The sequence below is a fragment of the Aliiroseovarius sp. PTFE2010 genome (assembly GCF_049943335.1).
Classification (GTDB): Bacteria; Pseudomonadota; Alphaproteobacteria; order Rhodobacterales; family Rhodobacteraceae; genus JBNFVY01.
Genome location: NZ_JBNFVY010000011.1, coordinates 1 through 55,672 on the forward strand (window position 1 = coordinate 1; position 55,672 = coordinate 55,672).

Sequence of the window (55,672 nt, forward strand, 5' to 3'; positions counted from 1 at the left end):
GTGGTCAGAACGGCAACGCCCAGACCAACGACAGCCGAAGTCAGCACAACCCAGTCAACGGTCACAGCGCCGTCTTCATCACGCTGGAACGATTTAGCAAGCTTGAAGAATTTCATGTTTCCCTCCGAAATTTCCGTACGCTCTTAGCATTTTCACCTAGTCAGTGACCGTTGCCGAGGCGTCAGTCGCTGCGTTCGATGGAGACAATACACACTTGGATTGGGGCAACAGTTTGACCTGCTGGGGGCGGTTTTGGAATTCGTGGGTTTTCCGGTCACAATTCAAGTAACATGCTGAAAAACAATAAAATAAAAAGTTAAGTTTCTTTGCATTTTTTTGTTTAGCCAGATTCGTGTGGTGCAGTAACGCTACGAATTGGTGCCGTCGCATGCATGGTCCCTAGCGTCATCTGTCTATTTTTGCCAAAACGGCCACAACCATTCACAACGCGGATTTCAGGGCAGCTCTGATGAAAGGAATTGCGACAGTCATCGGTTTGGTTTGCGTCTGTCTTGCGGGGCCCGCACTGGCCCAAGACTCTGCCAGCCCGCGCCCCTATCCCGAGGTTACATTCAAGAAAGTCGGCGTTCCAAAGGCCGGTTCCAAGCGCATCACTGTCCAGATCCGGGAAGGCGAGGGGGTATTAACCACAACGCCCGGGGCCGAACAGAAACCCGCGGATTCAATTGCGCGCCCGCTGTCGGGGTATGACTGGTACTGGGAGGTTGTTCCCTTCAGTATAGATCAGGATGCCTCGCGCCTGACAAAGGCGCTGAGCGGTTTGGACAAGGCGCCGACACCTGTTCCTGCCCCCCGTCTTGAGGATATGCACAGGATCGCTTCCGCGCATGGTGTCGATATTCTCATGGCAACGATCGGCACAAAAGTGTCCCCCGCATTGGTTCTGGCCGTTATCGGGGTCGAAAGTTCCGGCCGTACGGCGGCTGTCAGTCATGCGGGCGCTCAGGGGCTCATGCAGTTGATGCCCGATACGGCGACCCGCTTTGGCGTGGCCGATGCGACTGTTCCTGGCGACAATATCCGCGGCGGGGTAAAATATCTTGATTGGCTGCTGACTGAATTCGGCGGTGATCCGGTCCTGGCGCTGGCGGGGTACAACGCGGGCGAAAATTCGGTCAAGACACACGCAGGGGTGCCCCCTTTCGCGGAAACGCGCGCTTATGTTCCAAAGGTTTTGGCGGCCTGGCGTGTGGCGCGCGGGCTTTGCGTCACCCCACCCGAACTGATTTCCGATGGCTGTGTCTTTGCAAAGAAAGGAGCGCCATCGAATGGCTGAACAGAAACCGCTGGTTCTGGATGTCGATGGGACGTTCCTGAAGACTGATCTTTTGTTTGAGACCTTTTGGGCCGGTTTGGGCCGCGATCCGATTGGCGTGGTTCAGGCGGCCTTTACGCATCTGCGCGATCCGGCTGCTCTCAAACATATTCTTGCCGACAAGGTGCAATTGCGTATGGACCTGATGCCGGTCCATCCGGATATGAAATTCCTGGCCGATGAAGCCAAGGCAGCCGGCCGCGAAGTGGCTTTGGCATCGGCGTCGGACCGAAAGCTGGTGGATCAGTTGGCGGCCATTCACGGCATCGATCGGGTTTTCGCATCGGACGGCGATACGAACCTGAAGGGCAAAGCCAAGGCCGATGCCCTGGTTGAGGCTTATGGCGAGTCAGGCTTTGACTATGCAGGCAACGCAACTGTGGATCGCGCCATTTGGTCCCGGGCCGAAAATGCTCTGATCGTGGGCAACCTGCCCCGCGAGGACGCCGCCCTTGCGCGAATGGGCAAGTCGGTTGTGCATTTCGCCGGGGGGTGGAAGGTCCGCGATGCGCTGCGCGCGCTCCGGCCGCACCAGTGGGTCAAGAACGTTCTGCTTTTTCTTCCGCTCATCGCCGCGCACCAGTTCGAAGTCGCCAGTTTCCTGACGGTGATCGCCGGGATCGTCGCATTCTCGTTCGCCGCGTCGTGCATTTATATCGTGAATGACCTGCTGGACCTTGAGGCGGACCGCCTGCACGCGAAAAAACGGCTCCGCCCGTTTGCCAGTGGTGCGGTTCCGATTTCGGTTGGCATGACACTGTGCGTCGCGCTCGGGGTTATAGCTCTGGGGATCGCCGCGGCACTTGCCCCCGCGTTTGTTGGCGTAGTCTTGCTCTATATGATCCTGTCGCTGGCCTATTCGCTGCGGTTGAAGCGCCTCAGATGGATCGACATTGCGACACTGGCATCACTTTATACTTTACGTGTGGTGGCTGGGGCTGCAGCCGCGGATGTCTATGTGACAGGGTATCTGCTGGTCTTCATTTATCCGATTTTCATCACGCTTGGCTGTGTGAAACGACTGACCGAACTGACGCTGGCTACATCGGATGACCGGTTGCCGGGGCGGGGCTATGGCCGCGGGGATCGTGGCGATTTATTGAATGTCGCTGTGCTGGGAATGTTCGGCACGCTGCTGATCTTTTTCCTTTACACGTTCACAGATCACGCGCGCGCGCTGTACCCGTCTCAGTGGCTGCTCTGGGTCGCCATGATCCCGATGGCCGGATGGCTCTATCGCATGGTGCGGTTGGGCTATTTCGGCAAACAGGACTACGATCCCATCGTTTTCGCAATGCGTGACAAACGCGGGATCGGCCTGCTGTTAATCATAGTGTCGCTGATGTTCTACGCCGCGGGATTGTTCCACCAATGGTTCGGGCTGTAAGAGCCGCAAGCCAAACCCGCGCCCGGATATCAAATAGGTCTGACAATGCTGCGCGTGATCAGATCGACAGTTTCTTGAAGATGAATTCGGGCACATGGCGAATGATCAGCATAATGTAGCGCCAGAAAAACGGCGTATAGATCACGTTGCGACCTCTCGAGACCCCTTTCAGGATGCCGCGCGCCACGTCGTCGGGCGAGGCGACCAGAAACATGCCATCGATCCCCCAGGTCATCGACGTATCGACGAAGCCAGGCTTTACGGTCATCACATGTACGCCTGCGCGGCCCAGACGGTTGCGCAAGCCGGACAGGTACGTGGCAAACCCGGCCTTGGACGCGCCATAGACGTAGTTGCCCAAGCGCCCGCGATCCCCGGCAACAGATCCCACACCGACGATCGTACCGCCGCCCCTTTCTTCCAAAATGGGCGCCAGCATATGCAAGAACCGCGCGGGACCGGTGTGATTGTCTGCCATGACCCCGTCTATCAGGGCTGGGTTGGTGTCGATGTCCGCTTGCTCCGGCATTGAGCCCACAAACACGGCCGCGTTTAACATGCCGTCCTCTTGCGCGGCGCGGTCTATGATCGGAGCGAAGGTTGCCGCATCGCGCGCGTCAAAACGCATGGCTTCGGCGCAGGACGCGCCGCGCAGATCGCAGTCGGTTGCCAGTCGGCCCAATTCGTCCATATCCCGCCCCGCCAGTATCAGCGTTGCGCCTTGCGACGACAGGCGGCGCGCCAATGCACGCGCCATGGATGACGTTGCCCCCAGAATTATCCAGGTCTGGTTCATTGGGTGCTCCTCAAGTCCAGGCGGCGGACAAGATCCGTGACCATCGCTTGGTCGGGGTCGGCTTTGCTGACGGCTTTCAGCCATTCACCATGCTCGGGGTACATCGCCCGCACCGCTCCGCCCGATGCCAACGCGTCTTTAGCGAAATAGACACGTCCTTGGGCATCCGAGGTCATGTCCTGCAGTTCGCCGATCAATTGCGCGGACCCTTGGCGCGCGGGAAAATCGACGGCCAGGGTGTAGCCTTCCATCGGGAAAGACAGATAGCCCGCCCGTCCAGCCCCCATGCGTTTCAACACGGCCAAGGGTGAAGCAAGGCCCGAGTTCGCAATCCGTTCCAGCATGAGGCGCAGCGCCGGGGCGTGAGCCAACGGAACGACGCATTGGAACTGATGGAACCCCCGCTTGCCATAGAGCCGGTTCCAGTTGTGGATCGCATCCAACGGAAAGAACGGTTCGGCTATCGGTTTGACTGTGGTTCGCCCTTTGGCCGGTACCCGGCGGAAGTATGCTTCGTTAAAGGCGCGAACAACGGGTCCCGACAGCGCCCAGTGCGGGGCATTGATGGGCACGGCGCGCGCTTTTTTGGTCTTGGGGCTGACACCCGACGTGATTTCACCTTCTTCCAGAATGCCGCGCCCCAAGCTGTTGCCTTTGGCGGTCGCGTCGATCCAGCCCACGGTATAGTCCGCATGGCTGTGGTCCAGCGCATCAATGAACTGGTCCCATCCGTCAATTCTGCGTTCGGTCAGGACCATCATGTCGCCCTTGCAGGGCATCAATCGGATCTTGGCCGACACGATGACGCCCGTCTGACCCAGACCGCCGACGGTCGCTTTGAACAAAGTGGCAGTCTTGTCTGGCGTGAACTTCTTGGCCTTGCCGTTCATCATCAAAGTGATTTCCGTGACGTGCTGTCCAAAGCTGCCGACAACGTGGTGGTTCTTTCCATGCACGTCGTTGGCAATACAGCCGCCAACGGTGGCAAACCCGGTGCCGGGCATCACGGGCGGGATCCAGCCGCGCGCGGCGAACAACCGCCCCATGTCGCCAATCGGCATACCCGCTTCGACATGTACGATGCCGGTGTCCGGATCGAAGTTGATCATGCGATCCAGCCTGGTCATATCCACTGCAGGCCCGCCATCATTCAGCGCGGCATCGCCGTAGCTGCGCAATTGGCCGAATGCCGGGGCAGGGGTCTCTTGCGAAAGCTGCGCCAGGGCCGACAGGCGTTCTGGCCGGGCAACGCGGCCCTTTGCCGACAGGGCGCGGCCCCATCCGGAATAGGAGATCTCATTCCACATCTTGAACTCTTTTGAGCGAGGATTTTTCGGCAATCGGGAAAACTATAACCCCGATCAGAATCGCGAACCACAAGGTGGTCAGGCGAATGACAGCGGTGGCCGCAAGGGCAATGTCGAACGACACGCCCTCAAGCGATAAAAGAGCGATCATCGCCGCTTCGGCGCCGCCCATTCCGCCAGGGGCGCCGGTCAGGCCACCGGCCAGTGCGGAAAACACAAAGATCGCGACCGCCATGGACAGTGTGACGTCTGCGCCCATCCACGCCAGCAGGAGGTAAAAGGCGAGCCCTTCGGCGGCCCAGCCGAACAGGCCCAGCACGAGTGCAACGCCCCAGGTGCCACCGTGTGAAAATATGGCCAGGGTCCGGGCCGCGCGGCGTATTTTTGCGAACAGACGTGCGCCGCGTCCGGTGGCTTTGTGGCCAAGTGTGGCCATGAACGACATCAGTTTCGGGCGGGTTGCGACCCATGCGCCACCCAGAGCCAGTATAGTGACCGGCACACCGCCAACGATGCCCCGCGTAGAGGTTGCCAAGGAAATAGCAAGGATGAGGGCCATCGCGGCAAGATCTGCCGCCCGGTCCACCAGGACCAGAGGGGCGGACCGTTCGAATGGCACATGTGCTTCGCGCGCGATCCAGCGCATGCGGATCAGTTCGCCCAGTCTGCCGGGCGTGATCGTCATCGCGAACCCGCCAAGGAAATGGCGCATGTTCTGACCCATTCGCAACGGCAGGCCAAGACGCCGGACGAACGCATGCCAACGAAGGCCACGTAGCAGGTAGTTGGCTGCCGATAGTGAAAGTAGAATGCAGATTTGGGCTGCTGACAGGCCCTTGATCTGGTTCCATGTGTCCTGCCAGCCGGTCGCGGCCGCTGCGCCCACCATACCGACAATGACGAATGCCAGAACGCCCCAAAGAACAAACTGGTCGCGCAAGGCGTTCCGCCTGATGGGCGGTGTCGGGATGTTCGATACGCTCATGGACATGTTGATCCGTCTAAGAGCTAATTGGGGCGATATTAAGGACTTGTTTCGATATTTAGAACAATCGATCAGTGCAAGATAGGCGTGTGCGTTGGCCGCCGGCTAAGGGGGCAGCTGGATCAGGCCAGACGCCAATCAGCCAGTTTTTCGACCGAGTTGTGGTATCCGGCCATGCGGTCGCGCAGGCCAGTGAACGCGGCGTCGTAGCGCGCCTTGTCCCGCGCGCTCAGTGCTTCGCGCATGCGCGAGATGTGTTGTTGCCCTGCGCGAGTATCCTCGCACATGCGGGCATAGTCACGGTTGCCGGGGTAGCGTTTGTGCATTTGTTCGGCGACGCTTTCCATGTGGCCGATCAACGCCTCAACATTGGACAGGCACGGATGCTGGCTGGCGGCCATCATCACATCAAACGTTTTTTGTTTGGGTACGTCATTCATGTCAAATCCCCTTTGATCCTGCCGAACCTGATGAAATGGTTAATGCGCAACAAAGGCGATTCCGGGGCAGGCTGACGGCAGTTTAAGGGGATTTTGGTTTCAATTCGTTTTAGAAAATCCGCCAAATTCGACTGAAACAAAACAAGAAACCCGCAACTATTCCTCGCAGCGGGTTCCGAAATAACGTGAAAACACGTCTCAGACGATGGTTGCCAATGTGGCTTTGCGCATGTCTTCCTCGGTGACGCCGTCGGCGAGTTCGACGATTTTCAGGCCACCTTCGACGACGTCCAGCACACCGAGGTTGCTGATGATGCGGTCAACCACGCCGCGACCGGTCAGTGGCAGGGTGCATTCGCGCAGCACTTTGCTATCGCCGTGCTTGTTGGTGTGGTCCATCACCACGATCACACGGCCCACGCCAGCCACAAGATCCATTGCGCCGCCCATGCCCTTGACCAGCTTGCCCGGGATCATCCAGTTCGCCAGGTCACCATTTTCGGACACTTCCATTGCGCCCAGGATCGCCGCAGCGATCTTGCCGCCGCGGATCATCCCGAAGGACGTCGCGCTGTCGAAATACGCTGTGCGGTTCAATTCGGTGATGGTCTGTTTGCCCGCGTTGATCAGATCGGGGTCTTCTTCGCCCTCATACGGGAACGGTCCCATGCCCAGCATGCCGTTTTCTGACTGCAACGTGATATCCTTGTCGCCCACGTAGTTGGCTACCAGGGTCGGGATGCCGATGCCCAGATTCACATACATGCCGTCTTCGAGTTCATCGGCCGCGCGCGCGGCCATCTGGTTGCGATCCCAAGGCATTACGCGGTCTCCTTTTTGCGAGTCGTGCGCTGTTCGATGCGCTTTTCATGTTCGCCCTGCACGATGCGGTGCACGTAGACGCCGGGCAGATGGATGAGGTCAGGGTCCAGGCTGCCGGTCGGCACGATTTCTTCCACTTCGACTATGCAGACCTTGCCGCACATTGCCGCCGGCGGGTTGAAGTTTCGCGCCGTCTTGCGGAAAATCAGGTTGCCCGTTTCATCCGCTTTCCACGCTTTGACGATGCTCAGGTCGGCAAAGATCCCTTCCTCAAGGATGTAATCCTGCCCGTTCCAGCTGCGCACGTCCTTGCCTTCAGCGATCACGGTGCCAACGCCGGTTTTGGTGTAAAAGCCCGGAATGCCTGCGCCACCCGCGCGCATCCGCTCGGCCAGTGTGCCCTGAGGGTTGAATTCCAGCTCCAGTTCGCCCGACAGGTACTGGCGCATGAACTCGGCGTTTTCGCCCACGTAAGAGGACATCATTTTCTTGACCTGTTTGCTCTGCAGCAAAACGCCCAGGCCGAAATCGTCAACCCCCGCGTTGTTCGAGGCCACCGTCAAATCCTTTGTCCCCGCATCCCGGATGGCCGCAATCAACAGTTCGGGGATCCCGCAAAGACCAAACCCGCCCGCTGCAATCAGCATCCCGTCAAACAATACACCCTCAAGCGCCGCTGACGCACTCTCGTAAATCTTGTTCATGATAGCCTTCCCCTCGTGGAGTCTATTTGGTGTCTTTGCCGCGCGCCGTGCCAAGAGTCAACGCACCCCCATCGGTCAAGCCGACGCAACGTCATTTGAATCGCGACGACTTCAATTTCCGGGCAATCGGGCGGCAGATCAGGTCTTTTTGGCGGCCGCTTTCTTTTTGGCGGGCTTTTTCTTGCCCCCCTTTGCAGCTTTCTCTTCGATCAACTTGACCGCCATGTCCATCGTGACCTGATCCGGTTCGACATCCTTTGGCAGCGTCGCGTTGATCTTGCCGAATTTGACATATGGGCCGTAGCGCCCATCCACGACGTTCACGGGGCCGCCTTCTTCGGGGTGTTCGCCCAATTCCTTGAGCGGTTTGGCCGCGGCCGAGCGTCCACGTCCGGGGTTCAGACGTTTTTCTGTGATCAGCTCGACCGCCCGGTTCATGCCGATTTCGAAGACGTCATCGGGGTTTTTCAGATTGGCATAGACCGGTTTCGCCTCGTCCGGCAGCTGATGCATCAGATAGGGGCCGAAACGGCCGAAGTTCGCGCTGATCGGCGCGCCCTCGTAGATGCCGACCTCGCGCGGAAGGGACAGGAGCGTCAGCGCTTTTTCCAGATCCATTGCATCGGCGGACCAACCCTTGGGCAGGCTGGCGCGGTCGGGTTTCTTGTTGTCTTCGGTCACCTCGCCGCGCTGGACATAGGGGCCAAAGCGACCCGAGCGCAGCGAGATTTCATTGCCGTCGTCATCCACGCCCAGAACCCGGTCGCCCGCCTCGGCGGCATCGCCGCCGATGGGGCGGGTATAGCGGCATTCGGGATAGCGCGAGCAGCCCACGAAGCCGCCCGAGCGCGAGGTCTTCAGATGCAGCGATCCCTGCCCACAAAGCGGGCATTCGCGCGGGTCTTTCCCGTCATCCCGCGGCGGATAGAGCACCGGGGCCATGGCTGCGTCCAGCTTGTCCAGCACTTCCGATATCCGCAATTCCGACGTTTCGGAAATCGCCGCCGAAAAATCGCGCCAGAACCGGTTCAACACATCCTTGTAGTTCAGCTCGCCCGCCGAGATTTCGTCCAGCTCTTCTTCAAGTTCCGCCGTGAATTCATAGCCCACGTATTTGCGGAAGAAGTTCATCAGGAACACCGTGACCATGCGCCCTTTGTCTTCGGGGATCAGACGGTTCTTGTCCTTGCGCACATATTCGCGGTCCACGATCGTGGACAAAACGCTGGCATAGGTCGACGGGCGCCCGATGCCCAGCTCTTCCATGCGTTTGACCAGCGTGGCTTCGGTATAGCGGGGCGGGGGCTGGGTGTGGTGCTGCAGGGCAAGAACCGCGCCATCGTCGGACAGGATCGCATCGGGGCGGCTGCGGCTGGCAAGGCTTGCTTCCTCGGGCTTGAGGAACTCAGCCTCGGCGCCTTTGGCCGCCAGTTTGGCCGGATCGCCCTGATTGACCTGAGGCAAGCGCGCATCGTCATCGCCTTCGGCGTCGTCGCGGCCTTCTTCGTATACCTTCAAAAACCCGTCGAACAGAACCACCTGCCCGGTCGCCCGCAGGCCAACCTGGCCGTCATCGCTGCCGATTTCGACGGTGGTGCGTTCCAGTTTTGCGGCGGCCATCTGGCTGGCGATTGTGCGCTTCCAGATCAGATCGTAGAGCCTGCGCTGATCTGCATCCGTCAACTTCAGCTTTTCGGGGCTGGCCATCATCTCGGTGGGCCGGATGCATTCGTGGGCTTCTTGTGCGTTCTTGGCCTTGTTCTTGTACATGCGCGGGCTGGAGGGCACGTAATCGGCCCCGTACATCGTCTTGATCGCGTCGCGCGCGGCCATCACCGCCTCGGGCGCCATGTCGATCCCGTCTGTCCGCATATATGTAATGTGACCAGCTTCGTAGAGGCGCTGTGCGGCATTCATCGTGGCCCGTGCGCCGAAGCCGAACTTGCGGCTGGCTTCCTGCTGCAAGGTAGAGGTCATGAACGGGGCCGAGGGATTGCGGCTGCCGGGCTTGGCTTCGACGCTTTGGACGGTCAGCGCGCGGCTGGTAACAGCCTTGACTGCCATTTCGGCTTGAACGGCGTCTTCCAGATCAAAACGATCCAGCTTTTTGCCCTTGAACGTGACCAGTCGCGCTTCAAAGGTTTTGCCACGCGGGGTTTCTATCACGGCTTTGACCGACCAGTATTCGCGCGGATTGAACGCTTCGATCTCCATCTCGCGCTCGACGATCAGGCGCAGGCACACCGATTGCACCCGGCCGGCGCTCCGCGCGCCGGGCAGCTTGCGCCACAGAACGGGGGACAGGTTGAACCCGACAAGATAATCCAGCGCACGGCGGGCCAGGTAGGCTTCGACCAGCGGTGCATCGATTTCGCGCGGGTTTTTCATGGCCTCGGTGACGGCGGCCTTGGTGATAGCGTTAAAGGTCACGCGCCGGACTTCGGTGTCTTTTTTGATCGCGCGGCGCTTGGTCAGAGCTTCTTGCAGGTGCCAACTGATCGCCTCGCCCTCGCGGTCGGGGTCAGTGGCCAGGATCAGTTCGTTGTCGTCTTTCAGGGCGTCTGCGATGGCTTTGACATGCTTGCGGCTGTCGTTGGCCACTTCCCATTTCATGTCGAATTCATGGTCTGGGTCGACCGATCCGTCCTTGGGGGGCAGGTCCCGCACATGGCCATAAGACGCCAGAACGGTGAAGTTCTTGCCCAGATATTTGTTGATTGTCTTGGCCTTGGCTGGCGATTCAACAACAACAACGGGCATGGATATTCCTTCCGACTCGGGCAATGCGCTCTGGCCGGCGAACATGTGTAGGCCCCGGCGTGATGTCAATGCAGCTTGGAAAATGAAACTGCGACTGGTCCGTCAGGCCAGGGACAAAAGCCCCCCCGGCTGTCTTTGTATCTTGCCGGTCAGTTCAAGTTCCACCAGCGCGGGCGAGATTTCGGCCGCGCCCCCGCCGACATCGCGGATAAGCTGATCTTCTGCCAGGGGGCTTGGTCCCAACCGGCCCAGGATTTCGGTGTGCAGTGCGGCCTGATCACGCCAGGTGCGCGTGTCTTGCCCGCCGGGTTCATCAACGGCGACCGGATCGGATTCGGGCCTGCCCGGAAGCACATCGGTCACATCGCGCGCCCCGCGGACAAGGGTGGCGCCGTCGCGGATCAACATGTTGCATCCCCCCGTGCGGGCATCGAAAGGATGGCCGGGAACGGCGAACACTTCCCGCCCCTGGTCCAGTGCTTCGCGCGCAGTGATCAGGCTGCCGGACTTTGCGGCGGCCTCGACCACCACAACCGCAGCTGAAAGCCCTGATATGATTCGATTGCGGCGCGGAAAATGGCGGTTTGTGGGGCGCATGCCCATGGGCTGTTCGCTGACGATGCAGCCCTGATCTTCGATTTCCTGCGTCAGGGTGGCGTTTTCGGGGGGATAGACAACATCGACGCCCCCGGCGACCACGGCAATCGTGCCCGTGGGCAGGCCAGCTTGGTGGGCCGCGGTGTCGATGCCGCGTGCCAGACCAGATACGATCACGTAGCCTGCGGCCCCCAGATCTACGGCAATCTTGCGGGCTGTTCGCATCCCCAGCGATGATGCGTTGCGCGCCCCTGCGATCGCGATCGCGGGCCGGTTCAGCATCGCGATGTCACCGCGCGCCCACAGTAAAGGCGGGGGATCGGGAATTTCAGCCAGTGCCTTGGGATAGTCCGGCGCGCCAAACGCAATCAGGGTGGCGCCGGCGATCCGGCCGGCTTTCAATTCAGCTCGTGCCACCTGCTCGGGGCAGTATGCGTAATTCTTGACGCCCGCGGCGGCAGCAATACCGGGCAATGCGGCCAACGCCGCTTTGGCATTTCCGTGTTCGGCCATCAGTCGAAAGAAGGTCGACACGCCGACGCGGCGTGAGCGCAAGAGACGAAGCCAGTCCAGCTGGTCTTCCACGGTGTGGGGTGGGGTGAGGGGGTGGTGGGAAGGGAATAAATCCTGCTCCAACTCGCTCGCTCCGTCTACTTGCAAGTCAGAGTTTGGCGCGCTGATGGTTAATGGGCCGTAAACAGGTCCAGTTTTTCTGGCGTTTACGAAATTTCTTTTGCCCGGCCCGGGGCTGTTCCCTGCCTGGGACATCGTATTGTCGCCGGATCGTTCTTTTGCTACAGGTGCGCTATCAGATCGCCGGGTTCACGGCGCTGGTTCTCTGAAAGCACCAAAATGACATATGAGAAGTTGTCTGCGCACGAGCAGCGGCTGAAGTGGATCGCCGTTTTATTGGGTCTGTGTAGTACCGTTGCCATTGTTCAGGATTGGCAGTTGGCCGCCATGCTGTTCGGTTTGCCCTTTTGTCTGATCTGGATTTTTTGCGCCTGGCTACGGACAGAGCCACAGCTCAAGTACATCAATATCGTGTTCTCGGCGCTCTATGTGTACGGAATCGCGCGGTATTTTGCGCTCAGCGCGTGACATGATCGCCGGCAGGGCGCGCTATCGCAAAGGCCCGTTGTGGCGGGCGCATGCCTTGATGGTGAAACGCCGAAGTGTCGGAACAAAGCGGTCGTTTGGGCTTGGATGCGTCGATGACCATGCCTGACGCTACGCAGTCCGGGTGCCAGATTTCGCTAAAGAACGTTGGCCACAATGACTTTCGGCAGATGCTGGTGACAGAAGTCTGATCGTCAGCTGTGGGATCGAATTCAGAGGCGCAGCGCCGCCGCGAGTCAGGTCGCCGCACCGCCCACCGTCAGCCCACCGATCATCAGCGTTGGTTGTCCGACGCCCACCGGCACCCACTGGCCGGCCTTGCCGCAGTTGCCGATACCGGGATCCAGCGCCATGTCGTTCCCGATCGCGCGAATCTGCTTCATGGCCGTGGGGCCGTCGCCAATCAGGGTCGCGCCTTTGACAGGCGCGCCGATCTTGCCGTTCTTCACACGGTAGGCTTCAGTGCAGGAAAAGACGAACTTGCCGCTGGTGATGTCCACCTGTCCGCCGCCGAACCCGACGGCGTAGATCCCGTCTTTCAAATCAGCCACGATATCGCCCGGATCCGTGTGTCCACCCAGCATGTATGTGTTCGTCATGCGTGGCATGGGCATATGCGCGAAACTCTCGCGCCGTCCGTTCCCGGTGGGTTTGACCCCCATCAGCCGCGCATTCTGCCGATCCTGCATGTAACCTACCAGGATACCGTCTTCGATCAGCACGTTCTTGCCCGACGGCGTTCCTTCGTCATCCACGGTGATGCTTCCGCGCCGGTCGGGAATGGTGCCATCGTCCAGAACCGTCACGCCCTTGGCTGCAACGCGCTGCCCCATGAGTCCCGAAAAGGCCGAGGTTTTCTTGCGGTTGAAATCGCCTTCCAGCCCGTGACCGACAGCTTCGTGCAGCAAGATGCCCGGCCAACCATTGCCCAGCACAACGTCCATCTGGCCCGCGGGCGCGGGATCGGCGTCAAGGTTCACAAGGGCTATGCGCAACGCTTCGCGGGCGGCAGACTGCCAGAAGTCGGGGGCAATCAGCCCATCCAGACCGAACCGGCCGCCCCCCGAATGATGCCCGCTTTCGCGACGACCGTTATCTTCGATGGTGACGGACACGCCCAGGCGCGCCATCGGGCGAACGTCAGTGATCATGTCCCCTTCGGGGCGCAGGATCACCACCTCTTGGTGCGAAGCCCCTAGCGAGGCGGTGACTTGCACGACCCGGTGGTCCAACGCGCGGGCAAAGGCATCAATTTCGCCAAGCAAGTCAATCTTGGCCGGAAAACTGGCGCCCTCCATAGGGTTGTCATCCGAATAAAGATGCCGGTTCGTTCGCGCGGGCGGGATGGCCATTGTGCCACCGCCGTCGCCCACCGCCAGACGGGCGGTCGGAATGGCCCGGGCGATCGCGGTGTCGGATATTTCGGTCGAATGGGCATAGCCGGCGGTCTCACCGCGAACGGCGCGCAAACCGAACCCTTCAGCCGCATCATAGTTTGCCGTCTTGATCCGGCCGTCTTCGTACACGAGGGCTTCGGATCGCGTCCGTTCAAGAAACAACTCGCCGTCGTCGGCGCCCGCGACGGCGGTGCGCAAATGGTCCAAAGCGACGGATGGATCGACAAGTGTTTCAAAGGGGCGAAAAGTGTTGTTGGTCATGGTTTCTCGTCCCGTCTGTTTGATCTAGGTCAAAAAAGCGACGGTTTGCCACAACCATATCGCTTGTCCCGCGTGCCCTAATATGGTTTTTGGCGCGCAGGAGACAATGGGATTCCGTCGGAAAGCCTGCGCATCGCCCGGGAGAGGCCGCGCGAACCGGTTGCCGACCATGCCGAAACAGGAAGACATAATGCGTATCAAAGCCGCACTTTCGGGCCTTCTGGCCGCAACCACCGCAACGCTCGCGTCAACCGCCGTCTGGGCGCAGGACGCGATCCAAGGCCTTGAAGTGGTTGGCCGTCCGACCGATGGCGAAATGGGGTTCCAGCCTGCCGGGACAGAACTGGCGCGCGATTTGCAGGGCCTCGATCATCTGATTCTGGTGATCATCACTGTCATCACCGCGTTTGTGGTTGGCCTGATGGCCTTCGCAATCCTGCGCTACAATCGCCGCGCCAACCCGAACCCGTCGACGTTCACTCACAACACACCGATCGAAGTGGCGTGGACGATCATTCCGATCGTGATCTTGGTTTTCATTGGTGCCTTTTCTCTGCCCGTCCTGTTCAAGCAACAGGAAATTCCCGAGGCTGACATCACGATCAAAGTCACAGGCTATCAGTGGTACTGGGGCTATGAATATGTCGATCATGGTTTTGGCTTTGACAGCTATCTGCTTGGCCACCCGGCCACTCTGGGTGATGGCGACGACAACGTAACGCCGTTCGTTAAAGACGCTGAAATGGTCGCCAAGCTTGAGCGCGCCGGCTACAGCAAGGACGACTGGCTGCTGGCCACGGACACAGCCGTCGTGATCCCCGTCGGCAAGACCGTCGTGATGAATGTCACCGGCGCAGATGTGATCCATTCGTGGGCCATCCCTGCGTTCGGCGTAAAGCAGGATGCCGTGCCGGGCCGTATTGCCCAGCTGTGGTTCAAGGCCGAGCGCGAGGGCGTCTATTTCGGGCAATGTTCCGAGCTGTGCGGCAAAGATCACGCCTATATGCCGATCACGGTCAAGGTCGTGTCCGAAGAGGTTTACCAGCAGTGGCTGGACGGCGCGATCGAAGAATACGCCGGTACGCCGCGCGCTTCCACGGTTCAGGTCGCTTCGGCAAACTGACGTAACCCCGCAAGGTTTTGAGCGGGCTGCAGGGGCGGCCCGTTTCTGCTAACCACCGCAAGGTACACGACATGACAGACGCAACGGCACATCAGATAGAGCATGAGGCACGGTTCGGCGATTATGTTGAACTGTTGAAGCCGCGTGTGATGTCTTTGGTCGTGTTCACGGCGCTGGTCGGGCTGATCGTCGCGCCGGTGGGGGTGCACCCGTTCGTCGCGGCCGTGTCCATTTTGTGCATTGCTCTGGGTGGCGGGGCGTCGGGCGCGCTGAACATGTGGTACGATGCCGATATTGACCGCATCATGAAACGCACCAAGGGTCGGCCAATCCCGTCGGGGCGCATCGCGCCGGGCGAAGCTTTGGGCGTTGGCCTGACCCTGTCGGGCTTTGCCGTTGTGTTTCTTGGGCTGGCGGCGAACTGGGTTGCCGCTGGGCTGCTGGCATTCACCATTTTCTTTTATGCCGTCGTCTACACGATTTGGCTGAAGCGCTGGACACCGCAGAATATCGTGATCGGTGGGGCGGCAGGGGCCTTCCCTCCGATGATCGGCTGGGCCGTGGCCACGGGCGGCGTGTCAATCGAATCCGTCCTGATGTTTGCGCTGATCTTTATGTGGACACCGCCGCATTTCTGGGCTCTGGCCCTGTTCATGAAGGCGGATTACGACGAAGCGGGCGTGCCGATGCTGACCAGCACCCATGGTCGCCGTGTGACCCGCAACCACATTCTGGTCTACACCTTGCTGCTGGCGCCGGTGGCGCTTGGGCTGTGTTTCACGTCAATTGCGGGCTGGGCCTATCTGGTCGCCGCGGTGGTTTTGAATGCGGCCTTCGTGCTGGGCGCCGTTCTACTCTGGCGCCGCAACGAAGACGTCGCGGCCGCAGATAATTACAAGGCGGAAAAGAAATTCTTTGCACTGTCTCTGATCTATCTGTTCTTGCATTTCGGCGCGCTGATGATTGATGCGATGCTGCGCGGGTTGGGGGGCTGAACCATGGCGCTCACACGTGATACCGATGTGCACAAGCGCCGCCGCAGCCGCAACCTGGGGTTGGGGTTGGTGCTGCTGGTGATGGCCGCGCTGGTGTTCGGCCTGTCGATCGTCAAGGTTTCGGTGCTTGATCCTTCACGGATCGAATCCAAACAGGAGGCGAGCCAATGACCGGACCGCGCAAAACCGTTGTCATGCTTGTCGGCGTGGTTGTGACCATGGGCGCTTTGGCCTGGGCATCGGTCCCGTTTTATGACTGGTTCTGCCGTGTCACCGGATTTGGCGGCGACACGCTGGTCGCGGATGCGGGCAGCGATGTCGTGTTGGATCAGACCATCAAGGTCCGGTTCGACGCGTCGCTCAACAGCGGCATGCCATGGGAATTCAAACCGGTCGTGCGATCGATGGACCTGCGGATTGGCGAAACCGGGTTGGCCTTTTACGAAGCGTATAACCCGACCGACCGTCCTATTGCCGGAACCGCAGCCTATAACGTAGCCCCGTTCGAAGCGGGCGGCTTTTTCACCAAGATCGACTGCTTCTGTTTCGAAATGCAGGTCCTGCAGCCGGGCGAACGCGTCCAGATGCCGGTTACTTTCTATGTCGATCCGGAAATCGTGACCGACCGCGACGCGAAGTTTGTCAAAGAGATCACGCTGTCTTACACGTTCTATGAAACCGATCTGCCTGAGGAGACGGCGGCGCTCGCCTCTGAAACCGCTCCGACGACAGATCTCAACTGATAATTAACCAAGAAGCCCGACGAGGGAACACATGGCTCACGAAAAGAACCACGACTATCACATTCTGCACCCGTCGATCTGGCCGCTTGTCGGCGCGGTGTCGGCGTTCATCATGCTCTTCGGCGCCGTACTTTGGATGCACGGCATCACGCCCTTCATGTTCCTGATCGGCTTTGGCGGCGTGCTCTACACCATGTACTCTTGGTGGTCTGAGGTGACCCACGAAGGCCAGACCGGCGACCACACCCCGGTCGTGCGGATCGGCCTGCGCTATGGTTTCATCCTTTTCATCATGTCCGAGATCATGTTCTTCGCGGCTTGGTTCTGGAGCTTCTTCAAAAACGCCCTGTACCCGATGGGCCCCAATTCGCCCGCGATTGACGGTGTCTGGCCGCCCACCGGTATCGAAACCTTCGATCCTTGGCACCTGCCGCTGATGAACACGCTGATCCTGCTGTGTTCGGGGGCCGCCGCAACCTGGGCGCACCATGCGATTGCCCACGAAAACAACCGCCGCGACCTGATCAACGGTCTCGCCTTGGCTGTTGTCTTGGGCTTGGTCTTTACGGCCTTCCAGGCATACGAATATTCTCATGCCGCATTTGGTTTTGGCCGCGGCTGTGAGGTATATTGCTCGAACTTCATCTTGCCGACCATGTTCCATGGCGCGCACGTGATCATCGGCACGATCTTCCTTGCGGTGTGCCTGGTGCGGGCCATCAAGGGGCACTTTACCCCCGAACAGCATGTCGGCTTTGAAGCGGCCGCCTGGTACTGGCACTTCGTCGACGTTGTATGGTTGTTCCTCTTCGTCGCGGTCTATGTCTGGGGCAGCTGACCGGCACAGTGAAAACCGAAGCGAACGCGCCCCATCGGGGCGCGTTCTGCATTCAAGAGGTCCATATGATCAAACGTATGATCGTCCCATTGATCCTTGGAATTGGTGGCATTGCCATTCTGGTGTCGCTGGGAACGTGGCAGTTGCGGCGGCTGGAATGGAAACAAGACGTTCTGAGCGAAATCGAAGCGCGTATCGCCGCGCCGCCCGTCCCATTCGCGCAGGCCGAAGGGCCATATGCCCCCGTTTATGCGACAGGCATACTTGGCGGGCCAGAACTGCACGTGCTGGTCAGCCGCAAACAGATCGGCGCGGGATACCGGATCATTCAGGCGCTGGAAACCGAACAGGGCCGGATCATGGTGGACCGCGGATTTGTTCCGGTCGCACAGGTGGACACGCCGCGGCCAACGCAAACCCTGACTGTGACAGGCAACCTGCACGCACCGCAGGATCGCAACAGCTCAACCCCGGAAAATGACGTCGAGGCCAACATCTGGTTCGCGCGCGACGTCACGCAGATGGCCGAGGTTTTGGGGACCCAGCCGGTCTTGCTGATCGCGCGGTCCGACACGGGCCAGGGTGTTGACCCGATGCCGGTTGCCACCGAAAGCATTCCGAACGATCACCTGCAATATGCCATGACATGGTTTTCGCTGGCTGTTGTGTGGTTGGGGATGACACTCTATCTGCTCTGGCGTATCAGGGCCAAAACCGTCTGAGGCAGAGGAAACTGCGTTGAAATATATCTCGACCCGGGGGCAGGCCCCTGCGCTGACATTCGAAGACACGATGCTGACGGGGTTGGCCCGTGACGGGGGGCTGTACGTTCCTGAAACCGTACCGACACTGGACACGGCCGAGATCGCTGCCATGGCCGGCTTGCCCTATGAAGACATCGCGTTCCGGGTGATGCGCCCGTTCGTCAACGACAGCTTCACGGACGACGCATTGCGCGCCATCATCGCGCGCGCCTATGCCGGGTTCCGCCATGATGCGCGCGCGCCTCTGGTGCAATTGGGCCCCAACCATTTCCTGCTCGAACTGTTTCACGGCCCGACCTTGGCCTTCAAGGATTTCGCGATGCAGCTGATTGGCCAGCTGTTTCAGGCGGCCCTGGCCCGGCGTGGCGAACGGGTGACGATTGTCGGCGCGACGTCGGGCGATACCGGCAGTGCAGCGATCGAGGCATTCAAAGGGCTGGACAACGTGGATGTGTTCATCCTGTTCCCGCACGGCGGCGTCTCTGAAGTGCAGCGCCGCCAGATGACGACGCCGGATGAAAGCAACGTGCATGCGTTGGCGATGGATGGCGACTTTGACGATTGCCAGGCTGCGCTGAAAGAGATGTTTGCCGACGACGATTTTCGCGATGGCGTGCGACTGGCGGCAGTCAACAGCATCAACTGGGCCCGCGTGCTTGCGCAGGTTGTTTACTATTTTTCGTCGGCGGTCTCACTTGGAGCGCCGCACCGCAAGGTCAGCTTCACTGTTCCCACCGGAAATTTCGGCGATATCTTCGCAGGGTATATCGCCAAGCAGATGGGGCTGCCTATCGACCGTTTGGTGATCGCGACCAATCAGAACAACATCCTGCACCGGGCATTGGAAACCAGCCACTACGCGAAAAAGGGTGTGGTGCCGTCGATCAGCCCGTCAATGGATATCGAAGTCAGCTCGAACTTTGAGCGCGCCTTGTTCTACGCCTGTGGACGTGACGGCGGGGCGGTGACCCGACTGATGGGCGATCTGAAAAAAACGGGCGAATTTGTGATCGGAAACGAAGCAATGGGCGCGCTGAAGCAACACTATGATAGTGGCTATCTGTCCGAAGAGGGCACATCGGCAGTGATCGCGCGTGCCATGACGGCCACCGGCGAAATCCTGTGCCCGCATTCCGCGATCGCGGTCGGGATCGGGCAAGAGGCAGCCGCGCGCGCGCCCGAAATCCCGATGATCTCGCTTGCGACGGCCCATCCGGCCAAGTTCCCCGATGCGGTCAACGCGGCGACGGGACATCACCCGGACTTGCCGCCGCACATGGCCGATATCTTCGACAAGGAAGAGCGCGTCACCCGCGTGCCCAACGACCTTGCGCATCTGAAATCCCTAATCCGCGAGCGTACCCGCACATGACGGTTCAGCAGCATACCCTGTCCAATGGGTTCCGTGTCGTGACCGAGCATATGCCGGGTCTGCAATCCGCCTCACTTGGTGTGTGGGTGCAGGCCGGCGGGCGCCACGAACGGATCGAACAGAATGGTATCGCGCATTTTCTGGAACATATGGCCTTTAAAGGGACCAAGCGCCGTAGCCCGTTGGAAATTGCCGAAGCGCTGGAAGATGTCGGGGGCTACCTGAACGCTTATACCAGCCGCGAGATGACCGCATATTATGCCCGGATTTTGCAGGCGGATGTGGGGCTGGCGCTGGATGTGATCGCGGACATCATCCTTAACTCTACCTTCGATCCGCGTGAGCTGGAAGTTGAACGGGGCGTGATCTTGCAAGAGATCGGGCAAGCCCTGGATACGCCCGACGACATTATTTTCGACTGGCTTCAAGAGGTCAGTTACCCCGACCAGCCAATGGGCCGTACCATTCTTGGCCCGGCCGAGCTTATCCGTGGATTTTCGCGCACCGACCTGCAGGGCTTTGTGGGCGAGCATTATTCCCCCGAACGGATGATCCTGTCTGCAGCCGGTGCGGTGGATCACGACACGCTTGTGCGCGAAGCTGAACGGCTCTTCGGGCACCTTGAACGCCATGAGACACCCTCAGTCATCGCATCGACCTTTACGTCGGGTGAACACCGCCAGATCAAGGATCTGGAGCAGGTGCATCTGGCCATGGCGTTCGAAGGGCCGAGCTACCGCAACGATACGATCTATGCGGCGCAGGTTGCTTCGACGGCGCTTGGCGGGGGAATGTCGTCGCGCCTGTTTCAGGAAATCCGCGAAAAGCGGGGCCTTTGCTATACGGTTTTCGCCCAGACCGCCGCGTATTCTGACACCGGCCAGATGACGGTGTACGCAGGCACCTCGGCCGAGCAGGTACAGCAACTGGCCGAGGTCACGATTGATGAATTGAAGCGGGCCGCGTGCGAAATGCGCCCCGACGAAATCGCGCGCGCCCGTGCCCAGATGAAAGCCGGTTTGCTGATGGGGCTTGAAAGCCCGTCCAGCCGGGCCGAACGGCTGGCGCGCATGGTGGCCATTTGGGGCCGGGTTCCGCCGCTTGCCGAAACCATCGCGCACATTGATTCGGTGACCACGGGCGATGTGCGCGCGCAGGCCGAGGGTTTGGCTACGCAGGGCATGTCACTGGCCGTTTATGGGCCGGGCGATGCCACGCCATCCCTGGAGGCGCTGCGCGAAAGGATCGCTGCCTGATGCTGCGCCCGAAACGCAAGGTTCGGATTGAAACAGAGCGCATGAGCCTGCGCCTTCCCGCACACGGCGATTTTCGCGGGTGGAGCGATTTGCGTCGAAACAGCGCCGATTTCCTGATCCCGTGGGAGCCGACCTGGTCCAAGGACCATCTAACCCGCAAGGGGTTCACCAACAGGGTGTATTGGGCCCAACGATCAGCGAACAATGATGCGGCGTTGCCTCTGTTCCTGTTTCGCCGTGATGATCAGGTCTTGCTGGGTGCGATCACGCTGGACCACATTCGCCACGGTCCGGCGCAGGCGGGTACGCTGGGCTATTGGATCGGTGCCGAGTTCGCCCGGCAGGGGTACATGCGCGAGGGGATCAGGGCCGTGGTCCACTATGCGTTTGAAACCATGGGATTGAGCCGCATCGAAGCGGCGTGCTTGCCGGAAAATGTCGCTTCGCGCGGGGTTCTGGAAAAATCCGGATTCAAATACGAAGGCGTCGCGCAGAGTTACCTGCAGATCAACGGCCGGTGGCGCAACCATGTGCTCTATGCCAATCTGCGCGGCGATCGGCGCGGGCGCACCGACATCGGCTGAGCTGCCCATATCCAAGGCGCAGCCGTGCACAGTGGCGTGAAAAACACACGCTACGGGTGACAGACCATCCAGCGCCGCTATCGTTGGGTCAGGAGGTTGCCCAATGTTTCGATTTGTCTGTGCAATTGTCTTTGGTGTGATCGCAACGCCGCTTGTCGCGCAGGACCGGATCCCCAGCCATTGCATCGCGCTCAGCCACGCGGCGGGGGGAAAGTACCTGCATCGGGCGGCCGTCACCGCCCCGCTGCCGGATGCGCAAACCGTACGTATCCGCTATTTGGATCATGCGATGTTTCTGATCGAAGCGGGGAACACGTCGGTCGCAACGGATTTCACCGGTTATCTCGGGCCGACGACCTTTTTGCCGGACGTTGTGACCATGAATCATGCACATTCAAGCCATTGGACAGCGATGGTTCCCGAAGGCATTGCGCATGTCCTGCCCGGTTGGGGCGCCGAATTCGGGGCGGGCGTGGATTACCATTTGGACCTTGGGGACATGGTCGTGCGCAATGTTTCGACTGACATTCGGTCGATGGGCGGGGTGGAAAAGAACGGCAATTCCATTTTCATTTTCGAAGTCGGCGGGTTGTGCATCGGGCATCTGGGCCATCTGCATCACGAACCGTCGGCCGAACAATACGCGGCAATTGGCCGGCTGGACGTTGTCCTGGCGCCCGTCGATGGGGGAATGACCGTGCCGATTGACACGATGATTTCCATTTTGCAGCGGCTCAAATCGTCGATCGTAATTCCGATGCACTGGTTTGGGCGCGCAAATCTGCAGGATTCCCTGGTCGGGATGAGCAATGATTTTCAGGTTGTGCGGCTTGAAGGAAACATGCTGGAGGTAGGATTGCACAAGTTGCCTGGAAGGCCCACCGTGATGGTTCTCGAGCCTGCGTATTTACAGTGACGGCTTGGGATGCGCGGCTGCGCGCCGTCAATTCGGGTAAGATCGGCAAGCTGCAGATGTTCGCAATTTGCGCCGGACTGACCACGCCGGGGTCGCCAACAAGCGCGGTGCATAGTTCGTCTGGCAACGCGATGTTCGACGCCCCGGGTCATTGTGCGAAAAACCGGGTGGTGGATAAAAAATTGCTACATTTGCGCGGTTCTGCGCTCTTGTCCCGTTCACCGCAGCGTGGTTTTGATTGCGCAAGGAGACGTGAATGACCCTGAGCCCAGCTGATGCCTCATTTTGTGACCAATTACACAGCCTTCTACCCGCCGGCACACTGCGCGCGGTCGAGCCGCGCGACCTGGAAGAGCCGCGTGGACGCGTCACAGGGCACGCAGGCGCCGTCGCCATTCCTGCCACGACCGACGAGGTGGCGACAATCGTCCGTGCCTGCGCGCACGCGCGTGTCGGCATCGTTCCGATTGGTGGCGGGACTGGCCTTGTGCAGGGGCAGATCATGGCGGACGGCCCTGCGCCCTTGCTTATGTCGCTTGAACGGATGGGGGCGATCCGTGCGATCTATCCGCAGGAAAACGTGTTGGTCGCCGAAGCGGGGGCCATCCTTGCCGATATCCAGTCGGCCGCAGAAGGGGCAGGGCGCATTTTCCCCCTGTCGTTGGCCTCGGAAGGATCGTGCCGGATCGGGGGCAATCTGTCGACGAACGCGGGCGGGTTGAATGTGCTGCGCTACGGAAATGCGCGCGATCTCTGTCTGGGTCTGGAAGCGGTTCTGCCGGATGGCTCGATCTGGAACGGGCTGAAGCGCTTGCGCAAGGACAACACGGGGTACGACCTGCGCAACCTGTTGATCGGTGCTGAAGGTACGCTGGGGATCATTACAGCGGCTTCCCTGCGCTTGTTTGCAAAGCCGGCGTGCCTTGGAACAGCGCTTTTTGTCGTTCCGTCGCCACAAGCCGCTCTGGATCTTTTTGCGCTGGCCAATGATCTTGCCGGCGGGGCGATATCGGCCTTTGAGCTGATCAGCGGACAGGGGCTGCGGTTTCTGGACGAAACCGTGCCCGATCTTCGTCTGCCCTATGACACGCCGCCTGACTGGATGGTGCTGATCGAGCTGGGGCTGCCCGATGGGCAAGACCCCGCGGACGTGTTCGAAGCGCTTTTTTTGGCAGCGCTGTCGCGCGGTATGACAACTGACGGCATCATCGCCCAGTCCGACACACAGGCGCGCGACCTCTGGGCCGTGCGCGAAACCATACCCGTGGCCAACAGACGGATCGGCGCGATCGCCTCGCATGACATTTCGCTGCCCCTGTCGGCCATTCCGCACTTTATCGATCAGGCAAACGGCGCCCTGCAGCGTTATGGCGATATTCGGATCAACTGTTTCGGCCATTTGGGCGACGGCAATCTGCATTTCAACGCCTTCCCGGCCAAGGGGCGTGACCGGGCAGACTATGCGGCTATTCGCGATGATATCACGCGCACCGTTCATGATCTTGTGCAAGACTTTGACGGCTCGTTCAGTGCCGAACACGGGGTGGGCCGCTTGAAGGTGGACGATCTGGAGCGTTACGGTGATCCGGGCAAGCTGGGCGCGATGCGGGCAATCAAAGCGGCGCTTGATCCCGCTGGAATCATGAACCCCGGTGCGGTGCTCCGCCTGAGGTGAAACGGTGAACGCCCTGCCGGGGGGTGGCAGGGCGTTCGATGTGATAACTTCATATGTGGTGCAAACAGCGTCGGAGGCTCCCATCCGACTGGGTCTTTATAGCGTGTAGATGTTGCCAAATGGTTCACGCGCCATCGTATGCGCACAACGAATGAACGTCGTAGCCGAGGGTCGCCAGTTTTTTGCGCCCGCCCAGATCGGGCAGATCGATCACGAAGGCACAGGCGACAATTTCGCCCCCAAGTTGTTCGATCAACTTGATCCCGGCTTCTGCGGTGCCACCTGTCGCCAAAAGGTCATCGACGATCAGAATACGTTCACCGGCTTCGATCGCATCGTCGTGCAATTCCACCTCGGCTTGCCCATATTCCAGCGTATAGGTTTGGGAAATCACGGTGCCGGGCAGTTTTCCCGCCTTGCGGACGGGGACAAAACCGACCGACAACTGGTGCGCGACTGCGCCGCCAAGGATGAAGCCACGCGCTTCCAGACCGACCACCTTGTCGATTTTCTGCCCGACATAGGGCGCAAGCAGTTGATCGACAGCCAATCGAAAGCCGCGCGCATCGCCAAACAGGGTGGTCACGTCGCGAAACATGATGCCTTCATGGGGGAAATCGGGAATGGTCCGGATGTAGTCTTTGACGGTCTTGGCAGGTGACATGCGGCCTCGCTGTTTTCGTTCGCCCCCAAGTGTTAGCGTGGTGGTCGCGCAGCGCAAGGTGCTGGCCCGGTTTGGCCGCGTTGATATGCACCCAAGCATAGTTTTCCCACGCCCCAGCGAAAGAGCTCTCGCTTTCTGCCAGACCGCCCCCGACCGATTGTCGATCAGTCCCGTTTTGATGGCGTCGCGATGGCGGTCGCCTTGCAGGACCGCGATGTACGGGCCTTTGCCGACTATCGCATGCTGATCAACGGGAAGGTCCGACAGGCCGTCGATTTGGATTTTGTTGCCCCATTCTCCGTTGGGTTTTGATGTCGAAATGTGCCGATGCAAAGACCTGGGTCGCCCCGCTTGCCTGACCCGTTGCGACTGCCTGGGTGTCCAGCGTCGTGTCTGCTTCAACGCGGTCCTTTCAAAACGCGAAAGGCATAGGGGAAAGGCGGGCGGCAGGGTTCACCGATTGCAGGCTACCTTACGTGTTCAGCACACGCCCGGCGACGGCATCCAGCTTGGCGACAAGGTCGGGATCGCGTTTGTCAGGGCTGGTCATCATGGCAAATTCCAATGCCCTATCGCAGCCACAGGGGCAGGGCGCATGGGGGCCCAGATCATCGGGCAAACGCGCCACCAGACCCTTGGCGTTCGCGCTGTTGGCGCCAAGCGTGGCGATGATATCGCTGATATCGACCGCGCCGTGATCCGGGTGCCAGCTATCGAAATCGGTGATCATGGCGACGCTGGCGTAGCACATTTCCGCCTCGCGGGCCAATTTCGCCTCGGGCATGTTGGTCATGCCGATCACGTCGCAGCCCCAACTGTCGCGGTACATCTTCGATTCCGCGATCGAGCTGAACTGCGGCCCTTCCATCGCCAAATAGGTGCCGCCTTTGTGGACCGTTACCCCTTGGGCCTTTGCCGCGATCACGCAGGCATCTGCCAAACGCTCGCACACCGGGTGGGCCACCGATACATGCGCCACACAGCCGGTGCCAAAGAAGCTTTTCTCGCGCGCGAAGGTTCGGTCGATGAACTGATCGACCACCACGAAATGGCCCGGGGCCATCTCTTCGCGAAAGCTGCCACAGGCTGATACGGATACGACATCCGTTACCCCCAGCCGTTTCAGCGCGTCGATGTTGGCGCGATAAGGGACGGTGCTGGGCGAATGCACATGTCCGCGCCCGTGCCGGGGCAGAAAGGCCATCTGCGTGCCATCCAGCGTCCCGGTCAGGATCTGGTCCGACGGCGCACCCCAAGGGCTGTCCACCGTTTTCCACGCGGCCCCTTCCAATGCGTCGATCTCATATACGCCCGAGCCGCCGATAATGCCGATCACCCTGTCTGTCATGCGTAACCTCCTGATTTTCAGGCAGGATGGCGTCTCATGGCCCAGAAGGAAAGCCACGAAGCGGACAAAAATCCGCCCGGGTTGTGGAATAAGGTCCTGGTGATGAGGTTTTTTGACGCGATCGAGTTTTTGCCAAGGCCGACCATTCGCTTGCTGGCGCCGTCGTTGGTGGCCTTTGCGGTGTTCCTTTTGCTTGACGGTTTGCCTGTGGCATTCATGGGGCAGGGGGCATCCGTTGTTGGGCTGGCCGCGACCGCTGGGATGATGTTGCTCTTGGCCCGCAATGCGCCCTTTGCTTTCATACGTGCACGGCAATTGGGCGCGTTGGGTTTTTTCACCGTTATCGTGGTGACGGTGCCGATCGCCGCGTTGAGCGCGGCCTTGTGGTTGACCGATACGCAAATTCAGCTGCTCTGGATGGCGGCGCTGGCCGCCTATGCGTTCTTGACGGCGACCCTGGCGTTGTCCTCATCCGACGCCGAAATCCGGCGTCTGCCCACCCGCTGGTCCGATGATCCGGTGTTTGCGCGCGTCGCCATCAATATTCAGGCCGTGGTCTGGGCGGGGCTTGTCGTCTTGGCCGCCGACATGTACGGGCGCGCGGCGCTGGCCGATTGGGTTGCGGTTATGACGCTGGGCAATATCGCGGCGTACTACCTGCGTGAATTATTAGTGATCATGATCGTCATGCGCAGCTACGACTAACCAAGCTTGGCAAGGCTGCGTGGGGGGTTCAGTTTTGCTGCGTGTCCTGCTATGGCAGCGCAAACACCATACGCATTCCCGGAAAAAAACGTGATCAAATCGACGCTGGCATCTTTTGCCGACCGCCTTTCCATTCCCGCATCGACATCGGCACTGACCCCCGCGCAGGCCAAAACAGACGTACTGTCGGGTCTGACCGTGGCGCTGGCACTGGTACCCGAAGCGGTGGCCTTTGCCTTTGTGGCCGGGGTGCACCCGCTGGTCGGGCTCTATGCGGCCTTTATCGTCGGACTGATTACCGCGGTGATTGGCGGCAGGCCGGGCATGATTTCCGGTGCGACCGGGGCTTTGGCCGTGGTCATGGTGGCCTTGGTGGCCGACCACGGGGTGGAATACCTGTTCGCCACGGTGGTTCTGATGGGCGTGATGCAGATTGCGGCGGGCATATTCCGGCTGGGCAAGTTCATCCGCCTGGTGCCACATCCGGTTATGCTGGGCTTTGTGAACGGCTTGGCGATCGTGATTTTCCTGGCGCAGATGACCCAGTTCAAGGTGCCCGGCACGGCCGAGGCTGCGGGCCATGGCGTGTCTGGCGGAGACTGGCTGACCGGCGTGCCGCTGTTGCTGATGCTGGGACTGGTGGGGCTGACGATGGCGGTGATCCATTTCCTGCCCAAGGTCACCACAACCATCCCCGCGCCGCTGGCTGGGATTGCCTTGACTGCGCTGATCGTGATTGTCTTCGGGATCGACGTGCCCCGGGTGGGCGACATGGCGTCGATCGAAGGTGGGTTCCCGCCCTTCCATATACCTTCCGTACCGCTGACCTTTGAGACGCTCGAGATTATTTTTCCCTATGCGTTGATCCTGGCGGCCATCGGTCTGATCGAAAGCCTGCTGACCCTGAACCTGGTGGGCGAAATCAAGGGCGAGCGTGGCGGCGCCAGCCAGGAATGTGTGGCCCAGGGTGTGGCCAACACCGTCACCGGCTTTTTCGGCGGCATGGGCGGCTGCGCGATGATCGGGCAGTCGATGATCAACGTGAAATCGGGTGGGCGCACGCGCCTGTCGGGCATTTCCGCGGCGCTGTTCCTGCTGGCCTTTATTGTGGTGGCATCGCCGCTCATCGAACAGATCCCGCTGGCCGCGCTGGTTGGCGTGATGTTCATGGTCGTCATCGGGACCTTTGCCTGGAATTCGATATCCATCCTGACCAAGGTGCCCCGCATTGACGCCTTCGTGATCCTGCTTGTCACCGTGGTCACCGTGCTTGAGGATCTGGCTGTTGCCGTGGTGGTGGGCGTCATCGTGTCGGCGCTGGCTTATGCGTGGCAGAACGCATCGCGCATCCATGCCCGCACGTACGAGACCCCCGAAGGCGCAAAGGTCTACCAGGTCCAAGGCCCGCTGTTCTTTGGTTCAGCAGAAGGGTTCCTTGAGCTTTTCGACCCGGCCGGCGATCCGTCGATGGTGGTGGTCGATTTTGCTGACAGCCGGGTGGCCGATCAGTCGGCGCTGACGGCGATCGAATCCCTGGCTGCAAAATACGAGGCGGCGGGCAAGAAGGTGCAGCTGCGCCACCTGAGCCGCGACTGTCATCGCCTATTGACTAGGGCAGGCCAATTGATGGTCGATAGTGACGACGACCCTGACTATCAGGTCGCGACAGATTACGGCGTGCGCACCGGGGCCCTGGGCGCCGGACACTGACGCGGCGGACACTGACGCGGCGGACTTATTCGCCGGGTCGCTTCAGGCTGAACAATTCGGTCACCCGCGCATAGTCGCGATACCCCAACCGGCTGAGCGGCTGAAAGGTCGTGACGTCGAACACCCCGTCTTTCACGCAGTCATCGCGCAAATGGACGCCGGTCACTTCGCCCAGAACCATGATGTTCGTGTGGCCTTCAAGATCAACAATTTGGGTCAGCCGGCATTCCAGCGCGGCCGGTGCTTTGGCCACAAAGGCACAATCGATCGTCTGGGCATTCGCCTTTTCCAGAGCCGCCATTTCGAATTCGTCCTGCTCAGCAGCCCATGGCCCTGACGTGACATTCATTGCATCGCGCATCGCATATTCTACAATGTTCACGCAGAACACGCCGGTATCGCGGATATTCGCAACGCTGTCCTTGCCAAATTCGCGGTCCTCTTTGCCGCTGGTCGATGCGAACATGACCTGCGGCGGCGAATAAGCGACAGCATTGAAAAACGAATAGGGTGCCAGGTTGTCCCGCCCATCCTTGCCGCGCGTCGATATCCAGCCGATCGGCCGGGGTGTAACGATCGCATTGAACGGATTATGGGGCAGGCCATGCCCTTCGGCGGGTTTATAGAACATAAGGGCTCCTTTGCGTGCGTTGCCCCCCACATAGTGCCGTGCTAGCCCTTGTGCCAGTCAAAATCCGGGCAGGCCAAGTGTTCACGATCACACAGGAAACACGCGACGATTGGTGGGAAGTCGAGGCGCTTTACGATTTGTGCTTCGCCCCGGGCCGCGAGGCACTTTCGTCGTATCGTTTGCGTGACGGGGTCGATCCGGTCGCGGCCCTGTGCCTTGTCGCGCGAGACAGGGAAGGCGGGGTCGCGGGGGCCATTCGCTTCTGGCCGGTGCGCATTGGCAAGGCCAAGGCCCTGCTGCTGGGCCCTGTGGCCGTCCACCCGACGCACCAGGGCGAAGGCCTGGGCGCCTTGCTCATTCAGGATGGCGTCGAACGGGCGGCGGGCGCGGGATGGGACAGGGTCATGCTGGTGGGCGACGCGCCGTATTACAGCCGCTATGGCTTTCACAAATTGCCCCATGTATCGATGCCGCCGCCCACCAATCCTGACCGGGTTCTGGGCCTGGAACTGACGGACGGCAGTTGGGCGAACGTGGCGGGGCAAGTTACCCGCTTGGACGCGCCCTGACTTGCCCGAAGGCGCCCGATACCCCATCTAAAAGGCATGAGCCCGCTTCACATACTGAAAACCGCGGATGGCACACCGATCCTGCACGCGCCGACCGACGCCGTATTCGACGAACTTACAGCGCGCTACAATGCCGCGAATTCAATCGGTTACAAGTTGATTTCAACCCTCGGAGGCGGGGCAGAGCAGCTGTTCAGCGCCGTGCCCACGGCTTTGCGAAAACCGGTTGAGACCCTGACGCTTTCGGCGCTGGAAAGCAGTTTCGAGGTCGCCGACAGGCGCCAGATCTTTGGCCGCGCCGAACGTCTCATCGCCGATAATCCGCGCCGTCATACGGCCTTGGCAACCGCATTGGGTGTTGTTGGGGGCATGGGCGGGGTCGGCACCGCAATGGCCGAGGTGCCGCTGTCTACCGTCCTGATGATGCGACAAATTCAAAGCGTGGCCCGGGTCTATGGGTTCGATCCATCGCGCACTGAAACGCGTAAGGATTGTTTGCAGGTGTTTGCGGGCACCGGGCCTCTGGATGGCGATGGCGACGTGGATTTGGGGTTCGTGTCGGCGCGTGTGACCCTGACCGGTGTCACTTTGAATGCCATGCTGAACAAGCTGGCACCGCGCGTTGCCGCCATGATGGGACAACGTCTGGCAACCCGGGCCGTGCCCGTGTTGGGCGCTGCGGCGGGCGCCGCAACAAATTACAGTTTCATCCGGTACCACGAAAACATGGCGCATCTGTATTTCGGCATGCAACGCTTGTCCGAAGACAGCGCAACCCCGTTGCCGCAGATCGTTGACACGGTCCGCACGCGCGTCAGGCGATCCAACCCTGTTCGCTGAGATAGCGGGTCACAGCCGGGCGCACCGACTGTTGGCCTTCGTCTGAGGCCGTTTCGATCACGTCGCGCAGTTCGCCCAAGTGAACACGGCGCAGCAAATGCTTGACCGGTCCGATGGACGCGGGGCGCATCGACAAGGACCGCAATCCCATGGCCGCGAAACACACCGCCTCAAGGGGGCGGCCAGAATCTTCGCCGCAGAAACTGACCGGGGTATCGCTTTCCTCGCACCGTTCGACGATCCGGCGGATGATCGACAGGAACGACACATTCAACGTGTCATAGCGCCGACGGACCCGTTCGTTTTCCCGATCGGCCGCGAAAAAGAACTGTTTCAGATCATTGCCGCCAATCGAAATGAAATCGGCCATTTCAAAGAATTTTTGTGGTGCGAAGGCCAGCGAAGGGGTTTCCAGCATCGCGCCGATTTCCACCTTTTCGGGCAACACATGGCCCAGCTTGTCCTCACGCTCCAGTTCGTTCAGCAGGTGCTGGCGGGCTTGGCGGAATTCATCGAACTGCGCGATGAAAGGAAACATGATGGTCAACGGGCGGCCGTTGGCGGCGCGGATCAGCGCCTGCAGCTGCATGCGCATAACGCCCTTTTTGTCCAGTCCGACGCGGATGGCACGCCAGCCCATGGCCGGGTTCGGTTCGTCCTGCGGTTTCATGTACGGCAGAACCTTGTCCGAGCCGATGTCGAGCGTCCGGAAGGTCACGCGTTTGCCATTGGCGGCATCCATGACGCGGGCGTAAAGAGTCGCCAATTCTGCCCGCCGCGGCACCTTGTTTCGCACTAGGAATTGCAGTTCGGTGCGAAACAGGCCCACCCCTTCTGCGCCTGACCCCGCCAGTGACGGCAGATCCGCCATCAACCCGGCGTTCATGTAGAGCGAAATGGTTTCGCCGCACAGCGTCATGGCGGGTTTGTCGCGCAACGACACGTAGCGTTCCTGCGCCTTTTCCTGCATTGCCAACTTGTCGCGGAACGCCTGGCGCACGCTATCTTCGGGGCGCAGGTGCACCACGCCTTGATCGCCGTCCAGCAGGATTGGATCGCCGTTCAGTGCCTCACCCGAGATCTTGTGGGCCTGGATCAACAGGGGGATTGCCCATGCCCGCGCGACGATGGCCGCATGGCTGCCGACCGAACCTTGTTCGAGCACGATCCCCTTGAGCGACCGGCCATAGTCCAGCAATTCGCCGGGCCCGATATTTCGTGCCACGAGGATTGGATTATCGGGCATCTCGGCCCCGGTTTCGGTGCCCTGACCGGTCAGGATCCGCAACAGCCGGTTCGACAGATCGTCCAGATCGTGCAACCGTTCGCGCAGATAGGGATCGGGGACCTTGGACAGGCGTGCGCGCGTGGCGGTTTGTTCTTTTTCTACCGCAGCTTCGGCCGACAGGCCCCGGCTGATGTCGTCTTCCATGTTGCGCATCCAGCTGCGCGAATTGGCGAACATGCGGTAGGCTTCCAGAACCTCGCGTTGATCCTTGTCGCCGGTATCGGCCAGCGACAGCATGTCGTCGACGGATACGCGCAAGGCATTCACGCCCTCTTGCAGGCGGATGAGTTCGGTCTGGGGATCGTCGGCTATGGGGTTGGTCACCACAACACGTGGTTCGTGCAGCCAGACTTTTCCTTCGGCGACCCCCTCTTGCCCGACAGAGCAGCGATATAGAACCGGCTGGGTGTGCAGCGCAGACAGGGCCGCGCCTTCGCCGACAAACGCGCCCAGTTCGTTCATTTCGGCCAGCACCATCGCGACGACCTCGAGCCCGTAGACCTCGTCCTCGGAGAATTTGCGCCCCTGTTTCGACTGGACGACCAGCACCCCCATGGTTTCGCCAAGCCGCTGGATCGGGACGCCAAGGAAACTGGAATAAATTTCCTCGCCAGTCTCGGGCATATAGCGAAAGCCATGTTCCTGCGGCGCGTCGGCCGTGTTCACAGGGTTGCCCATGCGGGCCACGCGCCCGACAAGACCCTCACCAATTCGCATGCGGGTCTGATGCACGGCCTCGGGCTTGAGCCCCTCGGTGGCGCACAGTTCCAGCGTTTCGGAATCGCGGAACAGATAAATCGAACACACCTCTGTGCGCATCGAATCCGCAATCAGATGTGTGATGCGGTCGAGCCTTGCCTGTCCCGCGCTGCTTTCTGCAAGCGTGTCGCGCAGTCGCCCCAGCAGTTTGCGACTATCGCTTTCCAACCCGTCCGCCATAGTCCCTTTCTGGGGCCTCTCAGCCAGCCTTCTCAAGTTCGAAGGCATCATGGAGTGCCTGAACGGCCAATTCCATATATTTCCGATCGATCAGCACCGAAATCTTGATTTCCGATGTGGCGATCACCTTGATGTTGATCCCTTCGTCAGACAGGACCTTGAACATTTTTGCCGCGACCCCCGACTGAGATCGCATGCCGATCCCCACGACGGAAACCTTGGCAACATTCGTGTCGGCCACCAGTTCAGCAAAGGCGATTCCTCCGTTCGCCTTGGCCTCGTTCAGCGCTTTTTCGGCGCGCTTCACCTGGGCGGTCGGGCAGGAAAAGGTCATGTCGGTGTGACCTTTTTCGCTGATGTTCTGCACGATCATGTCGACATTGATGCCAGCTTCGGCCAGCGGACCAAAGATCGCAGCGGCAATGCCAGGCGTATCTTTGACCTGCAAAAGGGTCATTTTCGCTTCTTCGCGGCTTGCGGCCACGCCGCTGACGACTCTGCTTTCCACGATATCCTCCTCGGCACAGATCAAAGTGCCAGCGGTTGGGTCATATTCTTCGAAACTGGACAGAACGCGCAACTTGACCTTATAGCGCATGGCCAGCTCGACCGAGCGGGTTTGCAGCACCTTTGCGCCCAGCGAGGCCAATTCCAACATTTCTTCGAACGCGATTTTTTTGAGCTTGCGCGCCTTGTCCGTGATCCGCGGGTCGGTCGTGTAAACCCCGTCAACGTCGGTGTATATGTCGCACCGTTCGGCCCCGAAGGCGGCGGCAAAGGCGACGGCTGTCGTATCCGATCCCCCCCGTCCCAACGTGCTGATCCGGCCTTCGTCGCTAATGCCCTGAAACCCTGCGACCACGGCGACTTTCATGCCTTCGGCGAATTTCGAGTTGATGTTGTCGTTGGGAATATCGACGATCCGGGCCGCGCTATGGGCTGACGTGGTCTTGAGCGGAACCTGCCATCCTTGCCAGCTGCGCGCCGGGATATCCATTTCCTGCAGGGTCAACGCCATCAGCCCGGCGGTGACATTTTCCCCGGAACTGACGACCGCATCGTATTCGCGCGCGTCATACAGCGGCGAGGTTTCGTCAACCAGGCCGACCAGCCTGTTGGTCTCGCCCGACATCGCCGACACGATGACGATCACATCATAGCCATTCGCCACCTCGCGTCCGATGCGTTTGGCGGCCCGTCTGATCCGGTCCAACGTGGCGACAGAGGTGCCGCCGAATTTCATCACGAGAATGGGCATTTGCGCCGGAGTCCCTCATGGCGTGGTTTCGCCGTTTCCTATGGGATGGCAGGCGAAAGGGCAAGTGGCTCAGAACCGGGAAAGTATCGCTTCGACCGCTTCGTCCGGGGTGACGTGCGCGGTGTCCAGCTTTAGCGTGGCCGACGGCCAGTTCTGAAATTGGCGCGTGGCGGTGGCAGACCAGTCGGGCAGGTTCAATCCCGCGATATCAGGTTCGCGATGTTCAACCCGGCGGCGGTGTTTCGCCTGGTCGCTGCAAGTGACCCACACTTCAAGCAGGTCGGCCCGCGCGGCGTGGGCCGTGGCCGCCCACATGTCGCGTGTTTCACGCACCGGGTTCACGCTGTCGGCAATCACACTGACGCCGGCCATCAGGTTGCTTTCCGCCACGGCTGCCGCGATCTGATAGCCGGTATCGCGCAAATCACGCAATTCGGGGCGTCGGCGGCGCAATGCTTGTTCGATCGCGTCGATCCGAAGCCAGGCTGCTGGCAGGGCCCGCGCCAGGCGGCGCGAAATGGTGCTCTTGCCCGTGCCTGGTAGGCCGCCGAATACGATTAACCGCGCCATGCCAGAACCACATGGGTCATCAGCTGACTTTGCGTTTGGGCAGGAAGGGCAGGGGCAGGACGGGAACACCATCCTCCAGCAGCTTCCTGGCGTCCTCTGGTTTGGCTTCACCGTAAATGGATCGCTGCGGTGCGTCACCTTCGTGAATGGCGCGCGCTTCGCTGGTAAAGGCCTGGCCGACGTAGTCCGAGTTTTTTTCGACCGCAGCTTTCAGCCGCTGCATTGCTGTCTGTACCTCGTCCGATGGCGAGGTCAAAAGAGACTGCGCGGCCGGTGGCTCCGTTTCCGCCTGCGCTGGATCTGCGCCCGCTGCCTTGGTCAGGCGCGGCGCCATGATCGCCTTGGTCACTTCGGGCGAGCCGCAAATCGGACAGCTGAGCAGCCCCGATGCGTCCAACGCATCAAACGCATCGGACGATTTGAACCAGCTTTCAAAGCCGTGGTCTTCTGAGCATTTCAATGCGTATTTGATCATAGGGCCCCTCGTCCGGTGATATTTAGCGCGTGTATGTAAAGAAAACACTCAGGAAATCAAAAATATATTCGCGCCCTTTAAGTCAGATGCGCAGGATCCGGGGCGAAAAGCGCGAAATGATGCGCGCCAGTTCGGGTTCTTTGACCATCTTGGCGGCCTTCTTGACCGACACCCATTTGCGTTTGCGCTGGTCGGCTTCGGGATAGTCATCTGCCAGTTTCGCGACCGAAACGGCAAAAACCGCGACGATGCAGGGAAATTTTTCGCCGCTTTCGATCCGTTTGTCGTACGAATAAAAGCCAAGACAGGGGCCATGCACCCGCCCGCGTACGCCGGCTTCTTCCCATGCTTCGATCGTGGCGGCCTCGGCCGGCGTCGATCCTGCCATGGGCCAGCCCTTGGGTATGATCCACCGGCCCGTCCCGCGCGAGGAAATCAGCAGAACCTGCGGTTTGTCCTTGCGAACGCGATAACACAGCGCCCCGAACTGAGTTCGCGCGTCGCGTTTGTCAGCCGACGTCAGGGCAAGCGGTTTCTGAAGCGTTCGAAGTTGGTCCATTGCCTGTGTCTTGGGTCGTTGGGCGGGCAGCCATCGGCATTTCTGCGGTCCCGATTGGGCCAGCCTGGGCCGGGCGAAGGTAGCATGGCGCTGCGCTCCGCAAAAGGCCTTTCGGGGTCACCCGCTCAGCGCCGGCAAGGCCGCAGCGCTAGACAGGCGTCGCCAGAATGCATCTTTGCCGTCATCGGATTGGCGCAAGGGGGCCAACGCGACCTGGGCGTTTCGAACCAGTTCCTGGCGCCGAGCGGGATCACGCACCAGCGCGCGAAACGCCCGGCTCAGATCGACCGAAGATGTGACTGCGATTGCGCCGTCGTTGTCGGTCAGTGCGCTGTAGGCGGCCTGGTTGTTGGCGGTGTGCGGCCCATGGATCACTGCGGATCCGAAATGGACGGGCTCGAACGGTGTGTGCCCCCCCTTGTTGGCCAGAGATCCCCCGACAAAAACGATGCCCGCCAAGCGATACCACAGGGCCATTTCGCCCAGCGTGTCGGCCAGAAACACGTCTGCCTTGCCGGGCGTTTCACCCTTGGAACGGCGCGCCATGGTCAGCCCCTCGGCTTGAATGATCCCAGCGACCTCGTCACCGCGATCCGAATGACGCGGGGCCAGGATCAGGCGCAGCGTCGGAATCGCGGCGCGCGCCAGTTTGAATGCGCGCAGCACGGCGCGTTCTTCGCCCTCGTGGGTGGATGCGCCAAGGACGGTCACATTCGGATCGAAATCCGCCGAGAACCGCGCCAAGACGTCCGCACTGACGTCAGGAAGTGTGACATCGCCCTTGAGCATCAGGCGTGGACCAATGGCCGAAGGCGCAACGCCGAGCTGCTCGAAATTCTTCTGCGATGTGGCGTCCTGCGCGGCCAGGTAATCGATGGCGCCGAACACGCGCGTGCGAAAGCGCGCGCCAAGCCGCTGCCAGGTGCGCGCGCTCTTGTCCGACATACGCGCCCCGATCAGGAATATCGGGACGTTGTGCCCTGCGCAGAGCTGAAACCGATTGGGCCAGATTTCGTTTTCGACCGTGACCAGCGCAGCCGGTTGCCATGCGGACAGGAAACGTTTCACGCAGGCGCGCTGATCCAGGGGGGCAAAACGCACCACAACCCGGTCCAATCCCCAGCCTTGTGCATTCAAGCGCCCGGTTTCGGTGTTGCAGGTCAGAACGATCCGCAGGTTGGCATCGCGTTTCACGGCGGTGGCTACCATGGCGCGAATGGCGGCCAGTTCGCCGAGCGAGGCGCCGTGAAACCAAAGTACCGGCCCGCGCGTCACCGATGATTGCGCCCCGAGGCAGAGCCGTTCGCGCAATGCACCGCTGGGCGCCCGGCCTCGTCGCTCACGCAGCCAGAGCCGGGCCAGAATGAACGGCGCGGCAACGGTAACTGCAAATCTGTAAAGCATCATGGCGCGGCCGGTCAGGAAAGGCTGGCTGCCGTGATACCTGTGCGCCCTGCGATTGTCTATCGGGCGCTATTCGGCCGCGTCCATTCGACGGGCATTGGCCAGCAGCGCGGACAATTCCGGCCGGCACGAGCCGCAATTCGTTCCCGCGTTCAAAGCGGCCCCGATCTGATCGACGCTGGTCAGGTGTTTGTCGGCAATCGCGGCGCTGATGGTGTTCACGCCGATGTCGAAACAGGAACAGACGACCGCGCCGGGGTCGGGGCGATCCGCGCCAGCCCGGCCAGCCAGGATCGCATCCCCGCGATCACCGCCCAGCATGTTTGCGACCACTCCGCGTGACACCGCGACCGGATCGCGGGCGGCGAACAGGGCGGCGATGACGCGGTCACCCTGGGTCAGGGCGACACGGGCAAGGCCCCGGGTCGCGTCGATCACCGACAGGGTGGTCATGCTGTCCGGGGCGACGTCGAACAGGGTGCGGGCAAAGTGTTCCCAGTCCGCGACCGGCGTCGATCCGGCCAGTTCGGTGCGCCACCCCGATCCGACGCGGGCGGTGGCCCAGTATTCCGATACCGGGGCGGGCCGCACGCTGCTGACAGCGAAACCATACCATGTGGCATCGAAGGGTTTGGCGGCGACGGGGGTGGCCTTGCTTTCGGGTTGCCCCGAAACCGGGTCTGTATTCGCTTCGACCAGTGCATCGATCCGTCCCGAGGGGGCGGTGTCCTGGGTCCAGTGCATCGGCGCAAAGAAACTGCCGGGCCGGGCGCGGTCGCTGACAAGAACACGCAGGATCGCCTTGCCATGGGGGCTGGACACTTCGGCCAGATGCGCCGGTTTCAGACCAAGTGCCAGGGCGTCTGTCGGATGAACTTCAAGATAAGGCTCGCCCATGTGCTGGCTCAGGCGCGGGCTCAGTGCGGTGCGGGTCATGGTGTGCCAGTGGTCCCGCACGCGCCCGGTATTCAGCCGGTAAGGATGGGCGCTATCAGGTGTCGAGGCCGGGGCGCGGTAGGTGATCGCCAGCATCCGCCCTTTGCCGTTGGGGGTGAAAAACCCGCCATCGCCAAAAAACCTGCCGCCCGTGCGATTGCGGGTCACGGGCCACTGCACCGGTTTCAATCCGTCGTATTCGGTGTCGCGCAAATGGGCGAGCCCCGAAATATCAAAGTCACGCCCCAGATTCCCCGCGATACCGGACAGGGCGGCATATTCGCGGAAGATTTCGGCTGGTGAGGTGAAGTCGAAACCATCGCCGTGGCCCATGGCACGGGCGACGTCGCAGACAATCTGCCAATCGTGGCGCGCTGCGCCGGGGGGCGGCAAGACCTTGCGTTGGCGGCTGATGACCCGTTCGGAATTGGTGACGGTGCCGTCCTTTTCGCCCCAGCCTGTCGCGGGCAGAACCACATCCGCCAGTTTCGCCGTGTCGGTGGTGCCGAACATGTCGCTCACGACGACGAATTCGCACCCCGCAATGGCTGCGCTTACCTTGTCGGCCTCGGGCATCGACACTGCCGGATTTGTGCACATGACCCACAGGGCCTTGATCTTTCCTTCGTCCACGGCGCGGAACATGTCGACCGCTTTCAACCCCGGCTGCTCGCAGATGGTGGGCGAGGCCCAGAAATCATGCACGGCTGCCCGATGCTCGGTGTTTTCGATATCCAGATGGCAGGCGAGCGTGTTCGCCAGGCCACCCACCTCGCGTCCGCCCATGGCATTGGGCTGCCCGGTGACCGACAAAGGCCCCATGCCGGGCCGCCCGATCCGGCCCGTGGCCAGGTGGCAGTTCACAATGGCATTTACCTTGTCGGCGCCGGCCGAGGATTGGTTGACGCCCTGGCTGTAGATCGTGACGACCTTTTGCGTTCCGGCCCAAAGGGCGCAGAATTCCGCAAGCTCTGCGCCCGTCAATCCCGACGCCGACGGATCGCAGGCCTTGGCGGCGGCGACACTGTCAGCCAGCCCGTCGATATGTGCATTCGTGTAGGCGTGATCGATTGCGCCGGTGTCAGCGATGTGGGCCAGAAGCGCGTTAAAGATCGCCACGTCGCCGCCGGGGGCGACGGACAGGTGCATATCGGCAAGGTCCGTGGTGGCCGTGCGGCGCGGGTCGATGTTGACCACCTTCATCGATGGCCGCGCCGCCTTGGCCGCGGCGATGCGCTGATACAGCACCGGGTGACACCAGGCCAAGTTCGATCCGACCAGCACGATCAGATCGGCCTCTTCCAGGTCTTCGTAGTTGCCGGGCACCGTGTCTGTCCCGAATGCGCGCTTGTGCCCTGCGACCGATGACGCCATGCAGAGCCGCGAATTCGTGTCGATATTCGCCGATCCGATGTAGCCTTTCATCAGCTTGTTCGCGACATAGTAATCTTCGCTCAGCAATTGGCCGGACACGTAGAAGGCCACGCTGTCGGGCCCGTGTTTTTCGATCGTTGCGCTGAACCGCTCAGCGACGAGCGCGATTGCGGTGTCCCAGTCCGCGTCGCGCCCGTCGATCCGGGGCGCCAGCAATCGCCCTTCGGTTGATACGGTTTCGCCCAGGGCCGAGCCCTTTGAACACAGCCGCCCGAAATTGGCGGTGTGTGTCTTGTCCCCCTTGATCGCGACGCCGCCCGCACCGTCCGGTGTGGCCAGCACCCCGCATCCCACCCCGCAATAGGCACAGGTCGTGCTAACGGCAGTGCCCGCCGTTGCGGGCGTCGAGCGGAGCTTTTGGCCAGCGCCATCCATCAGGCGGCCTTTTCAGCAAGAAGCGCGCTGTCCAGCAACACGCGCCCGTTTTCGATCCGGGTGGCATAGGTGGCGATCTGCCCGTCGTCTGCGCCCTGCGCCTGTCCTGTTTCCAGGTCAAACACCCAGTTGTGCAGCGGGCAGGTCACGGATGTGCCGTGCACGATGCCTTCGCTCAGCGGCCCGCCCTTGTGCGGGCAGCGATCGGATGTGGCATACACTTCGTCTGGGGTGGTGCGGAAAACCGCCACGCAGCCCACCTTGGTTTTCACGATCCGCGCGCCCCGAACGGGGATGTCGTCCAGCGATCCGATGTCGATCCAGCTCATTCCGCAGCCTCCAGTGTAAGGTCGGCAAGGGGGCGGTACTTGTCGGCACGCTTTTCGGCGTGGTCTGCCCATGGGTCCTTGCGATAGACCGATTGCGAGATTTCGAAGCGTTCGTTCAGCGCCTGGCGTTCGGCGTCGTCCGACAGTGTTGCGATGACCCAATCCAGCCCCACCTTTGCGACCCATTTGTAGGCGCGATCCAGATACTTGGCATTTTCACGATAGAGCTGAACAAAGGCCGTCACCCATTCGATGGCTTCTTCTTCGGTGGCGGCGTCGTGCAGGCGCTCGGTTTCCTTCACGTCCATGCCCGCAGCGCCAGCGACACTGACCTGAAAGCCGCTGTCGACGCAGATGATGCCCACGTCCTTGCACGTCGCTTCGGCGCAGTTGCGCGGGCAGCCGGAGACGCCCAGCTTGACCTTGTGCGGGGTCCACGATCCCCACAGCTTCTTTTCCAGCTTGATGCCCAGCCCGGTGCTGTCCTGGGTACCAAAACGGCAATGATCGGTGCCAACGCAGGTTTTCACCGTGCGCAGCCCCTTGGAATAGGCGTGGCCCGACACCATCCCGGCCTGGTTCAGATCATACCAGATCGCCGGCAGGTCTTCTTTCTTGACGCCAAGCAGGTCGATACGCATTCCGCCAGTGACCTTGACGGTCGGCACGTCGTACTTGTCGGCCGCGTCCGCAATGGCGCGCAGTTCATCCGGCGACGTGATCCCGCCCCACATGCGCGGCATGACGCTATAGGTGCCATCTTTCTGGATATTGGCGTGGTTGCGTTCGTTCACGAAACGCGATTGCAGATCGTCCTGATAGTCCAGCGGCCAGTCGGCCAGCAGGTAAAAGTTGATGGCCGGGCGGCATACGTGACAGCCGTTCAGGGTCTTCCAACCCAGTTCCTGCCAGACGGCCGGCTGGGATTTCAGTTCCCGGCTTTTGATCAAGAGCCGCACGTCTTCATGCGTCAGGTCGGTGCAGTTACAGACCGACGCTGCGGCGGGAATGACGAAATCGTCGCCCAGCGTGACGCCCAGCACCTGTTCGACCAGCCCGCTACAGGTCCCGCAGGACCCCGAAGCCTTGGTCGTTGCCTTGATCGCATCAAGTGTGGACGCGCCCGTGTTGATCGCGGCCACGATATCAGCTTTGGAAACGCCGTTGCAGCCGCAGATCTCTGCGTCATCCGGTAAGGCTGCAACGGCCGCCATAGGGTCCGCGGAGGCGCCCCCCTGAAAGGCCGGGCCAAAGATCAGCGTGTCGCGCATGTCTTCGACATCGGTACCGTCCTTGATCTGGCTATAGAACCAGGCGCCGTCGGCGGTGTCGCCGTACATCACGGCCCCGATCAGACGATTGCCCTGTAGGATCAAGCGTTTGTAGACGCCGCGTGCGGGGTCGCGGAACACGATGTCTTCGCGGTCTTCGCCCTCGGCGAAATCCCCGGCGCTGAACAGATCGCACCCGGTTACCTTCAGCTTGGTGGACACTTCCTTGTTCACAAAGCACGCCTCTTCGCCCAGCAGCGTCTTGGCCAGCACCTTGGCCTGATCGTAGAGCGGGGCAACCAGCCCGAATATCGCGCCATTGTGCTCAACGCATTCGCCAAGGCTCAGGATATCTTCGTCCGAGGTCACCATCTGGTCATCGACGTGGATGCCCTTGCCCACGGCCAGACCGGCCTCTTGCGCCAGGGCGATGTTCGGGCGGATACCCACCGCCATCACCAGCAGATCGCAGGGCAGTTCGGTGCCATCGTCCAGCGCCAAGGCGCGCACCTTGCCATCGGCGCCCAGAATTTCCTTGGAATTGGCTTGGCAAAGCACGTTGATCCCTTTGTCCATCAGCGACTTGCGCAGAAGGTATCCCGCAGCTTCGTCCAGCTGACGTTCCATCAAATGGCCCATGATGTGCACCACCGTGACGTCCACGCCGCGCAGGCGCAGGCCCGCGGCGGCTTCCAGCCCCAGCAGGCCGCCGCCGATCACGACAGCCTTGGCGTCTGGTTTGGCGCCCAGATCGATCATGCGGTTGGTGTCTTCAAGATCGCGGTAGGGGATCACGCCCTCAAGATCGTGGCCGGGCAGGGGGATCATGAACGGGTTCGAACCGGTCGCCACCACAAGTTTGTCATAGGGAACAGGGCCCTGTTCGCCGTGAACCACCTTGGCCGCGCGGTCGATCGACACCACCTTTTCGCCAAAGCGGCAGGTGACGTTGTGCTGGGCGTACCAGGCATCGTCGTGGGTGACGATTTCCTCGTAGGACTTTTCCCCCGACAGCACCGGCGACAGCATCAGGCGGTTGTAGTTCCCGCGCGGCTCGGCGTTGAAAAGGGTGACTTCGTAAGCGGTGGGATCGGCATCAAAAAGATGCTCTAGCATCCGTCCCGATGCCATCCCCGCGCCAATAACAACAAGTTTTTTCATGCCTGAACCTCTCAGCAATACCAGGCGACAATATGCGCCAGTTCGTGTTCGCTATGGATGGGTAGAACAACGACCGTGTCGTATCCGGCCAGTCCGGGTTTGTTCTGTTCGACCAAGGGCAACCCGGTGCCCAGAACCTGCCCGACCGGCCCCTTGAACGCGCTGATGCGGCGCTCGACCTCGTCGTTGAAGAGCGAGCCTTCGCGCGCGCAGATCCCGTCGATCAGCACGGCTTCGGACTTTTGCCCGACCTTCGCGGCGCGCGCGTCCCAGATTTCAAACCGGCGGGCCAGCGGCGTGCCCCGGGCGGACAGCATGGTCAGGATCGTGGGCGCACTGGGCGACGGAACCGGCAGGCCCAGCCCGTTGGTCAGCCCGGCGCGGCCCGCGCTTTCCGAGCGGACAAAGCGATAACCAGATCCCAGATCACGAAACAGCATCGGCGTATTGGCGGCCCAGACGCCCCCGGGCAGGCCTTGGCCGCGCGGGAAATGCGTATGTTGCGACACCCATTCGAAATGCTTGGCCGCGCCGTAATAGCCTTCGTCCACGGTCAGGATATTGTCGTTTGGCGCCCAAACCTCGATTGCGCCGATCCGCTCATCGTCGTCCGAACACAGCGTCACAAGAACCGCCTTGAGCGTGCTTGCGGCAAATACCGGAATAGCCACGGCCGCGGTCAGGCCTGCGGCCTTGGCCGCCTCGGTGCGTTTGAAATATGATCCATCGAATTTCTTCAGCACGATCGGCTTTTCTTCGGCCCATGCCTTGCCGGGCAAACCTTCGCCCTTGGCAAAACTCTGGCGTTCGGAAATCGACGCAAAGTCGTTCAGATCGCCATAAGTGCCTTTGGACAAAACCAATTTGTCGCCTTCGGGCACCCAGACCTCGGTCACTTCAATGAAGGGGCGGACCTGTTCGGCGGTTTCAACACTGGTGTCGGCCATCACGCCGCCTCCTTCTTGCCGGCGTTGCCTTGCGGCTTGGATTTGGGCTTGGCGCCATGTTCGTATTCCTCAAGGAAACTCAGAACCTGTTCGCGGTAGCTGTAGTAATCGGGATGTTCGAGCAGCGCTTTTCGGGTGCGCGGGCGGGGCAGATCAACGTCCACGATGCGCCCGATCGTGGCCTGCGGTCCGTTGGTCATCATCACCACGCGGTCGGCCAGCAGGATCGCCTCGTCGACGTCGTGCGTCACGCAAACGGCGGTGACCTTGGTCCGGCTCCAGACCTCCATCAGCACTTCTTGCAATTCCCAACGGGTCAGGCTGTCGAGCATGCCGAAAGGTTCATCCAGAAGCAGCAGCTTGGGGGACAGGGCAAAGGCGCGCGCGATGCCGACACGCTGACGCATGCCGTTCGACATGTCGCTGGCGGATTTGTCCATCGCATCGGCCAGGCCCACGCGTTCAAGATAGTATTCCACCACGTCCTGGCGTTCCTGTCGCGAGGCGCCGGGATAGACCCGATCCACCCCGATCGAGCAGTTTTCCCGCGCCGTCAGCCACGGAAAGAGCGATGGCGACTGGAACACCACGGCGCGTTCGGGGTCAGCCCCTTCGACATGGCGGCCATCCAGTTTGATCGCGCCCTTCGAAATATCATTCAGCCCGGCGGTCATCGTCAGAACGGTTGACTTGCCGCAGCCCGAATGGCCGATCAGGGAAATGAATTCGCCCTTGTTCACCTTCAGATCGAAGTCTTCGACCACGGTCAGCGGGCCTTTGGGGGTTGGGTAGATCTTGTGTAACTGACTGAAATCAAGGAATCTGTCTTCGATCAGCCCTTCCTGGGCCTTGGCAACGGCGGCGGGCACCCCGTGGATGGGGGTGATGCCGGGCAACATGCGGGTTTCTTCGATCTTGGACGCCATTCCGACATCCATCAGATAGCCGGTGACTTCGGCGCGCAGGCGCTTGAAGGTTTCGTCATGGTTCATCGCGGTGCGGTCGCGCGGGCGCGGGATGGTCACTTCGACGGCGCTGCCCAGCGTTCCGTCGGGGTTCAGCGGGATGATGCGGTCGGCCAGCAGGATCGCTTCGTCGACATCGTTGGTGATCAGAACGCAGGTCTTTTTGGCGGCGTCCCAAATGGCCTCGATCTCGTCGGCCAGATTGGCACGGGTCAGGGCATCAAGCGCGCTAAGCGGTTCATCCAAAAGCAGAACTTCGGGGTCCATCGCCAAGGCGCGGGCCACGTTCACCCGCTGGCGCATGCCGCCCGACAGCTCGGCCGGTTTGCGCGTCTTGGCGTGGCTCAGGCCCACCATCTTGACGTATTCGTCGACCTTGGCGTGACGATCCGGCTTGGACATGTTGGGGAAAATCGTGTCCACGGCCAGCTGGACGTTTCCATCCACGGACAGCCACGGCATCAGCGAATAGTTTTGAAAGATCACGCCGCGTTCGGGGCCGGGGCCGTCGATGGGTTTTCCCTTGAAGGTCACGCTGCCCTTGGTGGGCATTTCCAGCCCGGCCATCAGGTTGATCAGCGTGGTCTTGCCGGTCCCCGAAAAGCCCAGAAGGACAAGGAATTCGCCTTCCTGAACTTCGAGATTGATATCCTTCAGCACGTCGGCCTTGTCAGTGCCATGACCGAAGCTTTTGGAAACATTGTCGAATTTAATGACTGACATGACGCTCACCGGTTGTTTGAGAAGGTAAAGAGCGACTGCAGCGCGAACATGATGCGGTCGAGGAAAAAGCCGATGATCCCGATGGTGAAAACGGCCACCATGATCTTGGCCAGCGAACTGGACGAGCCGTTCTGGAATTCATCCCAGACGAATTTGCCCAGACCGGGGTTCTGCGCCAGCATTTCGGCGGCGATCAGAACCATCCAGCCAACCCCGAGGCTGAGGCGCAGACCGGTAAAGATCAGTGGCAGAGCCGAAGGCAGGACCAGCTTGGTAACTTTGGTAAAAGTGTTCAGTTTCAGCACTTTGGAGACCGAAATGAGGTCTTTGTCGATACTGGCCACACCAAGCGCGGTGTTGATCAGGGTCGGCCACAGCGAACACAGCGTCACGGTGATGGCTGACACCAGGAACGACTTGGCAAACAGCCCGTCAGACGTGGTGTAGACGGCCGACACGATCATGGTCACGATCGGCAGCCAGGCCAGCGGCGAGACGGGTTTGAAGATCTGCACCAGCGGGTTGATGGCGGCGTTGGCGGTCTTGGACAGACCCGCCACGATCCCCAGCGGCACCGCGATGATCGACGCCAGCGCGAAGCCGAAGAACACCGTTTTGATCGACGTCCAGATCTGGTCGTAATAAGACGGTGCCCCGGTGTAAGTACGGAATTTTACACGATCTTCCTGGCCCTGCTCGATCAGTTTGGCATTGCGATCGTCCTGGCGATCATAAAAGGCGTCTTCCTTTTCGCCCTTGCGCACGGCGTCCTGGTGCAGGTTCACGGCCTCGTTCCAGACCTGCGCCGGACCGGGGATGGCCCCAAGCGACGTTTGCACCTGCGGGGCGAGCGCGCCCCAGATGGCAAGAAAGCCCACGATGGCCAGAACCGGCACACCCAGAAGCTGCCAGATTTCCTTGGCTTGTGCTTTGGGATTATCCCCGGCAATCGCCTTGAGGATGGGGGTCAGCCAGGCGATGCCCAGAACTTGGAAATAGCTGTCCGCCTTGTTGATGCGCGAGAATATCCGCTCTTTGCGGGCCTCTTTGGCGGCATCTTTGGCGAAATCGGGATCGACAGTGGTCATGTCTTGAATCCTCTGAAAAGGCTCGGATTGGGGCGTTTGGCGTCGGGCTGCCTTCGGTCTGCTTGGTGTCTGCGACCCGTCGGCGGGCTGTCGCGAACCTGTCGGGCAAACTGTCTGGCAAAACGTCGGGCAAAGTGTCGGGCAGAGCGTGCGTTGCGTGACGGGGCGCAACAGGGCGCGCCCCGCCGGGATCATCAGCCTTCGACCTGGCTGCCGACGACTTTCTGTTCGCCCTTGAGACCGATGGTCAGGCTGTCCAGATAGGCGTTGGGCGCCTTGCCGTCGTAGGGGACACCGTCGATGATGTCTTCGGCCGGGGTGGGGGACTTGTAGCCATCGCTGGCCCAGTCGAAGTCAGCTTCGTTGGCCAGGCCTTCGTCGACCAGCATGCGGGCGGCGTCCAGGTAGATGTCTTTCTTGTAGACCGACTTGGCGACCTCGTCGTACCAGGTGTCGGATTTGGCTTCGGCGATCTGGCCCCAGCGGCGCATCTGGGTCAGGTACCAGATGGCATCCGAATAGTACGGCTGGGTCGCGTTGTAGCGGAAAAACACGTTGAAATCGGGCACCGCGCGCTTGTCGCCTTTTTCGTATTCGAACGTGCCGGTCATCGAATTCGCGATCACCTCATAATCGGCGCCCACGTATTCGGGGCGCGACAGGATTTCCACGGCTTCGGGGCGGTTGGCGTTGTCGTTTTCATCCAGCCACATGGCGGCGCGGATCAGCGCCTTGGTCAGGGCCAGAGTGGTGTTGGGGTAGTCCTGCGCGAATTGGGCGGTGATCCCGAAGACTTTTTCTGGGTTGTTCTTCCAAATTTCGTAATCGGTGATCACCGGCACGCCGATGCCCTTGATCACAGCCTGCTGGTTCCATGGCTCGCCCACGCAGTAGCCATAGATGGTGCCGGCCTCTAGCGTGGCGGGCATTTGCGGGGGCGGGGTGACGGACAGCAGCGCTTGGGCGGAAATCTGGCCCGACACGTCTTCGGGGCTGTAGAAGCCGGGGTGAATCCCACCCGAGGCCAGCCAGTAGCGCAATTCGTAGTTGTGGGTCGACACGGGAAAGACCATGCCCATGTTGAACGGCTTGCCTTCGTTTGAATATTGTTCGACCACCGGCTTCAGCGCCGCCGCCGAAATCGGGTGCTGGGGCAGGCCGTCGGCGTTCTGGGGGATGTTCGGCTTCATCAGTTCCCAAACTTCGTTCGACACGGTGATGCCATTGCCGTTCAGATCCATCGAAAAGGGCGTGATGATATGCGCTTCGGTGCCAAAGCCGATGGTGGCGGCCAGCGGCTGGCCGGCCAGCATGTGGGCGCCGTCCAACTGGCCATCGATCACGCGATCCAGCAGAACTTTCCAGTTCGCCTGCGGCTCAAGGGTGACAAACAGGCCTTCGTCTTCGAAATACCCGTTTTCATAGGCGACAGCCAAAGGGGCCATGTCGGTCAGTTTGATAAAACCGAATTTCAGTTCGTCCTTTTCGACGTCCAGCATTTCGGCGTTGGCAGCAGCCGAAACCATAATGGTCGAAGCGGCAAGCAAAGCAGTCAGATTCTTCATGATCGATGTCCCTTGGCGGAGCGCCTAAAGCGCTGGAAAAACACAAAAAAAGCCGCGTGACCGTACCGGACGAGTGCCCTCGTGGTTGGTCAGGCGGCTGTGCCCGGAATACCCATGTCGTTGGGTGAATGATGGGAAAATCGGAACGCCCTTGTCCCGTCTTCTATGCCTTAATGTGCCTGCCGGGTGTTGGCGGGTCAAGCGACGGCGCGCGAATCAGATGGCTATTGTGCAGATGCAGCAATTAGGACAGGGGTGTTTGCCTATTTTTTGGTCACTCACGCGATGCAAGGTCAAAAACCGTGCCATCAAAGAACGAATCCGGTTCGAGAATCATCCGCCCCGAAGCGGATGCGACGGGGGTGCGTTCGCTTAGCGCGCCTTCCAGCTTTTCCGACGCGCCGGGCAGATCGGCCCCCGCCGGACCCAGGTGCAGGCGGTAAAGATCGGGCCGGAACACGTTCGCGGCGTCGGCCATCGCGGCGCTGCGGTCCAGCCCGGTGTGGCTGGCCAGACGCGCGGCGATCCAGGCCGCCTGGCTGCGCCAGGGGAACATGGCGGCGCCGGCGTGGAATTCCAGAAAGGCGGGGGCGTGGCGCAGATCCCCCTTGGGCGATATCGTCAGGGTGCCGCTGAGCGCGCGTTCCACGATTTCGGCGCTGACATCGACATAATCCGAGCGGGCCAAAAGCTCGGCCGCGGTCGAATGGTTGCCCGGATTGCTCAGCCAGCGCCCGGCGCGCCAGACCGCGCGCATCAGCGCCCCGGCGGTGTCCGGTTCGGCCCCCGCCCAGTCGCGCCGCACCGCCAGTACCTTTTCGGGGGCGAATTTCCAGATCGCGCTGGTGGGTAGCAGCAATTCGCCCACGCCCTGTTCGACGGCAATCGACCCCCAGGGCGCGCCCACGCAAAAGGCGTCGATATCGCCCGATGCCATGGCGCTGGCCATCATTTGCGGCGGGATCGTCTTGACGTCCAGCGACTGCGGGGCCGACAGCCCAAGCGCGTTGAGCCAGTAATAGAGCAGCTCAGCGTGCATCGAAAAGGGAAAGGGCACGCCGATGCGCAGACGGCCCTGGGTTGCGGTGATCAGCGCCTGCCCGGCAGTGGTGGCATCGGCAAAATCAAAGGGGTGGCCGGCCTCGCGCATGCGGGCGGCCAGGGTGCGCGACACGCCCACCACGTTGCCCCCCACCGACAGGACCATCAGCGCTTCCAGTCGTACCGGCATGCCGCCCAGCCCCATCGCGATGGCGATCGGTACAGGGGCCAGCATGTGGGCGGCGTCGATCTGGCCGAACACCAGCATGTCGCGCAAGGTGGCCCAGCTGGGCGCCTTGATCAGTTGCAGATCCAGCCCTTCTTGCTGGGCAAAGCGCAATTCGCGCGCGATGACCAGCGGGGCGGCATCGACCAGCGGGATGAACCCGGCGCGCAGGGATCTCAGCCTCATGCCAGCAGCCCCGCCGCGGTGACCAGCGCGCCGGCCACTTCGGCCACCTTGCGGCCCTGATCCATCGCCGTCTTGCGCAGCAGGGCATAGGCGGCGTCTTCGTCGATGCCCTTGGCTTTCATCAGCAGGCCCTTGGCGCGGTCGATCACCTTGCGTTCTTCCAGCGCGCGCTTGGTTGCTTCCAGTTCGGTGCGCATGCGTTGGAACATGTGGAACCGGGTGATGGCGGCATCCATGATCGGCTTGACCCGGTCGGGGCGCAGCCCGTCGACCACATAGGCCGACAGGCCCGCTTCGATTGCCGCCTTGGTCAGGCTGTCGTCGCTGTGATCGACGAACATGGCCACGGGCCGGTCCATCGGCGATGAGGCCAGCGTAAGTTCTTCGAGCATATCGCGCGAGGGGCTGGCGACATCGACCAGCACCACGTCGGGGTTGTGTGCGGAAATGCGCCGGGCCAGGCCCGAGACCTCGGCGATGCAATGAATGTCGAAATCGCCCGCGCCTTGCAGGGATTCGATGATCAGCTGCGCGCGGTCGCGGTCGCTTTCGACGATGACGATGGAAAGTTTGTCTGGCATTGGCTGGCACGGGTCCCTGTCTTTGGTGCCTTAGGCGCGCGCGCGTCGCGCGTCCATGGCCAACGCCTGCGCTGCGCCATGGGCCGCGCGCGGGCGCAGAGGGCGCCCAATTTGCGGGCGATGTGCTGTGTTTTTGGGCGCTGGGCGGATCAGCGCAGGGCCAGGCCCCCGATCAGCTGGCGCAACCCCAGGGCGGCGCCGGCGAAGATCGACACAAAGACCAGCGGGGCCGAGAAAGCCAACAGCGAAAACGCCGAAATCCCCTGGCCGACCGTACAGCCAAAGGCCACCACCGCGCCCACGCCCATCAGCGCCGCGCCGGTGATCTGGCGGCGCAGCTCGCGCGGGTCTTCGCAGGCTTCCCAGCGGAAATGTCCAAGCCACAGCGACCCGATGAACGCCCCCGCCAGCACCCCCGCGACCGAGCCGACGCCAAAGCTGAGCGGGCGCGCCGATGAGGTCATGAGCCAGATCATCGCCTCGCCCAGCGGGCGCGAGAACGTGTGCGAGACGACCGGCAGGGTTTCAAAGCCGTTGGCGGCCACATATTGCGTGCCCGCCCAGCCCGACGCGACGGACAGCCCCACAAGGGCGCCCCAGGCCAGCGTTTTGGCGCGCGCGCCGCGCAGCACCAGCGCCGCCAGTGCCACAACGCCGATCCCCAGCCCCACCATGGCCATGTTCAGGCCGGTCAGCTGCGACACCGCCGCCGGGATCGACGGCAGGTCTGCGGCGGGCAGGTTGGGAAAGAGCGTCACGCGCAGCCGGGCCAGCGGCCCCGAGATCGTCACGAACGATGCCACGCCCATGACCAGCACGATCACGAAAGACCGCAGATCGCCGCCCCCCAAACGCGCCAGCGCGCCAAACCCGCAATTGCCCGCCAAAGCCATGCCGTAGCCGAACACCAGCCCGCCCAGAACCGCCGCCAACGGCGTAACGGTGAAGGACAGGTAAACCGTGTCGGCCGGCACCACCAGACCGGCGGCCATCAGCGCATGGGTGGCAATGATACCCACGGCAATCGCCACGCCCCACATGCGCAGCCGCTCGCCCGAGCCGCCGTAAAGCACGTCTTCGATCGCGCCCAGGGTGCAAAAGCGCCCCAATCGCGCCGCAAGACCCAGCCCGATACCGCCGACAAGGCCAACCAGCGCCACGGCCAGCGGTTCGCTCAACCCGAAAATCATGTGGATCCCATCCGTTGCGGCCGGCCCGCCAGTGCGGCGCGGTGGCGGCGGTCAGTCGTTGCAGAACAAGTCGTACACAACGCTGATTATTTTGTTGGATCGGTCATCGGTCAAGGAATAGTAGATCACTTTTCCTTCGCGCCGGGGCGACACCAGCCCTTCGAGACGCAAGCGCGACAGCTGCTGGCTGACGGCAGCCTGCCGGGTCGACAGCAGTTTTTCCAGTTCGGTCACGGTCTTTTCGCCGGTCGCAAGGTGGCACAGGATCATCATGCGTCCCTCATGGCTGATCGCCTTGAGGAAATTGCAGGCCTCGGTCGCGTTGGCGACCATCTTGTCCATGTCGGCATCCGACATGTCGATGCTGAATTTCGGAAGACCCATTCGTCTGTGCCCCTTGCTTTCCCCGGCGTTAGTTATGTGAAACAGCCAGTAAATTCCATCCGTTTCTTGCGTCAGAACGCAATATCGTCGGCCACGGCATCAATGCCCACCTGTGCGCATTCGTCGTCCAGTTCGGGGCCGGGCGCGCCCGACACACCGATCCCGGCGACCATTTGCGCATCGCCCTCGACCATCAGCCCGCCGCCCAGCGGCAGGGCTTGGGACAGGTGCCGGATCGCGGACGAGGTTTGCCCCGCCATGGTTGTGGCCGCCAGGTCGGTGGTATTGGTGCGAAAGCTGACGGCGGTCCAGGCCTTGCGGCGCGAGGTTTCATAGACATGCGCCCCGGCAAAGCGGTCGCGCACGAATGCCTGCGGCAGGCCGAACCGGTCGACCACGGTCACGCCGACCTGATAGCCCTGGGCGCGGCAATGCTCCATCGCGGCGGTGGCCATGCGCAGGGCAATTTCGGGCTTGAGCACGTTGAAACTGACGAACGCGCCGTCGTCCTGTGCGGTTGCGGGCGTGCAAAGTGCCATTAGGGCAAGGATTGCCAGTGATTTGCGCATGTTATTCCTCCGGTTTGTTCGAATTGTCCAATCGTGTCAGCATTCGGTCCAGCAACCCCCAGAAGAAATCCTGGCCCGGATAGCCTTCGAGCCGATCCACCTCGTGGCCGTCTTGCAGCAGGATGAAAGTCGGGGTGAACACCACGCGGCGGTCCAGGTGCATGCCGTCGGGCAGGTCGTCGCGGATGTTGTGGCGCACCAGCGGGGCGCGCGCGCCTTCGGGGGTCTTGGGATAGATCGGGCCGATTTCTTCGTTCCAGCGTGCGCAATACGGGCAGCCGTCGCGTTCGATCATCACCAGTTCCGTCTGGGCCAGCGCGGCAGATGAAAACAGCGCGCCAGATGACAACAGGGCCAAGGTGCCCGCGACCACGAATGAGCGAATTGCATACATCGGAATGCCAATTGACGAGTTGCATTCATATAGCGTACTTTAGATATGTGAATAACTCAAGCTGTGGGAGGAAAGCTTGGAGTTTGATGTGTCTTTTTGGGGGGCAGCGATCGCGGGTCTGCTGTCATTCCTGTCGCCCTGTATCTTGCCGATCGTGCCGTTTTACCTGAGCTATATGGCCGGTCAGGGCATGGCCGAATTGCAGGCGGGCAAGGCCGACACCGGCCAGATCCGCCGCGCCGCCGTGATCAAGGCGGTCGCCTTTTCCGCCGGTATTCTGGTGATTTTCATCGCGCTGGGCGCGACCGCGACCGCGTTCGGGCAGCTGGTGCGCGATTACATGCATGTGCTGCGCTGGGCGGCGGCCATCGTGATCGCGCTGATGGGGCTGCATTTCCTGGGCGTGCTGCGCATCGGCTTGCTCTATCGGCAGATGCGCGCCGAAGTGGGGCAGACATCGAACCTGTCGGTGATCGGCGCCTTCGTGATCGGCATGGCCTTTGCCTTTGGCTGGACGCCCTGCGTGGGCCCGGTTCTGGCGGCGATCCTGTTTACCGCGGCGGGCGAAGAGAGCGTGGGGCAGGGCATGGCGCTGCTGGCCACCTATGGTCTGGGGATGACGCTGCCGTTCATTCTGGCCGCCTTTTTCATCGGCCCGTTCCTGCGTTGGGCGCAGGGGTTCCGCAAACATCTGCCGCTGATCGAAAAGATCATGGGCGTGTTGCTGATCATCTTTGCGATCCTGATCGGCACCAATTCCGTCAACTATATCGCCGAATGGATGCTGTCCGTCGCACCGGATATCGGCACGATACAATAGGGCCCGGCACCGTCGGCACAACAGGGCCGGGAAAAACAGGACCGGAAAATGGGCCCCGGAAAATAGGGCCCGGAAAAATAGGGAAGGACATCGCAATGACACGGATATTGGCCGTACTGGCGGCCCTGATGCTGGCCCTGCCGCTGTGGGCCCAGGCACCGATGGGCGACGATGGGCTGCACAAGGCCGACTGGATGCGCGACACGTTCAAGGACCTGCGCGAGGATCTGGATCAGGCCAACTCCGAGGGCAAGCGGCTGATGGTGATCATCGAGCAGCGCGGCTGCATCTATTGCGCCAAGATGCACAAAGAGGTCTTTCCCGACCCCGAGATCGACCAGTTGCTGAACGACGATTTCTTCGTGGTGCAGATCAACATGTTCGGCGATATCGAGGTCACCGACTTCGATGGTGAAACGCTGTCCGAAAAGAACATGGTGCGCAAATGGGGCGCGCTGTTCACGCCAACGATCCTGTTTTTCCCGCCCCAGGTGCCCCAGGACATGTCCGCGTCAAAGGCCAAGGTGGCCGAAATACCGGGCGCATTTGGCAAATACACAACGCGCAACATGCTGCTCTGGGTGCTGGACGAAGGCTATGCAGGCGACGAACCGTTCCAAAAGTTTCATGCCCGCAACCTGCCGGCGAACAATTGACCCGGCCACTGGCCCGCACGGCGAATGACATGTGGGCGCGTGGGGTGAATTCAGTGGTGTAAGCCCTGTGGTGTAAGCCCTGTATTGTTGGCCCTGTGTGGTTGGCTGCGTGGGTCATCCTGCGGGGCACTATCTGGCGCATGACTTGCAGACCCCACGGCGGTGACGCGGCGAATTCCGGGTGAGGCATCATGCCGCACTGCAGAAATATCGAAGCATTCAGCTATCTGAATTACTGGTTGCGAAAACGCGCCCGCTCGGTATACGCTGGTGAACAAGCCCGGGTTTGGGAACCGGGCAAGGGAGGACTTCATGAAAACACTGACCAGCGCATTGGCAGCCGTTCTATTGGCCGGCTCAGCACATGCACAAACCATCGCCCCGTCCGATGTTTCCTATGATGACTATGGCGCGCTCGACGTATCGCTGACAGGGGCGGCGGGCGATCCGGCCAACGGCGCCAAGGTCATCGGATCGAAATCCATCGGTAACTGTGTGGCCTGCCATCAGATCTCGGCGCTGAGCGACATTCCCTTTCAAGGCGAAGTCGGGCCGTCCCTGGACGGGGCCGGCGAGCGTTGGAGCGAAGCAGAGCTGCGCGGCATCGTCGCCAATGCCAAGGCCATGTTCGACGGCACCATGATGCCCGCGTTTTACAAGGTGTCGGGCTATATCCGCCCGGGCGACGGCTACACCGGCAAGGCCGCACCGGCCGACCTGCCGCCGCTACTGAGCGCCCAGCAGATCGAAGACGTGGTGGCTTACCTCAAGACGCTCAAGGAATGACGGCCCGGCCATCATCCGACCGGCCATCACCTGAAAGGAGACCCAAATGAAACTGAACCGACGTGATTTGATGGCCCTGACCGCAGCCGCGGTCGCCATGGGGCTGGTCCCTGCGGGCGCCAACGCCGCGGGCACCGTGGAAGACATGGTGTCCGGCTTTACCGGCGGCGCCGAACCGGGCACGGGCGGCATCACGCTGACCGCCCCCGAAATTGCAGAAAACGGCAACACCGTGCCAATCAGCGTCGATGCGCCGGGCGCCGAAGCGATCCTTGTTCTGGCGACGGGCAACCCGACGCCGGGCATCGCGACCTTCCACTTCGGCCCGCTGGCGGGCAGCCAGTCTGCGTCGACCCGGATCCGCCTTGCCGGCACGCAAGACGTTCTGGCGATCGCGAAAATGGCCGACGGCAGCTTTGCCAGGGCCTCCAGCAACGTCAAAGTGACCATCGGCGGCTGCGGCGGCTGAGTTAGGAGAACGAAGAAATGGCAGATAACGTCAAACCCCGCGTCCGCGTCCCCAAAACAGCCGCTGCTGGTGATACGATCACCATCAAGACGCTGATTTCGCACCCGATGGAATCGGGCCAGCGCAAGGACAAGGAAGGCAACCCCATCCCGCGTTCGATCATCAATCGCTTTACCTGCGACTTCAACGGCCAGTCCGTGATCGACGTGACGCTTGAGCCGGCGATCTCGACCAACCCGTATTTCGAATTTGACGCGCTGGTCCCCGAGGCCGGCGAATTCAAGTTCACCTGGTACGACGATGACGGGTCGGTCTACGAGGAAGCCAAACCGATCGCGATCGGCTGAGCCAGCGTGTTCACAGGGAGGAAACGCAAATGAAAAAGATGCTGACACGTGCAGCGACGCTGGCAATGGCAGGGGCGGTGGCCGTGGTGCCG

55 protein-coding genes and 1 pseudogene (1 of these 56 cut by a window edge) are annotated in these 55,672 nt (G+C 61.2%); 24 read left to right on the forward strand and 32 right to left on the reverse strand.

The window, feature by feature from the left end:
* Nucleotides 1-116, reverse strand: a pseudogene (locus ACP2AV_RS13010) (pilus assembly protein); the annotation flags it as partial.
* A gap of 353 nt (nt 117-469) precedes the next feature.
* Here ACP2AV_RS13010 and ACP2AV_RS13015 point away from each other — a divergent pair.
* Nucleotides 470-1,297 (forward strand): lytic transglycosylase domain-containing protein, encoded by an 828-nt coding sequence (locus tag ACP2AV_RS13015; RefSeq protein ID WP_426373191.1) that lies wholly within the window; start codon nt 470-472, stop codon nt 1,295-1,297.
* Nucleotides 1,290-2,723 carry a UbiA family prenyltransferase gene (locus ACP2AV_RS13020; protein WP_426373192.1) on the forward strand — a complete coding sequence of 478 codons (1,434 nt, stop codon included), beginning with the start codon at nt 1,290-1,292 and terminating at the stop codon, nt 2,721-2,723. Before ACP2AV_RS13015 ends, ACP2AV_RS13020 begins: the two co-directional genes overlap by 8 nt.
* Nucleotides 2,724-2,781: 58 nt before the next feature.
* Here ACP2AV_RS13020 and ACP2AV_RS13025 read toward each other — a convergent pair whose 3' ends face one another.
* The 8 genes from ACP2AV_RS13025 to dprA form a co-directional block, all read right to left on the reverse strand.
* A complete protein-coding gene (locus tag ACP2AV_RS13025; protein ID WP_426373193.1) occupies nt 2,782-3,519 on the reverse strand; it encodes an SDR family oxidoreductase in 738 nt (245 codons plus the stop codon).
* A complete protein-coding gene (locus tag ACP2AV_RS13030; RefSeq protein ID WP_426373194.1) occupies nt 3,516-4,826 on the reverse strand; it encodes an FAD-binding protein in 1,311 nt (436 codons plus the stop codon). The genes ACP2AV_RS13025 and ACP2AV_RS13030 overlap by 4 nt, the downstream gene beginning before the upstream one ends.
* The gene (locus ACP2AV_RS13035; RefSeq protein ID WP_426373195.1) at nt 4,816-5,817 is read right to left on the reverse strand and encodes a lysylphosphatidylglycerol synthase transmembrane domain-containing protein; all 1,002 of its coding nucleotides are present in this window, start codon (nt 5,815-5,817) and stop codon (nt 4,816-4,818) included. The genes ACP2AV_RS13030 and ACP2AV_RS13035 overlap by 11 nt, the downstream gene beginning before the upstream one ends.
* 116 nt (nt 5,818-5,933) lie before the next feature.
* Nucleotides 5,934-6,251: a hypothetical protein gene (locus tag ACP2AV_RS13040; RefSeq protein WP_426373196.1), complete on the reverse strand. Its 318-nt coding sequence runs from the start codon at nt 6,249-6,251 to the stop codon at nt 5,934-5,936.
* A gap of 198 nt (nt 6,252-6,449) precedes the next feature.
* A complete protein-coding gene (locus ACP2AV_RS13045) occupies nt 6,450-7,073 on the reverse strand; it encodes a 3-oxoacid CoA-transferase subunit B (protein WP_426373197.1) in 624 nt (207 codons plus the stop codon).
* The gene (locus tag ACP2AV_RS13050; RefSeq protein ID WP_426373198.1) at nt 7,073-7,777 is read right to left on the reverse strand and encodes a CoA transferase subunit A; all 705 of its coding nucleotides are present in this window, start codon (nt 7,775-7,777) and stop codon (nt 7,073-7,075) included. The genes ACP2AV_RS13045 and ACP2AV_RS13050 overlap by 1 nt, the downstream gene beginning before the upstream one ends.
* 138 nt (nt 7,778-7,915) lie before the next feature.
* Nucleotides 7,916-10,537, reverse strand: a complete 2,622-nt coding sequence (gene topA / locus ACP2AV_RS13055; RefSeq protein ID WP_426373199.1) for a type I DNA topoisomerase — start codon at nt 10,535-10,537, stop codon at nt 7,916-7,918.
* Between the two features lie 102 nt (nt 10,538-10,639).
* Nucleotides 10,640-11,719: a DNA-processing protein DprA gene (dprA, locus tag ACP2AV_RS13060; protein ID WP_426373200.1), complete on the reverse strand. Its 1,080-nt coding sequence runs from the start codon at nt 11,717-11,719 to the stop codon at nt 10,640-10,642.
* 267 nt (nt 11,720-11,986) lie between these two features.
* On the opposite strand from dprA, the gene ACP2AV_RS13065 reads away from it, so the two are divergent.
* Nucleotides 11,987-12,235: a peptidase gene (locus ACP2AV_RS13065; RefSeq protein WP_426373201.1), complete on the forward strand. Its 249-nt coding sequence runs from the start codon at nt 11,987-11,989 to the stop codon at nt 12,233-12,235.
* A gap of 254 nt (nt 12,236-12,489) precedes the next feature.
* Here ACP2AV_RS13065 and tldD read toward each other — a convergent pair whose 3' ends face one another.
* Nucleotides 12,490-13,911 carry a metalloprotease TldD gene (tldD, locus tag ACP2AV_RS13070; RefSeq protein WP_426373202.1) on the reverse strand — a complete coding sequence of 474 codons (1,422 nt, stop codon included), beginning with the start codon at nt 13,909-13,911 and terminating at the stop codon, nt 12,490-12,492.
* Between the two features lie 190 nt (nt 13,912-14,101).
* Here tldD and coxB point away from each other — a divergent pair, with 190 nt between their 5' ends.
* The 11 genes from coxB (at nt 14,102) to ACP2AV_RS13125 (ending at nt 24,177) form a co-directional block, all read left to right on the forward strand.
* Nucleotides 14,102-15,034 carry a cytochrome c oxidase subunit II gene (gene coxB / locus ACP2AV_RS13075; protein ID WP_426373203.1) on the forward strand — a complete coding sequence of 311 codons (933 nt, stop codon included), beginning with the start codon at nt 14,102-14,104 and terminating at the stop codon, nt 15,032-15,034.
* 71 nt (nt 15,035-15,105) lie between these two features.
* Nucleotides 15,106-16,029, forward strand: coding sequence for a heme o synthase (gene cyoE, locus ACP2AV_RS13080; protein ID WP_426373204.1), 924 nt, complete (start codon nt 15,106-15,108; stop codon nt 16,027-16,029).
* 3 nt (nt 16,030-16,032) lie between these two features.
* Nucleotides 16,033-16,200, forward strand: coding sequence for a hypothetical protein (locus ACP2AV_RS13085; protein ID WP_426373205.1), 168 nt, complete (start codon nt 16,033-16,035; stop codon nt 16,198-16,200).
* Complete coding sequence (locus ACP2AV_RS13090; RefSeq protein ID WP_426373206.1) at nt 16,197-16,772, forward strand: cytochrome c oxidase assembly protein; 576 nt, start codon at nt 16,197-16,199, stop codon at nt 16,770-16,772. The genes ACP2AV_RS13085 and ACP2AV_RS13090 overlap by 4 nt, the downstream gene beginning before the upstream one ends.
* Nucleotides 16,773-16,803: 31 nt before the next feature.
* A complete protein-coding gene (locus ACP2AV_RS13095) occupies nt 16,804-17,610 on the forward strand; it encodes a cytochrome c oxidase subunit 3 (protein ID WP_426373207.1) in 807 nt (268 codons plus the stop codon).
* Nucleotides 17,611-17,675: 65 nt separating this feature from the next.
* On the forward strand, nt 17,676-18,332 hold the full coding sequence (locus ACP2AV_RS13100; protein WP_426373208.1) for an SURF1 family protein: 657 nt from the start codon (nt 17,676-17,678) through the stop codon (nt 18,330-18,332).
* A gap of 16 nt (nt 18,333-18,348) precedes the next feature.
* Entirely contained in the window at nt 18,349-19,746 is a 1,398-nt protein-coding gene (gene thrC, locus ACP2AV_RS13105; RefSeq protein WP_426373209.1) for a threonine synthase, read from the forward strand.
* Nucleotides 19,743-21,002: a M16 family metallopeptidase gene (locus ACP2AV_RS13110; protein WP_426373210.1), complete on the forward strand. Its 1,260-nt coding sequence runs from the start codon at nt 19,743-19,745 to the stop codon at nt 21,000-21,002. Before thrC ends, ACP2AV_RS13110 begins: the two co-directional genes overlap by 4 nt.
* The gene (locus ACP2AV_RS13115) at nt 21,002-21,586 is read left to right on the forward strand and encodes a GNAT family N-acetyltransferase (protein WP_426373211.1); all 585 of its coding nucleotides are present in this window, start codon (nt 21,002-21,004) and stop codon (nt 21,584-21,586) included. The genes ACP2AV_RS13110 and ACP2AV_RS13115 overlap by 1 nt, the downstream gene beginning before the upstream one ends.
* 103 nt (nt 21,587-21,689) lie before the next feature.
* Nucleotides 21,690-22,502: an MBL fold metallo-hydrolase gene (locus tag ACP2AV_RS13120; protein ID WP_426373212.1), complete on the forward strand. Its 813-nt coding sequence runs from the start codon at nt 21,690-21,692 to the stop codon at nt 22,500-22,502.
* A 256-nt stretch (nt 22,503-22,758) separates the two neighbouring features.
* Nucleotides 22,759-24,177: an FAD-binding oxidoreductase gene (locus ACP2AV_RS13125; protein WP_426373213.1), complete on the forward strand. Its 1,419-nt coding sequence runs from the start codon at nt 22,759-22,761 to the stop codon at nt 24,175-24,177.
* A gap of 124 nt (nt 24,178-24,301) precedes the next feature.
* Here the strand turns inward: ACP2AV_RS13125 and ACP2AV_RS13130 are convergent, their stop codons facing one another.
* The gene (locus ACP2AV_RS13130; RefSeq protein WP_426373214.1) at nt 24,302-24,841 is read right to left on the reverse strand and encodes an adenine phosphoribosyltransferase; all 540 of its coding nucleotides are present in this window, start codon (nt 24,839-24,841) and stop codon (nt 24,302-24,304) included.
* 472 nt (nt 24,842-25,313) lie between these two features.
* Entirely contained in the window at nt 25,314-26,189 is an 876-nt protein-coding gene (locus ACP2AV_RS13135; protein ID WP_426373215.1) for an S-methyl-5'-thioadenosine phosphorylase, read from the reverse strand.
* Between the two features lie 36 nt (nt 26,190-26,225).
* Between ACP2AV_RS13135 and ACP2AV_RS13140 the strand changes: the two genes are divergently transcribed.
* Both ACP2AV_RS13140 and ACP2AV_RS13145 read left to right on the forward strand, forming a co-directional pair.
* Nucleotides 26,226-26,894 (forward strand): hypothetical protein, encoded by a 669-nt coding sequence (locus ACP2AV_RS13140; RefSeq protein WP_426373216.1) that lies wholly within the window; start codon nt 26,226-26,228, stop codon nt 26,892-26,894.
* A gap of 90 nt (nt 26,895-26,984) precedes the next feature.
* The gene (locus tag ACP2AV_RS13145; protein WP_426373217.1) at nt 26,985-28,604 is read left to right on the forward strand and encodes a SulP family inorganic anion transporter; all 1,620 of its coding nucleotides are present in this window, start codon (nt 26,985-26,987) and stop codon (nt 28,602-28,604) included.
* A gap of 25 nt (nt 28,605-28,629) precedes the next feature.
* Here ACP2AV_RS13145 and ACP2AV_RS13150 read toward each other — a convergent pair whose 3' ends face one another.
* The gene (locus ACP2AV_RS13150) at nt 28,630-29,235 is read right to left on the reverse strand and encodes a flavin reductase family protein (RefSeq protein ID WP_426373218.1); all 606 of its coding nucleotides are present in this window, start codon (nt 29,233-29,235) and stop codon (nt 28,630-28,632) included.
* A gap of 77 nt (nt 29,236-29,312) precedes the next feature.
* On the opposite strand from ACP2AV_RS13150, the gene ACP2AV_RS13155 reads away from it, so the two are divergent.
* Both ACP2AV_RS13155 and ACP2AV_RS13160 read left to right on the forward strand, forming a co-directional pair.
* On the forward strand, nt 29,313-29,804 hold the full coding sequence (locus tag ACP2AV_RS13155) for a GNAT family N-acetyltransferase (RefSeq protein ID WP_426373219.1): 492 nt from the start codon (nt 29,313-29,315) through the stop codon (nt 29,802-29,804).
* 36 nt (nt 29,805-29,840) lie between these two features.
* Nucleotides 29,841-30,644 carry an EcsC family protein gene (locus ACP2AV_RS13160; RefSeq protein WP_426373220.1) on the forward strand — a complete coding sequence of 268 codons (804 nt, stop codon included), beginning with the start codon at nt 29,841-29,843 and terminating at the stop codon, nt 30,642-30,644.
* On the opposite strand, the gene ptsP is transcribed toward ACP2AV_RS13160, so the two are convergent.
* From ptsP to ACP2AV_RS13255, 19 genes are all read right to left on the reverse strand, one after another.
* Nucleotides 30,619-32,871, reverse strand: a complete 2,253-nt coding sequence (gene ptsP / locus ACP2AV_RS13165; RefSeq protein ID WP_426373221.1) for a phosphoenolpyruvate--protein phosphotransferase — start codon at nt 32,869-32,871, stop codon at nt 30,619-30,621. The genes ACP2AV_RS13160 and ptsP overlap by 26 nt on opposite strands.
* A gap of 19 nt (nt 32,872-32,890) precedes the next feature.
* Entirely contained in the window at nt 32,891-34,129 is a 1,239-nt protein-coding gene (locus ACP2AV_RS13170; protein WP_426373222.1) for an aspartate kinase, read from the reverse strand.
* Between the two features lie 69 nt (nt 34,130-34,198).
* Complete coding sequence (locus ACP2AV_RS13175) at nt 34,199-34,699, reverse strand: AAA family ATPase (protein ID WP_426373223.1); 501 nt, start codon at nt 34,697-34,699, stop codon at nt 34,199-34,201.
* Between the two features lie 19 nt (nt 34,700-34,718).
* A complete protein-coding gene (locus ACP2AV_RS13180; RefSeq protein WP_426373224.1) occupies nt 34,719-35,174 on the reverse strand; it encodes a DUF1178 family protein in 456 nt (151 codons plus the stop codon).
* Between the two features lie 82 nt (nt 35,175-35,256).
* Nucleotides 35,257-35,733 carry an NUDIX hydrolase gene (locus ACP2AV_RS13185; RefSeq protein WP_426373225.1) on the reverse strand — a complete coding sequence of 159 codons (477 nt, stop codon included), beginning with the start codon at nt 35,731-35,733 and terminating at the stop codon, nt 35,257-35,259.
* A gap of 117 nt (nt 35,734-35,850) precedes the next feature.
* A complete protein-coding gene (locus ACP2AV_RS13190; RefSeq protein ID WP_426373226.1) occupies nt 35,851-37,140 on the reverse strand; it encodes a 3-deoxy-D-manno-octulosonic acid transferase in 1,290 nt (429 codons plus the stop codon).
* A gap of 66 nt (nt 37,141-37,206) precedes the next feature.
* A complete protein-coding gene (locus tag ACP2AV_RS13195) occupies nt 37,207-39,882 on the reverse strand; it encodes a molybdopterin-dependent oxidoreductase (protein ID WP_426373227.1) in 2,676 nt (891 codons plus the stop codon).
* Nucleotides 39,882-40,211, reverse strand: a complete 330-nt coding sequence (gene nirD / locus ACP2AV_RS13200) for a nitrite reductase small subunit NirD (protein WP_426373228.1) — start codon at nt 40,209-40,211, stop codon at nt 39,882-39,884. The genes ACP2AV_RS13195 and nirD overlap by 1 nt, the downstream gene beginning before the upstream one ends.
* Entirely contained in the window at nt 40,208-42,643 is a 2,436-nt protein-coding gene (gene nirB / locus ACP2AV_RS13205) for a nitrite reductase large subunit NirB (RefSeq protein ID WP_426373230.1), read from the reverse strand. Before nirB ends, nirD begins: the two co-directional genes overlap by 4 nt.
* Before the next feature lie 11 nt (nt 42,644-42,654).
* Complete coding sequence (locus tag ACP2AV_RS13210; RefSeq protein WP_426373231.1) at nt 42,655-43,590, reverse strand: GAF domain-containing protein; 936 nt, start codon at nt 43,588-43,590, stop codon at nt 42,655-42,657.
* On the reverse strand, nt 43,590-45,278 hold the full coding sequence (locus ACP2AV_RS13215; RefSeq protein WP_426373233.1) for an ABC transporter ATP-binding protein: 1,689 nt from the start codon (nt 45,276-45,278) through the stop codon (nt 43,590-43,592). Before ACP2AV_RS13215 ends, ACP2AV_RS13210 begins: the two co-directional genes overlap by 1 nt.
* 5 nt (nt 45,279-45,283) lie before the next feature.
* Nucleotides 45,284-46,366, reverse strand: coding sequence for an ABC transporter permease (locus ACP2AV_RS13220; RefSeq protein WP_426373234.1), 1,083 nt, complete (start codon nt 46,364-46,366; stop codon nt 45,284-45,286).
* Between the two features lie 194 nt (nt 46,367-46,560).
* Nucleotides 46,561-47,931, reverse strand: a complete 1,371-nt coding sequence (locus ACP2AV_RS13225; protein WP_426373235.1) for a CmpA/NrtA family ABC transporter substrate-binding protein — start codon at nt 47,929-47,931, stop codon at nt 46,561-46,563.
* Between the two features lie 274 nt (nt 47,932-48,205).
* Complete coding sequence (locus ACP2AV_RS13230) at nt 48,206-49,384, reverse strand: CmpA/NrtA family ABC transporter substrate-binding protein (RefSeq protein WP_426373236.1); 1,179 nt, start codon at nt 49,382-49,384, stop codon at nt 48,206-48,208.
* Entirely contained in the window at nt 49,381-49,965 is a 585-nt protein-coding gene (locus tag ACP2AV_RS13235) for an ANTAR domain-containing response regulator (RefSeq protein ID WP_426373237.1), read from the reverse strand. Before ACP2AV_RS13235 ends, ACP2AV_RS13230 begins: the two co-directional genes overlap by 4 nt.
* Nucleotides 49,966-50,114: 149 nt before the next feature.
* The gene (locus ACP2AV_RS13240; RefSeq protein WP_426373239.1) at nt 50,115-51,155 is read right to left on the reverse strand and encodes a YeeE/YedE family protein; all 1,041 of its coding nucleotides are present in this window, start codon (nt 51,153-51,155) and stop codon (nt 50,115-50,117) included.
* 51 nt (nt 51,156-51,206) lie between these two features.
* A complete protein-coding gene (locus ACP2AV_RS13245; RefSeq protein ID WP_426373240.1) occupies nt 51,207-51,539 on the reverse strand; it encodes an ArsR/SmtB family transcription factor in 333 nt (110 codons plus the stop codon).
* A gap of 71 nt (nt 51,540-51,610) precedes the next feature.
* The gene (locus ACP2AV_RS13250; RefSeq protein ID WP_426373241.1) at nt 51,611-52,108 is read right to left on the reverse strand and encodes a GlcG/HbpS family heme-binding protein; all 498 of its coding nucleotides are present in this window, start codon (nt 52,106-52,108) and stop codon (nt 51,611-51,613) included.
* A 1-nt stretch (nt 52,109) separates the two neighbouring features.
* On the reverse strand, nt 52,110-52,502 hold the full coding sequence (locus ACP2AV_RS13255; RefSeq protein ID WP_426373242.1) for a hypothetical protein: 393 nt from the start codon (nt 52,500-52,502) through the stop codon (nt 52,110-52,112).
* A gap of 88 nt (nt 52,503-52,590) precedes the next feature.
* Between ACP2AV_RS13255 and ACP2AV_RS13260 the strand changes: the two genes are divergently transcribed.
* The 6 genes from ACP2AV_RS13260 to soxA form a co-directional block, all read left to right on the forward strand.
* A complete protein-coding gene (locus tag ACP2AV_RS13260; RefSeq protein WP_426373243.1) occupies nt 52,591-53,322 on the forward strand; it encodes a cytochrome c biogenesis CcdA family protein in 732 nt (243 codons plus the stop codon).
* Between the two features lie 95 nt (nt 53,323-53,417).
* On the forward strand, nt 53,418-53,978 hold the full coding sequence (locus ACP2AV_RS13265; protein ID WP_426373244.1) for a thioredoxin family protein: 561 nt from the start codon (nt 53,418-53,420) through the stop codon (nt 53,976-53,978).
* 312 nt (nt 53,979-54,290) lie between these two features.
* The gene (soxX, locus tag ACP2AV_RS13270) at nt 54,291-54,764 is read left to right on the forward strand and encodes a sulfur oxidation c-type cytochrome SoxX (RefSeq protein ID WP_426373246.1); all 474 of its coding nucleotides are present in this window, start codon (nt 54,291-54,293) and stop codon (nt 54,762-54,764) included.
* 46 nt (nt 54,765-54,810) lie between these two features.
* A complete protein-coding gene (soxY, locus tag ACP2AV_RS13275; RefSeq protein ID WP_426373247.1) occupies nt 54,811-55,233 on the forward strand; it encodes a thiosulfate oxidation carrier protein SoxY in 423 nt (140 codons plus the stop codon).
* Nucleotides 55,234-55,250: 17 nt separating this feature from the next.
* A complete protein-coding gene (soxZ, locus tag ACP2AV_RS13280) occupies nt 55,251-55,580 on the forward strand; it encodes a thiosulfate oxidation carrier complex protein SoxZ (protein ID WP_426373248.1) in 330 nt (109 codons plus the stop codon).
* A gap of 38 nt (nt 55,581-55,618) precedes the next feature.
* On the forward strand, nt 55,619-55,672 hold the beginning of the coding sequence (gene soxA / locus ACP2AV_RS13285; RefSeq protein ID WP_426373286.1) for a sulfur oxidation c-type cytochrome SoxA. Its footprint extends 795 nt past the window's final position; the window shows 54 of its 849 coding nt (coding positions 1-54); it begins with the start codon at nt 55,619-55,621; its stop codon lies off the right edge, out of view.

What these genes read in the sequence shown, in the direction of transcription:
- ACP2AV_RS13230 (WP_426373236.1), bottom strand. Translation starts at nt 49,384, where the DNA reads ATGAGGCTGAGATCCCTGCGCGCCGGGTTCATCCCGCTGGTCGATGCC.
- ACP2AV_RS13235 (WP_426373237.1), bottom strand. Translation starts at nt 49,965, where the DNA reads ATGCCAGACAAACTTTCCATCGTCATCGTCGAAAGCGACCGCGACCGC.
- ACP2AV_RS13250 (WP_426373241.1), bottom strand. Translation starts at nt 52,108, where the DNA reads ATGCGCAAATCACTGGCAATCCTTGCCCTAATGGCACTTTGCACGCCC.
- ACP2AV_RS13265 (WP_426373244.1), top strand. Translation starts at nt 53,418, where the DNA reads ATGACACGGATATTGGCCGTACTGGCGGCCCTGATGCTGGCCCTGCCG.
- ACP2AV_RS13170 (WP_426373222.1), bottom strand. Translation starts at nt 34,129, where the DNA reads ATGCCCATTCTCGTGATGAAATTCGGCGGCACCTCTGTCGCCACGTTG.
- ACP2AV_RS13100 (WP_426373208.1), top strand. Translation starts at nt 17,676, where the DNA reads ATGATCAAACGTATGATCGTCCCATTGATCCTTGGAATTGGTGGCATT.
- ACP2AV_RS13040 (WP_426373196.1), bottom strand. Translation starts at nt 6,251, where the DNA reads ATGAATGACGTACCCAAACAAAAAACGTTTGATGTGATGATGGCCGCC.
- ACP2AV_RS13065 (WP_426373201.1), top strand. Translation starts at nt 11,987, where the DNA reads ATGACATATGAGAAGTTGTCTGCGCACGAGCAGCGGCTGAAGTGGATC.
- ACP2AV_RS13045 (WP_426373197.1), bottom strand. Translation starts at nt 7,073, where the DNA reads ATGCCTTGGGATCGCAACCAGATGGCCGCGCGCGCGGCCGATGAACTC.
- ACP2AV_RS13020 (WP_426373192.1), top strand. Translation starts at nt 1,290, where the DNA reads ATGGCTGAACAGAAACCGCTGGTTCTGGATGTCGATGGGACGTTCCTG.
- cyoE (WP_426373204.1), top strand. Translation starts at nt 15,106, where the DNA reads ATGACAGACGCAACGGCACATCAGATAGAGCATGAGGCACGGTTCGGC.
- ACP2AV_RS13240 (WP_426373239.1), bottom strand. Translation starts at nt 51,155, where the DNA reads ATGATTTTCGGGTTGAGCGAACCGCTGGCCGTGGCGCTGGTTGGCCTT.
- ACP2AV_RS13225 (WP_426373235.1), bottom strand. Translation starts at nt 47,931, where the DNA reads ATGAAGAATCTGACTGCTTTGCTTGCCGCTTCGACCATTATGGTTTCG.
- ACP2AV_RS13030 (WP_426373194.1), bottom strand. Translation starts at nt 4,826, where the DNA reads ATGTGGAATGAGATCTCCTATTCCGGATGGGGCCGCGCCCTGTCGGCA.
- ACP2AV_RS13110 (WP_426373210.1), top strand. Translation starts at nt 19,743, where the DNA reads ATGACGGTTCAGCAGCATACCCTGTCCAATGGGTTCCGTGTCGTGACC.
- soxY (WP_426373247.1), top strand. Translation starts at nt 54,811, where the DNA reads ATGAAACTGAACCGACGTGATTTGATGGCCCTGACCGCAGCCGCGGTC.
- ACP2AV_RS13115 (WP_426373211.1), top strand. Translation starts at nt 21,002, where the DNA reads ATGCTGCGCCCGAAACGCAAGGTTCGGATTGAAACAGAGCGCATGAGC.
- topA (WP_426373199.1), bottom strand. Translation starts at nt 10,537, where the DNA reads ATGCCCGTTGTTGTTGTTGAATCGCCAGCCAAGGCCAAGACAATCAAC.
- ACP2AV_RS13185 (WP_426373225.1), bottom strand. Translation starts at nt 35,733, where the DNA reads ATGGACCAACTTCGAACGCTTCAGAAACCGCTTGCCCTGACGTCGGCT.
- ACP2AV_RS13090 (WP_426373206.1), top strand. Translation starts at nt 16,197, where the DNA reads ATGACCGGACCGCGCAAAACCGTTGTCATGCTTGTCGGCGTGGTTGTG.
- ACP2AV_RS13035 (WP_426373195.1), bottom strand. Translation starts at nt 5,817, where the DNA reads ATGTCCATGAGCGTATCGAACATCCCGACACCGCCCATCAGGCGGAAC.
- ACP2AV_RS13130 (WP_426373214.1), bottom strand. Translation starts at nt 24,841, where the DNA reads ATGTCACCTGCCAAGACCGTCAAAGACTACATCCGGACCATTCCCGAT.
- ACP2AV_RS13095 (WP_426373207.1), top strand. Translation starts at nt 16,804, where the DNA reads ATGGCTCACGAAAAGAACCACGACTATCACATTCTGCACCCGTCGATC.
- soxX (WP_426373246.1), top strand. Translation starts at nt 54,291, where the DNA reads ATGAAAACACTGACCAGCGCATTGGCAGCCGTTCTATTGGCCGGCTCA.
- ACP2AV_RS13140 (WP_426373216.1), top strand. Translation starts at nt 26,226, where the DNA reads ATGGCCCAGAAGGAAAGCCACGAAGCGGACAAAAATCCGCCCGGGTTG.
- ACP2AV_RS13120 (WP_426373212.1), top strand. Translation starts at nt 21,690, where the DNA reads ATGTTTCGATTTGTCTGTGCAATTGTCTTTGGTGTGATCGCAACGCCG.
- ACP2AV_RS13255 (WP_426373242.1), bottom strand. Translation starts at nt 52,502, where the DNA reads ATGTATGCAATTCGCTCATTCGTGGTCGCGGGCACCTTGGCCCTGTTG.
- ACP2AV_RS13150 (WP_426373218.1), bottom strand. Translation starts at nt 29,235, where the DNA reads ATGTTCTATAAACCCGCCGAAGGGCATGGCCTGCCCCATAATCCGTTC.
- ptsP (WP_426373221.1), bottom strand. Translation starts at nt 32,871, where the DNA reads ATGGCGGACGGGTTGGAAAGCGATAGTCGCAAACTGCTGGGGCGACTG.
- coxB (WP_426373203.1), top strand. Translation starts at nt 14,102, where the DNA reads ATGCGTATCAAAGCCGCACTTTCGGGCCTTCTGGCCGCAACCACCGCA.
- nirD (WP_426373228.1), bottom strand. Translation starts at nt 40,211, where the DNA reads ATGAGCTGGATCGACATCGGATCGCTGGACGACATCCCCGTTCGGGGC.
- ACP2AV_RS13190 (WP_426373226.1), bottom strand. Translation starts at nt 37,140, where the DNA reads ATGATGCTTTACAGATTTGCAGTTACCGTTGCCGCGCCGTTCATTCTG.
- ACP2AV_RS13160 (WP_426373220.1), top strand. Translation starts at nt 29,841, where the DNA reads ATGAGCCCGCTTCACATACTGAAAACCGCGGATGGCACACCGATCCTG.
- ACP2AV_RS13135 (WP_426373215.1), bottom strand. Translation starts at nt 26,189, where the DNA reads ATGACAGACAGGGTGATCGGCATTATCGGCGGCTCGGGCGTATATGAG.
- ACP2AV_RS13125 (WP_426373213.1), top strand. Translation starts at nt 22,759, where the DNA reads ATGACCCTGAGCCCAGCTGATGCCTCATTTTGTGACCAATTACACAGC.
- ACP2AV_RS13050 (WP_426373198.1), bottom strand. Translation starts at nt 7,777, where the DNA reads ATGAACAAGATTTACGAGAGTGCGTCAGCGGCGCTTGAGGGTGTATTG.
- soxZ (WP_426373248.1), top strand. Translation starts at nt 55,251, where the DNA reads ATGGCAGATAACGTCAAACCCCGCGTCCGCGTCCCCAAAACAGCCGCT.
- ACP2AV_RS13215 (WP_426373233.1), bottom strand. Translation starts at nt 45,278, where the DNA reads ATGTCAGTCATTAAATTCGACAATGTTTCCAAAAGCTTCGGTCATGGC.
- ACP2AV_RS13220 (WP_426373234.1), bottom strand. Translation starts at nt 46,366, where the DNA reads ATGACCACTGTCGATCCCGATTTCGCCAAAGATGCCGCCAAAGAGGCC.
- ACP2AV_RS13180 (WP_426373224.1), bottom strand. Translation starts at nt 35,174, where the DNA reads ATGATCAAATACGCATTGAAATGCTCAGAAGACCACGGCTTTGAAAGC.
- tldD (WP_426373202.1), bottom strand. Translation starts at nt 13,911, where the DNA reads ATGACCAACAACACTTTTCGCCCCTTTGAAACACTTGTCGATCCATCC.
- ACP2AV_RS13015 (WP_426373191.1), top strand. Translation starts at nt 470, where the DNA reads ATGAAAGGAATTGCGACAGTCATCGGTTTGGTTTGCGTCTGTCTTGCG.
- ACP2AV_RS13025 (WP_426373193.1), bottom strand. Translation starts at nt 3,519, where the DNA reads ATGAACCAGACCTGGATAATTCTGGGGGCAACGTCATCCATGGCGCGT.
- ACP2AV_RS13085 (WP_426373205.1), top strand. Translation starts at nt 16,033, where the DNA reads ATGGCGCTCACACGTGATACCGATGTGCACAAGCGCCGCCGCAGCCGC.
- nirB (WP_426373230.1), bottom strand. Translation starts at nt 42,643, where the DNA reads ATGAAAAAACTTGTTGTTATTGGCGCGGGGATGGCATCGGGACGGATG.
- ACP2AV_RS13195 (WP_426373227.1), bottom strand. Translation starts at nt 39,882, where the DNA reads ATGGATGGCGCTGGCCAAAAGCTCCGCTCGACGCCCGCAACGGCGGGC.
- ACP2AV_RS13245 (WP_426373240.1), bottom strand. Translation starts at nt 51,539, where the DNA reads ATGGGTCTTCCGAAATTCAGCATCGACATGTCGGATGCCGACATGGAC.
- ACP2AV_RS13210 (WP_426373231.1), bottom strand. Translation starts at nt 43,590, where the DNA reads ATGGCCGACACCAGTGTTGAAACCGCCGAACAGGTCCGCCCCTTCATT.
- ACP2AV_RS13175 (WP_426373223.1), bottom strand. Translation starts at nt 34,699, where the DNA reads ATGGCGCGGTTAATCGTATTCGGCGGCCTACCAGGCACGGGCAAGAGC.